Origin of the sequence: Anabaena sp. CCY 0017 (genome assembly GCF_963920885.1) — a bacterium.
GTDB lineage: Bacteria > Cyanobacteriota > Cyanobacteriia > Cyanobacteriales > Nostocaceae > Nodularia.
Genome location: NZ_CAWUDG010000017.1, coordinates 57,672 through 99,153 on the forward strand (window position 1 = coordinate 57,672; position 41,482 = coordinate 99,153).

At 41.8% G+C, this 41,482-nt stretch carries 36 protein-coding genes and 1 pseudogene; 22 read left to right on the top strand and 15 right to left on the bottom strand.

The window, feature by feature from the left end; all coding sequences use genetic code 11:
• Window positions 1–75: 75 nt before the first annotated feature.
• Window positions 76–822 carry a 3-oxoacyl-[acyl-carrier-protein] reductase gene (gene fabG / locus ACM0OW_RS18645; protein WP_414551676.1) on the bottom strand — a complete coding sequence of 249 codons (747 nt, stop codon included), beginning with the start codon at window positions 820–822 and terminating at the stop codon, window positions 76–78.
• Between the two features lie 254 nt (window positions 823–1,076).
• Here fabG and trxA point away from each other — a divergent pair, with 254 nt between their 5' ends.
• The 3 genes from trxA to ACM0OW_RS18660 all read left to right on the top strand — a co-directional run bounded on the left by trxA (window position 1,077) and on the right by ACM0OW_RS18660 (window position 2,793).
• Window positions 1,077–1,394, top strand: coding sequence for a thioredoxin (trxA, locus tag ACM0OW_RS18650; RefSeq protein ID WP_414551645.1), 318 nt, complete (start codon window positions 1,077–1,079; stop codon window positions 1,392–1,394).
• Between the two features lie 121 nt (window positions 1,395–1,515).
• Complete coding sequence (locus tag ACM0OW_RS18655; RefSeq protein ID WP_414551646.1) at window positions 1,516–1,923, top strand: hypothetical protein; 408 nt, start codon at window positions 1,516–1,518, stop codon at window positions 1,921–1,923.
• 96 nt (window positions 1,924–2,019) lie between these two features.
• Window positions 2,020–2,793 carry a hypothetical protein gene (locus tag ACM0OW_RS18660; RefSeq protein ID WP_414551647.1) on the top strand — a complete coding sequence of 258 codons (774 nt, stop codon included), beginning with the start codon at window positions 2,020–2,022 and terminating at the stop codon, window positions 2,791–2,793.
• 14 nt (window positions 2,794–2,807) lie between these two features.
• Here the strand turns inward: ACM0OW_RS18660 and ACM0OW_RS18665 are convergent, their stop codons facing one another.
• On the bottom strand, window positions 2,808–3,215 hold the full coding sequence (locus ACM0OW_RS18665) for a hypothetical protein (protein ID WP_414551648.1): 408 nt from the start codon (window positions 3,213–3,215) through the stop codon (window positions 2,808–2,810).
• A gap of 409 nt (window positions 3,216–3,624) precedes the next feature.
• Here ACM0OW_RS18665 and ACM0OW_RS18670 point away from each other — a divergent pair, with 409 nt between their 5' ends.
• Window positions 3,625–4,314: an alpha/beta hydrolase gene (locus ACM0OW_RS18670; RefSeq protein ID WP_414551649.1), complete on the top strand. Its 690-nt coding sequence runs from the start codon at window positions 3,625–3,627 to the stop codon at window positions 4,312–4,314.
• Window positions 4,315–4,477: 163 nt separating this feature from the next.
• Here the strand turns inward: ACM0OW_RS18670 and ACM0OW_RS18675 are convergent, their stop codons facing one another.
• The gene (locus ACM0OW_RS18675) at window positions 4,478–5,836 is read right to left on the bottom strand and encodes an N-acetylmuramoyl-L-alanine amidase (RefSeq protein WP_414551650.1); all 1,359 of its coding nucleotides are present in this window, start codon (window positions 5,834–5,836) and stop codon (window positions 4,478–4,480) included.
• 127 nt (window positions 5,837–5,963) lie between these two features.
• On the opposite strand from ACM0OW_RS18675, the gene dnaG reads away from it, so the two are divergent.
• From dnaG to ACM0OW_RS18690, 3 genes are all read left to right on the top strand, one after another.
• Window positions 5,964–7,877, top strand: a complete 1,914-nt coding sequence (dnaG, locus tag ACM0OW_RS18680; RefSeq protein ID WP_414551651.1) for a DNA primase — start codon at window positions 5,964–5,966, stop codon at window positions 7,875–7,877.
• Window positions 7,878–8,157: 280 nt separating this feature from the next.
• On the top strand, window positions 8,158–9,441 hold the full coding sequence (locus tag ACM0OW_RS18685; RefSeq protein WP_414551652.1) for a TIGR00341 family protein: 1,284 nt from the start codon (window positions 8,158–8,160) through the stop codon (window positions 9,439–9,441).
• A 20-nt stretch (window positions 9,442–9,461) separates the two neighbouring features.
• Window positions 9,462–10,040 (top strand): Uma2 family endonuclease, encoded by a 579-nt coding sequence (locus tag ACM0OW_RS18690; RefSeq protein WP_414551653.1) that lies wholly within the window; start codon window positions 9,462–9,464, stop codon window positions 10,038–10,040.
• Window position 10,041: 1 nt separating this feature from the next.
• Here ACM0OW_RS18690 and ACM0OW_RS18695 read toward each other — a convergent pair whose 3' ends face one another.
• The 3 genes from ACM0OW_RS18695 to ACM0OW_RS18705 all read right to left on the bottom strand — a co-directional run bounded on the left by ACM0OW_RS18695 (window position 10,042) and on the right by ACM0OW_RS18705 (window position 12,133).
• Entirely contained in the window at window positions 10,042–10,269 is a 228-nt protein-coding gene (locus ACM0OW_RS18695) for a hypothetical protein (RefSeq protein ID WP_414551654.1), read from the bottom strand.
• 103 nt (window positions 10,270–10,372) lie between these two features.
• The gene (locus tag ACM0OW_RS18700; RefSeq protein WP_414551677.1) at window positions 10,373–11,335 is read right to left on the bottom strand and encodes a protochlorophyllide reductase; all 963 of its coding nucleotides are present in this window, start codon (window positions 11,333–11,335) and stop codon (window positions 10,373–10,375) included.
• A gap of 288 nt (window positions 11,336–11,623) precedes the next feature.
• Window positions 11,624–12,133 (bottom strand): pentapeptide repeat-containing protein, encoded by a 510-nt coding sequence (locus ACM0OW_RS18705; RefSeq protein ID WP_414551678.1) that lies wholly within the window; start codon window positions 12,131–12,133, stop codon window positions 11,624–11,626.
• A gap of 15 nt (window positions 12,134–12,148) precedes the next feature.
• Between ACM0OW_RS18705 and ACM0OW_RS18710 the strand changes: the two genes are divergently transcribed.
• Window positions 12,149–12,655: a YraN family protein gene (locus ACM0OW_RS18710; protein ID WP_414551655.1), complete on the top strand. Its 507-nt coding sequence runs from the start codon at window positions 12,149–12,151 to the stop codon at window positions 12,653–12,655.
• Window positions 12,656–12,743: 88 nt separating this feature from the next.
• On the opposite strand, the gene ACM0OW_RS18715 is transcribed toward ACM0OW_RS18710, so the two are convergent.
• The 4 genes from ACM0OW_RS18715 to ACM0OW_RS18730 all read right to left on the bottom strand — a co-directional run bounded on the left by ACM0OW_RS18715 (window position 12,744) and on the right by ACM0OW_RS18730 (window position 17,238).
• Window positions 12,744–13,133, bottom strand: coding sequence for a hypothetical protein (locus tag ACM0OW_RS18715; protein WP_414551656.1), 390 nt, complete (start codon window positions 13,131–13,133; stop codon window positions 12,744–12,746).
• Window positions 13,134–13,577: 444 nt separating this feature from the next.
• Window positions 13,578–14,489 carry an SDR family oxidoreductase gene (locus tag ACM0OW_RS18720; protein ID WP_414551657.1) on the bottom strand — a complete coding sequence of 304 codons (912 nt, stop codon included), beginning with the start codon at window positions 14,487–14,489 and terminating at the stop codon, window positions 13,578–13,580.
• 334 nt (window positions 14,490–14,823) lie between these two features.
• Window positions 14,824–16,296, bottom strand: a complete 1,473-nt coding sequence (gene glcD, locus ACM0OW_RS18725; RefSeq protein ID WP_414551658.1) for a glycolate oxidase subunit GlcD — start codon at window positions 16,294–16,296, stop codon at window positions 14,824–14,826.
• Window positions 16,297–16,371: 75 nt separating this feature from the next.
• The gene (locus tag ACM0OW_RS18730; protein WP_414551659.1) at window positions 16,372–17,238 is read right to left on the bottom strand and encodes a WG repeat-containing protein; all 867 of its coding nucleotides are present in this window, start codon (window positions 17,236–17,238) and stop codon (window positions 16,372–16,374) included.
• Between the two features lie 150 nt (window positions 17,239–17,388).
• Here ACM0OW_RS18730 and ACM0OW_RS18735 point away from each other — a divergent pair, with 150 nt between their 5' ends.
• Together ACM0OW_RS18735 and ACM0OW_RS18740 are read left to right on the top strand one after the other, a co-directional pair.
• The gene (locus ACM0OW_RS18735; protein ID WP_414551660.1) at window positions 17,389–18,075 is read left to right on the top strand and encodes a Uma2 family endonuclease; all 687 of its coding nucleotides are present in this window, start codon (window positions 17,389–17,391) and stop codon (window positions 18,073–18,075) included.
• Between the two features lie 62 nt (window positions 18,076–18,137).
• Complete coding sequence (locus ACM0OW_RS18740) at window positions 18,138–18,845, top strand: Uma2 family endonuclease (RefSeq protein ID WP_414551661.1); 708 nt, start codon at window positions 18,138–18,140, stop codon at window positions 18,843–18,845.
• Window positions 18,846–18,876: 31 nt separating this feature from the next.
• Here the strand turns inward: ACM0OW_RS18740 and miaA are convergent, their stop codons facing one another.
• Entirely contained in the window at window positions 18,877–19,776 is a 900-nt protein-coding gene (gene miaA, locus ACM0OW_RS18745) for a tRNA (adenosine(37)-N6)-dimethylallyltransferase MiaA (RefSeq protein ID WP_414551662.1), read from the bottom strand.
• A 358-nt stretch (window positions 19,777–20,134) separates the two neighbouring features.
• Between miaA and gyrB the strand changes: the two genes are divergently transcribed.
• The 3 genes from gyrB to rpoD all read left to right on the top strand — a co-directional run bounded on the left by gyrB (window position 20,135) and on the right by rpoD (window position 25,790).
• Entirely contained in the window at window positions 20,135–22,072 is a 1,938-nt protein-coding gene (gyrB, locus tag ACM0OW_RS18750; protein ID WP_414551663.1) for a DNA topoisomerase (ATP-hydrolyzing) subunit B, read from the top strand.
• A 416-nt stretch (window positions 22,073–22,488) separates the two neighbouring features.
• Window positions 22,489–23,097, top strand: a complete 609-nt coding sequence (locus tag ACM0OW_RS18755) for a fasciclin domain-containing protein (RefSeq protein ID WP_414551664.1) — start codon at window positions 22,489–22,491, stop codon at window positions 23,095–23,097.
• Window positions 23,098–24,614: 1,517 nt separating this feature from the next.
• Window positions 24,615–25,790, top strand: a complete 1,176-nt coding sequence (gene rpoD, locus ACM0OW_RS18760; protein WP_239728092.1) for an RNA polymerase sigma factor RpoD — start codon at window positions 24,615–24,617, stop codon at window positions 25,788–25,790.
• Window positions 25,791–25,936: 146 nt separating this feature from the next.
• On the opposite strand, the gene ACM0OW_RS18765 is transcribed toward rpoD, so the two are convergent.
• A complete protein-coding gene (locus tag ACM0OW_RS18765; RefSeq protein WP_414551665.1) occupies window positions 25,937–26,116 on the bottom strand; it encodes a chlorophyll a/b-binding protein in 180 nt (59 codons plus the stop codon).
• Between the two features lie 379 nt (window positions 26,117–26,495).
• Window positions 26,496–29,006 carry a DNA gyrase subunit A gene (gene gyrA, locus ACM0OW_RS18770; protein WP_414551666.1) on the bottom strand — a complete coding sequence of 837 codons (2,511 nt, stop codon included), beginning with the start codon at window positions 29,004–29,006 and terminating at the stop codon, window positions 26,496–26,498.
• 225 nt (window positions 29,007–29,231) lie between these two features.
• Between gyrA and ACM0OW_RS18775 the strand changes: the two genes are divergently transcribed.
• Entirely contained in the window at window positions 29,232–29,636 is a 405-nt protein-coding gene (locus tag ACM0OW_RS18775) for a response regulator (protein WP_414551667.1), read from the top strand.
• Between the two features lie 323 nt (window positions 29,637–29,959).
• Here ACM0OW_RS18775 and ACM0OW_RS18780 read toward each other — a convergent pair whose 3' ends face one another.
• Complete coding sequence (locus ACM0OW_RS18780) at window positions 29,960–30,808, bottom strand: tetratricopeptide repeat protein (RefSeq protein ID WP_414551668.1); 849 nt, start codon at window positions 30,806–30,808, stop codon at window positions 29,960–29,962.
• A 627-nt stretch (window positions 30,809–31,435) separates the two neighbouring features.
• Here ACM0OW_RS18780 and ACM0OW_RS18785 point away from each other — a divergent pair.
• The 6 genes from ACM0OW_RS18785 to ACM0OW_RS18810 all read left to right on the top strand — a co-directional run bounded on the left by ACM0OW_RS18785 (window position 31,436) and on the right by ACM0OW_RS18810 (window position 39,514).
• The gene (locus tag ACM0OW_RS18785; protein ID WP_414551669.1) at window positions 31,436–32,983 is read left to right on the top strand and encodes an efflux RND transporter periplasmic adaptor subunit; all 1,548 of its coding nucleotides are present in this window, start codon (window positions 31,436–31,438) and stop codon (window positions 32,981–32,983) included.
• A gap of 135 nt (window positions 32,984–33,118) precedes the next feature.
• A complete protein-coding gene (locus tag ACM0OW_RS18790) occupies window positions 33,119–34,327 on the top strand; it encodes an ABC transporter permease (RefSeq protein WP_414551679.1) in 1,209 nt (402 codons plus the stop codon).
• A gap of 79 nt (window positions 34,328–34,406) precedes the next feature.
• A complete protein-coding gene (locus tag ACM0OW_RS18795; RefSeq protein WP_414551670.1) occupies window positions 34,407–35,078 on the top strand; it encodes an ABC transporter ATP-binding protein in 672 nt (223 codons plus the stop codon).
• 57 nt (window positions 35,079–35,135) lie between these two features.
• Entirely contained in the window at window positions 35,136–36,554 is a 1,419-nt protein-coding gene (locus ACM0OW_RS18800; protein WP_414551671.1) for a TolC family protein, read from the top strand.
• A gap of 209 nt (window positions 36,555–36,763) precedes the next feature.
• Window positions 36,764–38,233, top strand: coding sequence for an efflux RND transporter periplasmic adaptor subunit (locus ACM0OW_RS18805; protein WP_414551672.1), 1,470 nt, complete (start codon window positions 36,764–36,766; stop codon window positions 38,231–38,233).
• A 63-nt stretch (window positions 38,234–38,296) separates the two neighbouring features.
• A complete protein-coding gene (locus ACM0OW_RS18810) occupies window positions 38,297–39,514 on the top strand; it encodes an ABC transporter permease (protein WP_414551673.1) in 1,218 nt (405 codons plus the stop codon).
• A 178-nt stretch (window positions 39,515–39,692) separates the two neighbouring features.
• Here the strand turns inward: ACM0OW_RS18810 and ACM0OW_RS18815 are convergent, their stop codons facing one another.
• On the bottom strand, window positions 39,693–40,553 hold the full coding sequence (locus tag ACM0OW_RS18815) for an Rpn family recombination-promoting nuclease/putative transposase (protein ID WP_414551674.1): 861 nt from the start codon (window positions 40,551–40,553) through the stop codon (window positions 39,693–39,695).
• Between the two features lie 100 nt (window positions 40,554–40,653).
• Here ACM0OW_RS18815 and ACM0OW_RS18820 point away from each other — a divergent pair, with 100 nt between their 5' ends.
• Together ACM0OW_RS18820 and ACM0OW_RS18825 are read left to right on the top strand one after the other, a co-directional pair.
• Complete coding sequence (locus ACM0OW_RS18820; protein WP_414551675.1) at window positions 40,654–40,794, top strand: hypothetical protein; 141 nt, start codon at window positions 40,654–40,656, stop codon at window positions 40,792–40,794.
• 3 nt (window positions 40,795–40,797) lie between these two features.
• Window positions 40,798–41,482: pseudogene (locus ACM0OW_RS18825) on the top strand (hypothetical protein); the annotation flags it as partial.

Here is a 41,482-nt window from a genome sequence, read left to right on the forward strand (position 1 = left end):
TAATACTTCTATTTGATTTGCAACCGTGAGAGGCTCAGATCCCCGACTTCTTGAAGAAGTCGGGGATCTTTTTGTTCAAGCCATGACCATACCGCCGTCAACGTTAAAGACTTGTCCGGTGATATAGGCAGCAGCAGGATCGGCGGCGAGGAAGCGCACCATGCCGGCTATTTCTTCTGGTTGACCGTAGCGACCGAGGGGGATATATTTTAAAATATCTTCGGTGTTGCTGAGGTTGCTGGTCATGTCTGTGGCGATGAAACCAGGGGCGACGGCGTTAACTGTGATTCCACGAGAGGCTAATTCTTTGGCGACGGTTTTAGTAAAACCAATGACTCCGGCTTTGGCGGCGCTGTAGTTGGCTTGACCTGGATTTCCCATTTGTCCGGCGACGGAGGCAATATTGATAATTCTTCCAGAACGCTGTTTGAGCATGATTTTACTGGCAGCGCGTGTGCATAAGAATACACCAGTTAAATTCAGGTCTATCACGGCTTGCCAATCTTCTGGTTTCATGCGTAATAGTAGGGTGTCACGGGTAATTCCGGCGTTATTGACAATGATATCAATGCGCTTGAATTTGTCCATGACGGTGCTAATTAGTGTATCTACTTGCTCGGCTTGGGATACGTCTGCTTGGAGTGCGATCACTTGTCCCCCTTCTGCACTAATCTCTGCCACTACATTGTCAGCAGCACCGCTAGAACTGGCATAATTAACTATTATAGTCGCTCCCTGTTTGGCTAATTCTAAAGCGATCGCTCGTCCAATTCCTCGTGAAGCACCTGTAACAATAGCGACTTGCCCCTGTAAAAGTTCCATCATTTATTCCTGTTGCTTTTTAAATAACCGCGCTAATTATCTTATGGTGATTTGTGCCTATAGTTAAAGGATTTTACTATTACTTGAAGTAAATAGACCACGCGGTAGGGGCGCAAGGCCTTGCGCCCCTACTTTCCTATACCTTGGGAAATAGTGGGAAATTGAGCAACAATAAAAACAAAATTATGTTACGGCGATTCTTTGAGGGACACATTACCATTAAAAGCAATCAATAAAAATTTGGTGTGTGTCACATGGCTACAAAAAAACAATTCAACAGTTTTGAAGAGATGTTAGCTGGTTCTGATGTACCAGTATTGGTAGATTTTTATGCTGATTGGTGTGGTCCTTGTCAGATGATGGTGCCAATTTTAGAACAAGTTAACGCCCAATTACAAAATAGTTTGCGGATTGTCAAAATTGACACGGAGAAGTATGGGGCGTTAGCCAGTCAGTACGAAATTAATGCTTTACCTACATTGGTTTTATTTAAGCAGGGTCAGCCAGTGGAAAAAATTGAAGGTGTGATGCAAGCAGAACAATTGGTGCAACATCTGAAAAATTTCATTTAAGCAGATATAGGGGCGGGTTTACAGAGATTATTGATTATTAACGGGGATATTGTTAAACCTGCCCCTACTGGTAGAACTCACTTTGCTGTATAATATCGCTGGCGGAAGTATATCAAAAAACATGGTGCGGCTTTTTGTAACGGTGATTTTGCTGGCGTTATTGACTGCTTGTGGAAGTATTGGACTGCTACCAACTACCCAGTTAGTCCAAAAAGCGATCGCACTCCAGGTTGAACAAACTCAGCAGCAACTCAACCAAAAACTGGATCTGGATTTCCAAGGCTTTGAAATCAAACGCTTAAAAATTCAGCAGGAACAACCCCTGACGATTCAAAGTTTACCAGCCTTCCGGGTGCGGGGAACCTACGATTTAATTTTGAATCTCCCTAAAAGACAGTTGAAACAACTGCAACAACCTTTTGAAGTTTACCTACAAATTCAGCAAGAAGGTAAAAGTTGGCGTTTGCTACTTCCGGCAAAGGATAACCCAGACTCTCCCAAATCATGGCGTAGCTATTTAATTCTCTAAGGTGATGTGCAACTCAAAAAACTATCATAAGCTTTCCGTATAAACTTATAGGCATAGCCATGATCGAGGTGATAGTTTCACCAGGGATTAGGCAAAATGGATTTCAGATTTTTGATCAATTCTATCTTGGCAATTGTCCTAGCAGTGCTGCTGGGTTTTGGCGGACTGCAATGGTTTCAAATACCTGCGGGTAGTTTCCTTGATTGGGTAATTGGTGGTGCAAGTTTTTGGTGGTTATTAGTGATTGTGACTGTACCTTGGAGTGTACATTTTCAAGCTAAGGAAGTTTTAGCAGAAGCAGCACAATCTACGGAAAAAGACATTCCCGTAGATGAACAAAAAGTTAATTATGTCAAGGTTTTAGCCAAGCGATCGCTCTGGGTAGCCATTGGTTTACACTTAATTTCAACCGTGGGGCTTTATACTCTTGCAGCAACTGGTGTTAGCGCTGTGGGATATATCAGTTCTGGTGCGGCTTTATTATTAACCGTCCTGCGTCCAGCTATCCGCGCCTACGAATATTTATATGCACGGTTGAGGATGATTCGCCAAGAATTTCAATATCCTCGTGAGGATGTGATGGAACTCCGCAGTCGTTTCTATCAACTAGACGAGACAGTTAAACGCTTAGAAAAACAACTCAACCCACAATTAGATAACTCTTTACCCGCAAATCAAAAACGCTTTATTGAGCAAACGCGCACAGATTTGGCCAATATAACTGCAAGTTTAGCAGAATTACGCGCCACAAATCAAGTCGAACATGAACGTTTGGCCAGAGAAGCCAGAAGTGCGATCGCTCAACTTTCCACTGATGGACAATTTCTCGATCATGTCCGGGAAATTATCCGTTTTTTCAAAACAGCATGATCTTCTGTAAAATCTTAGTCGCTAGATTGTCCCAAGCGTTCAGGATTTTCTACACCCCTCAACCGATTCCAAAGCTGATATCCTACCTCAGTTTTCGGCACATACCAGTTATTCGTCCCAGCTTCCATTCCACCCGTTGCAGTAAACTCTTGGCGTTCTGGGTCATTTAAATCAATGTATGTCGCACCTTCTTCTAAACGACTTCCGGGGGGTAGCAGGGTAATTTGCTTGAGTTCATCGTCTGTATAGTCTGTCAGTTGATTATGTAGTTCTTTGACATCAGAAGCATTCAGACCAGCTTTTTCGGGATGTGTCCCCTCAAGTCCATAATTTCTACCAGCCATCGGTTGCGGATTTAGGTCTTCTTGCCATTCATCTGCTTTGCTATCTGACGGTTTTCCTTGTTTTTGAGTTTGTGCCATGATTAAACCTCTTTTATCAGGCGTAGGTTGGGTTAAGGCTTTGCGAAACCCAACAAAACCAGGGCTTCTTGCTGTTGGGTTGCACTTCGTTTAACCCAACCTACGAATACTTTATTTTTCAGAGTAATAAAATAGCGTTAATTACTCTTTCTGCTTATTAACAGTAGGCCTGACTTAAATTGAAATGCCGACTGTCAGGAGAAATAGTTGGAAAATGATTTTTTAACCACAGAGGCGCAGTGAGTCCAGTGCTGCGGGAGGGTTTCCCTCCGCAGGCAACTGGCGAACCCGGAGGGAGGACACAGAGTTAGGAGGTTTCAGAGGAATTTTTAATTACTTTGGATAGAGGCTACTCCTGAGAGATACAGGGAAACTGGACTTAATGTGAGTTCGATTGTGGAGTTTGCTTGTGCAGCCTATCTATGATGAATCATTCGAGATGAGACTCCAGGATGTTGTAGTCGAACCACAGGAAGAAACATATTATCCTGTCAAACTGGTGACACGTCGGGGTTCAACTTATGGCCGCTATTATCCGGTAGAAAATGCTGAAAAAGCGGTGATTTGGGTAGGAGGTGCTGGTGGTGGTTGGGATACACCTGCGCGTGGACTTTATCCCCGATTATGTGAGGATTTGAGAAGTGAGGCGATCGCTTCTTTAAGAATACGCTATCGTTACCCAACCCACTTCGCAGATTCTGTTCTAGATGTGCTTACAGGGCTAACTTATTTACGAGATGAGGGTATAAAATACTTAGCCCTAGTGGGACACTCATTCGGTGGTGCGGTAGTCATCCAAGCTGCTACACAATCTCCTCATGTTTACACAGTTGTAGCACTGGCTACTCAAACTGGTGGTGCAAATGCTGTAGCAGAATTAGCCACACGCTGCTCATTATTGCTATTGCATGGCATGGTTGACCAAGTATTACCCCCCAGTTGTTCACAACAAGTTTATCAGCAAGCATTACAACCCAAGCACATAATTCTGTATCCTGATGCCAATCATGGACTAGACGAAGTAGCCGACGAAGTTTACCACGTAGTCCGAGACTGGATTATTCAACATTTAAACAGATCCTCCGTCACATTAATCTAACCCATTAAAAACTACGTTAGCGAAACTCCTCCGTTAGCGAAGCTCTCCCAAAGGGAGAATTACGAACTACGAATTACGAATTACGTTAGCGAAGCTCCTCCGAAGGAGGCATTACGAACTACGAATTACGTTAGCGAAGCTCCTCCGAAGGAGGCATTACGAACTACAAAAGTCTTGCCGACTCATACAATCTCTTCATCAGTGCTAAAATTTTAGTACCATAATCTAAATCTACTGACCAGCGCCCAGAAAGCTGATAAATTGATGGCGCAATTCCACGGGTAATAAAGCGAAATCGTGGATCTACAATTTCATTCACCAAAGGTTCTAAACTAGCGTAAGCTTTTAAATGTTGAATATGCGCTCTCACACCAATTCTGGCACTAGAAAAAGATGCAACTTCTGCACCACCACCAATAGAACCTAAACCAGCAAAGTTATTTTGCTCAGGTTTAACATCGCTGCCAAAACGTAAAAATCCAGTTTCTAAACACATTTGACAGAAAGCAATATCATAGTTAACACCCTCGGTATTACCTTCTTCTCGATACAATTTAGGTATATCAGGAAAAATTACTAAAGCATTTTCATTATTGTTTCTCAGAAATAATTGCAACTCTATTTCTGAAGTATTCCCTCGTGATATAATCCGGTCAAGTTGATCAGCACAAACTAATAAATTTGAGCGCAAGCTAACTGTACGATTTGCGCCATCCCAACCGATAGCCACATTAAAATCTCTCAAATCGACTGCTTTGATATAAACAATTCTACGATAACTAATTCTGTTAATATTGGGTAATTTTGATAAATCAATTCGTAGCCGATCTACTAAATCAATAGGAATATAGGAATTACCATTAACTAATATTCCTTGCTCGGCGTATTTCTGCCCATTAATATCAATATTAATTGGTGGATAATTTGGTTCAACAGGAGTTACAGGTGCAGAAATAGGGTCAATTAATCGACTCCAAGATGCTAGACCATCGGCAATTCCCAAAGCAAAATCACGACGACGATTTTGCAACAAAGCCCGATCTTCGGGACTACTCAAAAAGCCTACTTGCATTAACAAAGAAGGAATGGTGATTTGGCGACAAAATGCCAAACTCCCCAAACCGCTATCAGTATCTGGCTTAACTCCCCGATTTGGTAACTGAGTCACACGGCGCAAAAGCCCCATTAAGACCAATTCGCCATTAGTTTTACGTTCCTGGTTGTTGGCGATGTAGTAGACACCCGCACCCCGCACAGAGGGACTGCTAGCAGTATCTGCATGAATTTCTAGAGCGACATCCACCCGACGACCACGGGAATTAATCCAAGCAATAGTTTGGGCGGCGCTGAGGTCATCGGGAACTGCTAAAACATCAAAACTTCTCGCCCGCAATTCTGTTACAATCAAATCCCGCAGCAAAATCATTTCTCTAGCTTCGCTTGTACCACCTGCTATGGAGCCTGGATCGATGCCTCTTGCTTCTCTGCCTCCATGAGCTGCCGAAATAAAAATACGTCCCATCCTCGGTGTTTCCTCGAAAAGTTAAGCTGAAGCAATTTTATACACGATTGTTGACTTAGCAACAACAATATAATATCTATCAGTTGGTTAACTCACAGCAGTTATCACTACCAAGCAATGGACTAAAATGCAAATTCCCCGCTTGCACCCAGACACAATTGAGGAAATTAAACAACGTGCTGATATTGTTGATGTCGTTTCAGACCACGTAGTTTTACGCAAGCGTGGTAAGGATTTTGTGGGTTTGTGTCCTTTCCATGATGAAAAAACTCCCAGTTTCACAGTCAGTCAAACCAAGCAAATGTACTTTTGCTTTGGCTGTCAAGCCGGGGGAAATGCCATTAAATTTTTAATGGATGTGGGAAAACACTCTTTTGCAGAGGTGGTATTAGATTTAGCCCGACGTTACCAAGTACCTGTGCAAACCCTCGCACCAGAACAACGCCAAGAATTACAGCGTCAAATTTCTCTGCGCGAACAGTTATATGAGGTTCTGGCTTCTACTGGACAGTTTTATCAACACGCCCTCAGACAAAGCCAAGGACAAAAAGCATATCAGTATTTGCAATCTGAACGCCAACTGAAGGAGGAAACTATTCAGCAGTTTGGCTTAGGTTATGCACCCGCAGGTTGGGAAACTCTGCATCGCTATTTGGTGGAGGATAAACATTACCCAGTGCAACTGGTGGAAAAAGCCGGGTTAATTAAGCCCAGGAAGGAGGGAAGTGGGTATTATGATGTTTTTCGCGATCGCCTAATGATTCCCATCCGTGATATTCAAGGGCGGGTAATTGCTTTTGGTGGGAGAACCCTATCTGAAGAACAACCAAAGTATTTAAATTCACCAGAAACCGAACTTTTTAGTAAGGGAAAAACTTTATTCGCCTTAGATCACGCCAAAGACGGGATTTCTCAACTGGATCAAGCGGTGGTGGTAGAAGGATATTTTGATGCGATCGCCCTCCATGCTGCGGGTATTACTAACGCTGTGGCTTCTCTAGGTACAGCTTTAAGCATTGAACAAGTCCGGTTAATCTTACGCTACACCGAATCGAAACAATTAGTCCTCAACTTTGATGCTGACAAAGCCGGGAATATCGCCGCAGAAAGAGCGATTGGAGAAATTGCCGCATTAGCATATAAAGGTGAAGTGCAACTGAAAATTCTCAACATCCCCGATGGCAAAGATGCTGATGAATACTTATATACTCATACACCACAAGACTATGAGCAACTGTTAGCAAACGCCCCACTTTGGCTAAACTGGCAAATTGAGCAAATTATTCAAAACCGGGACTTAAAACAAGCTACCGACTTTCAGCAAGTTAGCCAACAGCTTGTAAAATTACTACAAAATATAGATAACAGCGATACCCGAAATTATTACGTTTCTTACTGTGCTGAAATCCTCAGCTTGGGTGATACGAGATTGATACCCCTAAGAGTAGAAAATTTGTTAACTCAAATTGCACCAACTACGCCGACCAAAAAACCTCTATCTGGGAAGAAAAAATATGGTCGGGGAAAACTTAGTCAATCAGTAGTTGCAAGCGATAAAAGTCTTTTAGAATTAGCAGAAGCTTTACTATTACGAATTTATCTGCACTGTCCCGAACAACGCCAAGCTATTGTTAACACCTTAGAAGAACGCAATTTAGAATTTAGCTTTTCCCACCATCGATTATTGTGGCAGAAAATTTTAGAATCCACAGGAGAAGAGGTAGAAATTATATCCAATTTGCAAGATAGATATTTAGAAATATCAGCAGAAATCGCCTCAATTTCCCATTTATTTCACCTCAACGAGAAAAGTCAGAAAGAAATACTGCGGACACCCCAAGCCGTTCAAGCTGCTGTTGCTTGTATGGAGAGAGTATTAATAGAAAAGCGCTATCGCTACTTTTTAGAACTTTGGGAACAAACCGATCCCGAAGCCGAACCAGAAAAATGGCAATCATATTATCAGTCTTTCTACAACGAAAAAATGCGCCTGCAAGAATTAGACCGCCAGCGCCAATTTTCCATTACAGATTTAATTTAATATTTTTACCCAATCATTATGAGTACTAATATAGCGTTTCCTAGTACAGCACGGCGTAAATAAACAGACCATTCAAAATCCATGAAAAGTCCATATTATAAGCTTTTTGACTTTTGACTTTTGACTTTTGACTTCCGCCGAACTGTACTAGTTTTCTACGGGATATGGAAAAATCAGAACCGAAAAAATCCGAGGATGAGATATATTTTTCCAAAAATATTTCTTTAGGTAGTAGAGCGATCGCCTGAAAACACAAGATAGTGAGCTATAGGAGGTAAAAATGCGTCAACTCATTATCCAAGTGCCACGCGGAAACGGAAAAGCAGTGATTGATATCGCCAAATCTCATAACGGTTCAAACCTTGCACGTTTTGAAGGGAATGCAGACGAACCGATTGATGTGGTAATTATTCACGTTTCTAATCGAGAAGTTGGGAAAGTCCTAGAGGAATTGCAAGACTTGCCCAAAGTACAGATCACTGTCATACCAACTGGTGTGATGGCTTTGCAACCACCTGTATCGGAAACGCCGCAGCAGGTGATAGATGTGGAAGAACGCAGTCCAATTGAGATTTTTCTCTCTGGTTTGCAAAGTGTTGGCTCATGGCGAGGCTTTCTTGGTTATGCAGTCCTCGCAGGTTTTGTGGTCTGGATTGGCTTGTATACTAATACAACTTACTTACTAGTGGCGGCGATGCTGATTGCACCGTTTGCAGGCCCAGCAATGAATACAGCCATTGGTACTGCATGGGGCGATCGCAAACTCTTAGGAAGAAGTATTCTACGCTATTTTGCAGCTTTAGCTGTCACCATAATTACTACTTACTTACTTAGCCTCATCCTACGGCAAGAAATTCCGACGAGTTTAATGGTAGAAAACAGTCAAATTTCAGCAGTAGCAGTAATTTTACCACTAGCAGGTGGAGCAGCAGGGGCGCTTAACTTGGTTCAGTCAGAACGGAGTAGTTTAGTATCTGGGGCAGCAACAGGAATGCTAGTTGCCGCTTCTTTAGCTCCACCTGCGGGAATTATCGGTATGGCTAGTGCAGTAGGCAGATGGGATATGGTAATTTCTGGGCTGTTCTTACTGCTTTTACAACTATGTGGCATTAATTTTTCAGCAGCCCTCTTGTTTCGAGTGTTCGGGTTGTCTCCCCAAGGAACTCGCTATCAGCGTGGTAAAAAACGGGTATTCTTTTCTGCCTTGGTGATCACTGTCATGGCCTTGGGCGGTTTGCTAAGTTGGCAATTTATTAATTCTCCCAATCTCCAACGCTCTAGCCTAGCCCAACGTGCTAACGCTGAAGTCCAAAAAACTGTAGAAGAATTTGGGTTAGCGGAATTAGTCGAGTCGAATGTACGCTTTACCAGAGCTAATATTGCTGGTCAGGATACTCTACTTTGTGTTATTTATGTGCAGCGTCAACCGCAAATTACAGCATCTAGTGAAGAAATTCGCGATCGCCTCACCCAATCCATTCAAACTCAATTATTAAAACAAAATTTTAACGCTACACCTTTAGTTAATGTAAACGTGCTAGAAACTCCTTTAAGATCACAATAATCCTGTATGCCTTAGCTGTTATGAGCCTAACTACTGCTAAACGCTTCACCATCGATGAATATCACCGTCTGGCAGAACTCGGCTTCTTCGCAGAGGATGAGCGAGTTGAGCTAATTCAAGGAGAAATAATCCAGATGGTTGCTAAAGGTACACCACACTCTGTTTGTGAAACACTTTTATTTAGGGAGTTAATCAAGCTTGTAGCAGACAGCGCTTTAGTACGAGGTCAACAGCCAATTATCATCTCCGAACACAGTGAACCTGAACCAGATTTAGCCATTGTGCGTAACATTGATGATAATTATCTTTCTGCTCATCCTCAGCCATCTGATGTATTGCTGGTAATTGAGGTTGCTGATTCCTCTTTAAAATATGATCAAGAGATAAAATTACCGCTTTATGCAAAAGCGGGTATTAGTAATTATTGGATATTTAATTTAGTAGATAATGATCTAGAGTGGTATAGTGAACCTTATCAAGATTTACAAGACAAATTTGGCTATCGCCGCAAGTTAATTTTCTTGCCTAATGAGACAGTAAATCTGTCCGTTTTCCCTGATTTAGTTTTAGATTTATCTCAGGTATTTCCTAAAAGATAGGTCAGGAGTTAAGAGGCGATAAATCTTCTATTTCAGGCAGTAAATGTGAAACTCCAAATAGTTTTCCTAAAGAAGATGTTTTCATAAAAGCTTGCCTTTCTGCGTGATTCATAGCAAATTTTGAACCTGCTTTGATTTCACTGCTAATCAAATACTTTTGGTACTCCCCATTCCCTTGATTATCACTGATAGAAAAATGCTGCTGTTTTTCGTGAGAGTCGGAAACCATATAAAGTCAATCTCTAAATTTAGATATCTCCTGCAAAGTAGAGACGTTGTATACAACGTCTCTACAAGGATTGTGGAAAACGCATATTCAGTGGTGGCTTAATTTACGCCAATCCCACCAACTTAGCACTTAACTCCCACATCCGTTCAGCCTTATCATCATCACTGGCTTCATTAGAAACCTCTTGCAGAAAAGACTTACCATTTTTCTTTTGTCTATTTCCCCAACTCCAATAAGCACCAGATTGATTATACTGAGGATCGCTGACAACTTCCGCCACGCGATCGCCTGATTCTTCCTCAGTCACAAAGCCCCCGGTAATATACCTTTGGAAAAGGGGGAAAATCTTCTGAAACAAAGGATAGTGATTTCTAAATAAGGCAGTTGTCGCCACACAACCAGGATAAAGAGAGCTAAAAGTGATACCGTGTGACTCATGATAACGCCGATGTAGCTCCCTCATCGTCAACACATTACACACCTTACTATCCTTATAAGCCTTGACGGGTTCAAACTTCTTACCGTCAATCATCGTAATCGGCTCTTTAAAACCCTCTGCAAAACCCTGTAAATTTCCCAAATCTGGACGTGGTGGAATCTTCCCGCCCAACTCCTTGGGGTTGTGGGTAACAGTTCCCAAAATCACCAGCCTCGGCTCAGAAGAGGGTGAATTTTTCAAATCTTCCAAAAGCAGATTACACAGTAGGAAATGACCAAGGTGATTTGTCGCCACACTCAATTCAAAGCCTTCTGGACTTCGCAATGGTTCCTTGATTAAAGGCATATAAATAGCCGCATTGCACACCAAAGCATCCAAGGACTTACCACTAGCTCTAAAATCCTTCACAAAATGCCGAACACTTTCTAAAGAGCCTAAGTCAATGTGCATGACTGTGTAGCTGTCCGACTCCATCCCCAAAGATTTAGCTGCATTTTCCGCCTTGGATAAATTCCGACAGGCCATCACCACGTGCCACCCCTTTTGGGAAAGCGCTCTCGCGGCTTGCAAACCCACCCCAGAGGAAGCGCCCGTGATTACGACTGTTGACTTCTGATCTTGTGCCATTTTCTTAAAATTGCATGAATCGTCTTGTGACATATTTGATGCTCTAATGATCTCATACCATAGAGCCATCAAATTTTAACTTTTGAAAATCCAATGATAGGGATAGGGTGAATCTCTCCTCCACTGAAATTCCCTTGTACAGACGCGATGAATCGCGTCTCTTCCTACGGACAAAACAAAGTATCTCTTGTATCTCTACCAGTCACAGCCAGTAGGGTGGGTTAGGCGCACGAGAGCATATCTTCAAGATGAAGATTTCCAATTTTGCGCCGTAACCCACCATCTAAACTACGGACAAAATAACGTATCCCTTGTATCTCGCCCAGTCACGGGATTAGTACCCTTAGCCATTTGACACAATTTTTTTTCCTCATCCTGACGCAGCAGAATATCAGTAAAATCTGCGCCATCAATAATTGCACTATCAAATCTAGCGTTAGAAGCAAACGCACCTTCTAAAACTGCGTTAGTCAAATTAGCTTTAATCAGTCGTGCTGAATCTAAAGTAGCGAAGGAAAGATCAGCACTTTCCAAATTTGCCGATTCTAAATTTGCGGCAAAAAAACTGACACCACGCAAATTAGCATGGTTAAAGTCACTCTGGCGGAGATTGGCTTTGGTAAAGCTAGAGTCTGTTAAATCACGTCCTGAAAAATCAGCCTCGATCAAAATCTCTTTGTTATATTCCAGGGCGAAAGCTGTGGGCGTATATCCCAAAATTGCGGTGATGCCAACTACTACCCAAAGCAATACACTGAGTATACTGGCTCCAATGCGATTATTTAATCTAAAATTCATCATATTTTTTAACCAATGGCGAACCCTCCTCCCTCTCATTATCCCGATATTGGTGAATTAGGAGAAGACCTCGTAGCACAATGGTTACATTCTACAGGCTGGAGTATTTTGCATCGGCGTTTTTCCAGCCGTTGGGGAGAAATCGATATTATCGCCCAGCTTGACGAAAAACAGCCCTGCGGTGAAAAAAATCTCTTTGTTAACCAATTACCCCAACTAGCATTTGTGGAAGTGAAAACCCGTAGTCAAGGAAATTGGGATGCAGGAGGTAAAAGTGCTATCACACGACAAAAGCAGGCAAAAATTGGGCGGACAGCAACAATATTTTTAGCTGAATATCCTGAAAAAGCTGATTACTCATGTCGTTTTGATGTTGCTATTGTCTACTGTCGGCAAATCTCAAAACAGATCCATGATCTAACCTTGACTTCAGAAGCTCTAGCTAGTGTATCAGCAGATGGATACCAATTGTATCTGCAAGAATATCTACCAGGAGCTTTTGACTCTGTAATTGATGGCTGATGATTTTTCTCAAATCTTGACTAGGCTGTGTGGTTGATTAGCCACAAAATTAGCAGTCATTTAGTAGCAGCGCTCTAAGTTAACAAAATTACGCCAGTGTTTCTGGACAGTAACCCAGCCCCCGCACAAATTGTTGACGGAACGCTTCAATTTCTTCTCTCTCTGGGCTACCATGAGAAACAATTGCGACTTGGTAGCGACGCATTACGTCTACAGGGCTTTGTCCGGCTTGTAAACTCCAAAGAGCCATTTGCACCCGCATCGGTGGCTTATAGCTAATTCCTAATTCATTGAGAAAAGCGCGAAAGTCTCCATCTTCCTGGGAAAAAAGTTCTTCTTTGAATTTTACTCTCACCACCCAGCCATCAATTTGATGAATCACAGTAACGAAAGAAACCGGCATCTGAGGTCTGGCGTGCAGATGTTGTACAATTCTCAGAGTTAGACTGGCATTTGCCAGGTAATACAAATATTCCATAGTTGCTGCTTGGGATCAAAGCCCATCCTACATTTCTATCTTCGTCAATAGATCGGTGTTCCCGGTAGGGTAAAAGCCCCCGTCTTTATATGGGGAGGTTTACCCAATTTTCATGATGATTAATGCTTCCCTGTTATGCAAATTTACGTTAAAGTTGTGCATACTGACTAAATTTCAGTAACAAATAGTCCTCTTTACTCAAGGAGATATTCCATAAATTACAGAGTATTGAGAGAAAATGCCCAAATATACTAGGAGTGTAAGCGCTGATTTTTTCAATACTCAAAGAAATTTTCAGTACATTTACATGAAAGGGCGTTATATCTTTAACATCTTATAAATCCATTATAAATTGTAAATCGATGTAACGGCAACCTTTACGAAGGGGTGAGAGGTGAAACTTCTCTTTTTTAGTTAAATTCCCAATTTTTAACTGATATTCAATCACAAACCCATTGAATATAACATTACACGGTCATACAGCTTATCAGGTAAAAGATGCCTAAGTAGGACGGCAATTTTAGCATCTCGTCCCACCACATAGCGTGTTTTTGGTTGCTTTGCAGTCAGCGCTTGAACGACAATTTCAGCCACCAAATCCGGCGAAATTCCCCCAGATGCGATAGTTCCAACTCTTTTACGGACAGCACTCATAGCTTCGCCATAAAGTGTTTCTGCTGATTGTGGTAGGTCTTTTCGGGCTGTGTCCACTTGCATAAACGACTTTTCCCAAATTGGGGTAGCGATCGCACCTGGTTCTATAATTGAAACTGAAATCCCCCAGGGGCGTAACTCCATACGCATGACATCAGTTAGTGCTTCCAGGGCAAATTTTGAAGCATTGTAAGCTCCTAGAAACGGTGCTGCGCTTCTACCACTAATGGAACCCATATTCACAATTCTACCCTGACCCTGGCGTAATAAACCCAGAAATCCTTGGGTAACTGCTAATTGTCCGGTGACATTCACATTCATCTGTTGTTGAAATTCAGCAATTGGGAGTAATTCTAAGGGACTGGGAACGGCAATACCGGCGTTATTTACTAAACCTAAAATTCCCCTATCACCAACTACATTTGTTACAGTTTCAACTGCACTTTGAATCGATTCGCAGTCAGTTACATCTAAAAAGATTGGTTTCAGCTTTGGTGATGCTTTTTCTTGAAGTTTTTCAGCATCCTCATTTTTACGAACACCAGCAAACACAAAATATCCCAACTTGTCTAAAAGTAAAGCACAAGCCGCACCAATCCCTGTTGATGCTCCTGTGATGACAATTGTATTTTTATTTCCTGGAAGCATGACTTTCCTCAGCACTACTAATCTGTCAGAGTTGATATCAGACCCTGAGAACATTGGAAAATTAAAAATCCTATAATCCTGATGACTTGAACCGAGATATTCATCTCTTGCGATCGCGTAGCTTATCCGCAGGACTCAGATTTAAGAATGCTATAATATCTTAACTATAAAGTCACTAGTCCATAACAAATGTAGCAAAGGCATCTTTTGCCAGAATATCAAAATGCTTCACTTGGGAAATATAAAATATATTAGATCATAAAAATACCAAAATCCCCTAAAAGAAGTAACAAATTTGTGCTTTTTGTACTTAAAAGAGGGGATTGAGAAAGTTGACCGTGAACAGTCATCATGATTATTTAGTCAGAAACTGGATAACTGATAACTGTTAAAATTGTTCCACCCCAGCAAACTGCTTCATGCTGACAGCATTTGCTGCTTCACCACAAGTTCGGGGTGTGGGGAATATTTTATCAGGATTTGCCAAACCCTTGGGATTAAAAACTTGCCTTACCCATTGCATACTTTCCAAATCAGCAGGGCTAAACATATCTGGCATATAGCATTTTTTATCTGCACCAATGCCATGTTCACCAGAAATACTCCCGCCTACCTTTACACAAAGCTTGAGAATTTCTCCGCCGACTTCCTCTACTTTTTCTAATGCTCCTGGTACAGAATTATCAAATAGAATTAAAGGGTGGAGATTACCATCACCAGCGTGAAACACATTGGCAATTGTATAACCAAACTTTTGACTTAACGCCTCAATCTCTTGTAAAACATAAGTTAATTGCGTACGAGGAATTACACCATCCTGAACATAATAGTCAGGGCTTAAATGTCCCGCAGCAGCAAAAGCAGCCTTTCGACCTTTCCAAAGTTTTAAGCGAGTTTCTAAGTCACTAGCAGAAGTTACATTCCGCGCCCCATTCTGTTTACAAATTTCCGCCACACGTTGTTTATTTACTTCAACTTCCACATCTAAACCATCGATTTCTACTAATAAAATAGCCGTAGCATCGCGAGGATAACAATTTGTAGCTACAACATCCTCAACTGCATTGATGCTAATGTTGTCCATCATTTCCATACCACCAGGAATAATTCCGGCGCTGATAATATCAGAAACACTTGCCCCAGCCGCTTCCACACTGGTAAAATCTGCTAATAAAACACAAATTGACTCAGCACTTTTAAGAATTCGCAGAGTAATTTCTGTAGCAATGCCTAAAGTACCTTCAGAACCCACAAATACACCCGTTAAATCATAACCAGGCATTTCCGGTACTTGTCCACCTAAATCTAGAATTTCTCCGCTAGGCGTGACAATTTTTAAACCTAAAACGTGGTTAGTAGTCACACCGTACTTTAAGCAATGCACACCCCCAGAATTTTCCGCTACATTACCGCCAATTGAGCAGATAATTTGGCTAGAAGGGTCTGGTGCATAATAAAATCCCGCCCCACTGACGGTTTGCGTTACCCAGCTATTAATGACTCCTGGCTGTACCACAATGCGCTGATTATCTAAATCAACATTGAGAATTTGCCGCATTAAGGAAGTGACAATCAAAACCGAATCTTCGGAAGGTAAAGCACCACCAGATAAACCAGTACCAGAACCACGGGCGATAAAGGTTACAGAATATTTGTTGCATATCTTCACCAGTTCGGCAATTTGTTCTGTAGTTCTGGGCAAAACCACCACAGCCGGACGTTGGCGATAACTGGTTAAGCCATCGCACTCATAGGTGATGAGTTCTTCCCGACGTTGCACTACACCATTTTTACCAACTACAGCCTCAAATGCTTTAATAATAGGTTTCCAGTTGGATTGCTTTTTCTCTTGGATAAGCATAGTTTTTTATAGTTAGAGGTAGATATATCACCATTGTGACAAGAATACTGCTTTAGGGGAAGTAACAAGGGATGATCAGCCTGACGATGTGTTTTTTCTTTTGCGTCTTCTTGTATGTAACAGATGTAAATTTTGGCTGTCTTCTTTGCTGGGAGTCAGTGGTGAATGATTATATATTACTGGTGTTTTTGGTAATTCTTTAACCATGATGTTAGAGTCTACATCATTGATTTTTTTACCTTTGCAGTCAATATATTCATGCTTGTTACCAATTCTAACTTTTGCTATACCTTGTTCAAATATCTCAGCAGCATCAAACTGGGGATTGATTATTACTTTACCTGATAAATTAATATAACCCCATTTTTTGCCAACTTTAACTGCTGCTAGGTTTTCAGAAAAATTCTCTATATAATCGTACTTAACTGGGATCACAAAGCTGCCTAGTAAATCAATATAACCATACTTTTTACCAATTTTCACTCGTGCGAGACCTTGAGAAAAGCTTTCAGCTAAATCAAATTTGTAATTAATTACTACTTCTCCTATTAACTTAATATAAACCCACTTGTATCCAAGTTTGACTGATGCTAATCCTTCGGCAAACTCGTAAGCTAAATTAAATTGTGGAGGAATAATTACCTGACCTATTTTATTTTTATAACCGTATTTTTCTCGATATTTGAAACGTGATAACTCTAAATTGAGATTTGTGATGTCTGTGAGGTTAATCGCAGTATTGTCACTTATGTTACTTAATTCTACAGGCTTGACTCTTCCCTTCTGATCGATATAGTTAATTTGATTGCCAATTTTAACTTGTGCAATTCCGTTATAAAATTTACCAGCTTGATCAAATATGGCCTGAATTATTACTTCTCCTTTCTGGTTTTTGTAACCCCACTTATCTGCTTGAGTGAATGGTATTAAGCTATTACTCATCTGTTTTTTTCATGGTGGCAATCAAACAGCTAAGTAAAGTATAACAAAATTAATAAAAAATAATACTAGTAAATTTACGGTTAAGCCTGATTTATATCCAACTGCAATGAATTAAACTAGAAATAACGCTTTCAAATAGTGGACAAAATTATGGTTGAGCAAATTCTGATCAATACAGATGATTTTTATGTGCCAGATGCCAACCTACTAATTACTGAAGATGATACACCTGTGGACAATTTCGCATCTGAAAAGCAACAACGCTTATTAGTCGGTTCTCTTTATAGTTCTTTACAAAATCAGACTTTCTTAGCAGCTGCTAATGTCGGTGTTTACTACACAGACCTTCAGCCCCCCATTGTACCCGACATTTTTCTGAGCTTAGATGCCCAAGTTCCAGAAAAGTGGTGGGAAAAACACAATCGTTGTTATATGGTTTGGCGTTTTGGCAAACCTCCAGAAGTTGTGATGGAAATTGTCTCTAATAAAGAAGGTGATGAACTAGGCAAAAAGTTAGAAATTTATGAGCAAATGCGGGCGAGTTACTATATTGTCTATGACCCGAATCAGCAATTAGGCGAACAAGCATTACGAATTTATGAACTCAGGGGAAGGCGTTATTTTGAAACTTCTGAAACTTGGCTAGAACAAGTAGGTTTGGGTTTAACTCTGTGGTCAGGTGAATTTGAAGGTAGACAAGATAATTGGTTGCGCTGGTGCTACCAAGATAGAACTATTTTACTTACTGGAGATGAACGGGCTGAACAAGCTGAACAACGCGCCCAATTGTTAGCAGAAAGACTCAGGGCTATGGGCATAGATCCTGATACTGTTTAGAAACGGTATCGAATTTTAATCAATTAAGCTAGAAATAACGCTCTCAAATAGTGGATAAAATTATGGTTGAGCAAATTCTCATTGATACAGATAATTTCTATGTGCCAGATGCCAACCAACTAGTTACCGAAGATGATACACCTGTGGACAATTTCGCATCGGAAAAACAACAACGCCTTTTGGTTGGCTCTCTTTACAGTTCTTTACAAAACCAGATTTTTTTAGCAGCGGCTAATGTGGGTGTTTATTATGCATACAGAAAACCGCCTATTGTCCCTGATGTTTTATTTAGCTTAGATGTCCAAATTCCTAAAAAATGGTGGGACAAGCAAAATCGTTGTTATATGGTTTGGGAGTTTGAAAAACCTCCAGAAGTTGTCATGGAAATTGTCTCTAATAAAGAGGGTGATGAACTAGGCAAAAAGTTAGAAATTTATGAGCAAATGCGGGCGAGTTACTATATTGTCTATGACCCAAATCAGCAATTAGGTGAACAAGTCTTACGAATTCATGAACTCAGGGGAAGGCGTTATTTTGAAACTTCTGAAACTTGGCTAGAACAAGTAGGTTTAGGTTTAACGCTGTGGTCAGGCGAATTTGAAGGTAGACAAGATAATTGGTTACGCTGGTGCTACCAGGATGCAATTATTCTGCCTACTGGAGATGAACGGGCTGAACAGGAAAGGCAACGGGCTGAACAAGCCGAACAACGCGCCCAATTATTAGCAGAAAGACTCCGGGCTATAGGCATAGATCCTGATACTTTGTAGAGGCTTTGTAGAGATGTTTCATGAAATGTCTCTACACATTCTTGGTAAATTCTTCTACTCGTTGCCAAACGTTCTCTAACAAATCAGGATCATCTGCATCAAACCACTCAATTTTGGGATATGCTTTAAACCAAGTCCGCTGGCGTTTGGCAAATTGTCGCGTATGCAAAACCGTTAATTCTTTTGCTGAATCTAAAGAAATTTCACCTGCTAAATATTGCCTAATTTCTTGATATCCCAAAGTATTCAATAATGGTAAATCAGTACCGTATTTTTGACAAAGATATTCTACCTCAGCCACTAAACCATCGGAGATCATTTGTTCTGTTCGCTTGTGAATGCGTAGCCTGATTTTTTCGACTTCACAATCTAAACCTATTTGCAAAATGGGATAATCTGGGGGGTTTTCTCCTTGCTGCTGGGAAATGGGAACACCAGTAATGTAAAATACTTCTAATGCTCGTAAAGTCCGCACAGTATCATGAGGATGAATCTTTTGGGCGGCGATCGCATCTACTTGTTGTAGTATACCATATAACGTCGTTTGTCCTAAAGATTCTAGTTGCGATCGCAATTCCTGATTTGGTGCAACCCTGGGAATTTTCATCCCTTGAACAATAGAACGTATGTATAAACCTGTACCACCAACCAACAATAATGGCGCACCAGGAAGAGTCGTAATTAAGCCTTGTGCTTGTTCCTGATAGTCTGCTACCGTCATAATGTCTGTGGGATTGCAGATATCTATTAAATAATGTGGGACTAATTTTTGCTCTGCTAATGTTGGTTTAGCCGTACCAATATCAAATTCTCGGTACACTTGACGAGAATCGGCACTAAGAATTACAGAACTTAGCTGCGTAGCCAAATTCAATGCCAAGCCTGATTTACCAGTTGCCGTCGCCCCACAAATTACAATCAATTTAGTCATTGGTCAACACTTCCCATTGTGATAGAATCTTAAAGCTTTTCTCTAATTTTTGTTTATGGGTCATTACAGCCCTGGTATTAAGTTAATTTTTATGACAAGTCTTTGATGCGGAAGTGTTGTTTAATTGAACTTTACTTTTCGGTTCTCTTATACAAATCTGATATAGTACCGAACCAATCTATAAGAATTTGAAATTTTCAGGCAATCAATTCCAAAAACTTATGGGGTTACATCCCCTATGTAAACTTCTCATAAAATTGCTCTACAGTCGCCAGTAAGCCTTTTGTGTTAGAATTTTGGTGTGTTTTGACTTTTTTGTTTTTGGGCGACTTTAAACCCACGCATCAGGAGAATTTTCATGACGAGCAGTTACAGTGCCGATCAGATTCAAGTTCTGGAAGGTCTGGAAGCCGTCCGCAAACGGCCAGGGATGTACATCGGGACTACCGGGCCGCGAGGACTCCACCATTTAGTCTATGAGGTGGTAGATAACTCTATTGATGAAGCTTTGGCGGGTCACTGTACCCATATAGAAGTGGATATCAATGCTGATGGTTCGGTGACTGTCACAGATGACGGTCGGGGTATTCCTATCGATACTCACTCACGAACTGGTAAATCGGCTTTAGAAACCGTTTTAACCGTACTACACGCCGGTGGTAAGTTTGGCGGTGGTGGCTATAAGGTTTCCGGAGGATTGCATGGAGTTGGTCTTTCCGTGGTTAACGCTTTGTCAGATGTACTGGAAGTAACAGTTTGGCGAGATAACAAAGTTCATGTCCAGCGCTATGAACGAGGCGTACCAGTTACTGAACTGCAAGCCAAGCCTGAAAAAGGCGACAAAACTGGAACTTCTATCAAGTTCAAGCCAGATAGCCAAATTTTTATCAATAGCATTGAGTTTGATTACATCACTATAGCGGGTCGCCTGCGAGAGTTGGCTTATCTGAATGCAGGTGTCAAAATTATCTTTGGCGACCACCGTTTAGAACTGCTTAAAAGCGACACACCCAGGATAGAAACCTACGAATACAAGGGTGGTATTAAAGAGTATATCGCTTACATGAACCGCGAGAAGCAACCACTGCACGAAGAAATTATTTATGTGCATGGGGAACGCAATAACGTCCAAGTGGAAGTTTCTTTACAATGGTGTACTGATGCTTACACAGACAACGTGTTGGGTTTTGCTAATAATATTCGCACCGTTGACGGTGGTACTCACCTCGAAGGTTTGAAGGCGGTTCTGACTCGGACTTTAAATGCGATCGCGCGCAAACGCAATAAAATTAAAGAAAATGAATCTAACCTCAGTGGCGAACACGTCCGGGAAGGTTTAACAGCAGTCATTTCCGTTAAAGTCCCAGACCCAGAATTTGAAGGACAAACCAAAACCAAACTCGGTAATACTGAAGTTCGCGGTATTGTTGATTCCTTAGTGGGAGAAGTTCTCAGTGAGTATTTAGAATTTCATCCTGGTATCGCCGACTCGATTTTAGATAAAGCTATTCAAGCGTTTAAAGCCGCAGAAGCAGCTCGTCATGCGCGGGAGTTAGTCCGACGCAAATCTGTACTAGAATCTTCACCATTACCTGGTAAGTTAGCAGATTGCAGTTCTCGTGACCCTAGTGAGTCAGAAATCTTTATTGTGGAAGGTGACTCTGCGGGTGGAAGTGCGAAACAAGGACGCGATCGCCGCACCCAAGCTATTCTCCCCCTGCGTGGTAAAATTCTCAACATTGAGAAGACTGACGACGCTAAAATCTACAAAAATAACGAAGTCCAATCTTTAATTACAGCCCTCGGTTTAGGCGTAAAAGGAGACGAATTCGACTCCACCCAACTCCGCTATCACCGCATCGTGATTATGACTGACGCTGACGTAGATGGCGCGCATATTCGCACACTGTTGTTAACTTTCTTCTATCGATATCAGCGCGCGCTGATTGAACAGGGTTTCATATATATTGCTTGTCCTCCACTATTTAAAGTAGAACGAGGAAAGAATCATGAATACTGCTATAGCGAACGTGAATTGCAACAGTACCTGGGTACACTTCCCAGCAACGCCAACTACAATATCCAACGCTTCAAAGGTTTGGGGGAAATGATGCCTCAACAACTCTGGGATACTACAATGAACCCAGAATCCCGGAAAATGAAGCAAGTAGAAATTGAAGATGCTGCCGAAGCTGATCGTATTTTTACCATTTTAATGGGCGATCGCGTTGCACCCAGACGCGAATTCATTGAAACCTATGGTTCTAAACTCAATTTCACAGATTTAGATATCTAAACATCAAGCTGATAAGTGACTGGCAAATAAAAACAGCTCCAATTGTAGGGTGGGTTAGCGACAGCGTAACCCACCATTAATCAGATATTCTTGATTTAGTTTCACTTTTTTCAACCCAACCTACATCTAAGGTATGGAAATTTGAGCATAATAATTTATGTCTTTTGAGCGATGACTTTTGCGAAAATATTAAGTCATTGACCAATTAACTTACCCGTCCAAATCGCCTCAAACCTTGATTCAGCCAAGAGGGATTCGGAAATTAGTTTTCCCCACTTACTTAATTAAACTTCTTTACTAAAATTTACAGAGCAATTTAGGTATCTTAAAACTATGCCGTTAGGCTGAGGGACAGCATCCATAAAATTATTAACTATGGTCAGTAATTCTTCACCTAACGGAACTTTCACAAAACTATGAAATTTAGTCAAAAACTCATAGGAAAAATATTGTTGAATATGATCACTGTAGGCAGTTTAGTGGCTCTATCTGCCTGTACTGAACCTGTGACAAGAGAAACTCCACCCGTGACAGAAGCACCTCCAGCCGCGCCGCCTGTGGCAGATACTCGTATAGAAACAACTGCTGACCTCAATTTAGCTCAACTGACACAAGCCGCAGCCGGTGAAGGACAATTTCAAACCCTAACACGCGCAGTGGAAGCAGCCGGCTTACAGGATCAATTAGCAACACCAGGCCCTTACACCGTATTTGCACCTACTGATGCCGCTTTTGAAGCTTTACCCGCAGGTACTTTAGACAACCTCCTCAGACCAGAAAACAAAGACCAATTAGCCAAGCTCATTGCTTACCACGTTATTCCAGGACAAGTGACTTCTACTCAACTGACATCTGGAGAAGTCAAAACAATTGAGGGTAGTCCAGTGACAATTGATGTTGATGATGCTACTCAAGGTGTCACTGTTAATAATGCTACAGTTACCCAAGCAGATATTCCAGCTAGTAATGGCGTTGTCCATGTAATTGATCAGGTAATTTTGCCACCAGATTTTCCAGGTACTTAGAATACAATCGTAATATCACATAATTAGATAAAAAACAATATCTCCCCGGTTTTATTTATGAGTAAGCAATCACAAAAACCGGGGAAATTTTTTTTGCGCTTTTTCCTCAGCGTAAATTGTTTGATAAAATACATAAAGAGAAAATTATCATGACTATGAATTTTTGAATATGACTTAAAACACAAAAACAAAGTTTTGTCAAGGTTTTCCCCATATTGATTGAGTCTGATGGAGAGACAACAAGTGTATCCGCACTTCAGTAAGAGTTGAAATCACCGTTCTATAATTTTTGGGTTAATTTCTCGCACAAGTTAGAAAAGCATTTGTTATGCTTGAATAGCAAAGCAAAATCTTGTCTACCAAGCAGAATTGGCTAAATATCTTAAGGATTCAAAATCACAGAATCACAACATTATCCTTAAGCCAAAAGTATTATATTTAACAAATTTCTTACTGAACGCCACTCTGTAATTAGGTTCTAAAACCACAATCTGATTTTTCTATGTTCCAACATTTCACTGCTAATACCCTCCAGTATGACCGGATTGATGGCTATTATTTTGCCTGTATAATTTAGAAATTGGCCTTAAGTAGGCTAAGGTCTCTAATTTTGACTGTTAAATTTCTGCTGAATTGATTAAAATATCGGTGTATACAATAAGAACAGTTTGTCAACTTTCATAAGGTTGAAATTTCAGCAGTGCGCTAATGTGTGAATAAGAGCAATCAGTAAATTCTCAATTGTTTGCCTTATCGCTGATTCCGCCACAGCCTCAACTCCTTAGTTCAGGTCTTTGGCATCAGTAAGTTAAGTATCTTGAGACAAGCATTACCATTCTTACTCTAATTACGCGGTAGGAATCTCCATGCAAATCTTAAGGTGGAGCCATTTATGAAGGAAATGTCACAATGGGTGCATTAATATTTCTCGCTTAAGTTAACATTAACAAAACTGCTTCTAAGTAATTAATGTTGCATTACTTACTTAAAAGTATGTAATAGCGGGTGTATTTTCCTTGAATGTCAAGATAATGTCACTAGAATGCCAAAAAATTTGAAAAAATTTTCCCGGCATGACTAGCATAAACAATATCTTTTTGTTATTAGTGGCTATACCTTGCACAATGGCATCATGATTAATACACAAAAAGAGTGCAATTTTTGTGAAACAGGCTACAATCGGAAAAGTCTTTATCAGAAAATATGCCAACAGTCATATTTTGTTTATATGGAGTGGTAAATTTTTGAGATCAAGACAAGCCTTTGTACAAGACTAATTAGTTAAAAGTTGTATGTCATAGCAACACATATAATTTCTAACTAAAATGAGCAAGTCAGCAGTTACTGCGACTTTCCACATACAGTCAAAAATCCTCTAGACAGAGGAGCAAAACTTCCGAAAAACTTTCCGGGAAATCAGCCTAAAACCCGATTTTCGGTAGTCAACTAGCTCATTTTAAAAGAGCAGTCAACACATCTTGAGTAATTGATTCTGCAAGGAGCATGAGGAACGCGGCATGAACCAGGCTAACAACGTACTCGAAAGCATTTATCAGCCTGACCTAGAAATAATAAATCAGCCTGAGCTCGAGTTAGAACTCTTAGTCGAAGAAGAAGAAGAAGAAGAGGACTTGCTGATTAACGATGATGGCGAAGATGAGTTTTTAGAGCCTCAGTCTGATGAGGACGACACAAAGTCTGGAAAAGCCGCTAAATCACGTCGTCGGACACAAAGCAAGAAGAAGCACTACACCGAAGACTCGATTCGCCTTTATCTACAAGAAATTGGTCGGATTCGCCTATTGCGGGCAGACGAAGAAATCGAATTGGCGCGGAAAATCGCTGATTTGTTGGAGTTAGAAAGGGTGCGGGATAGACTGCAAGAACAGTTAGAACGCGAACCTGAATATCGGGAATGGGCAGAAGCCGTACAAATTCCGTTACCAGCATTTCGTTATCGCCTGCACGTCGGTCGCAGGGCAAAAGATAAAATGGTGCAATCGAACCTGCGTCTTGTGGTGTCAATTGCCAAGAAATACATGAATCGTGGTTTGTCCTTCCAAGACTTAATTCAGGAAGGTAGTCTCGGTTTGATTCGCGCCGCAGAAAAATTTGACCACGAAAAAGGTTATAAGTTTTCTACTTATGCTACATGGTGGATTCGTCAAGCAATTACCCGTGCCATAGCTGATCAATCCCGGACTATCCGCCTCCCGGTTCATCTTTACGAAACCATTTCACGCATCAAGAAAACTACCAAATTGCTATCCCAAGAAATGGGACGCAAACCCACTGAAGAAGAAATCGCGACTCGCATGGAAATGACCATCGAGAAGTTACGGTTTATCGCTAAATCAGCCCAGCTACCCATTTCACTAGAAACGCCCATTGGTAAAGAAGAAGATTCTCGCTTGGGCGATTTTATTGAGTCTGATGGCGAAACTCCAGAAGATCAGGTTTCCAAAAATCTACTGCGCGAAGACCTGGAAAAAGTGCTGGATAGCCTCAGTCCTCGTGAACGTGATGTCCTCCGACTCCGCTATGGTTTGGATGATGGTCGCATGAAGACTTTGGAGGAAATTGGCCAAATCTTCAACGTCACCCGTGAACGAATTCGTCAAATCGAGGCGAAAGCACTTCGTAAGTTACGTCACCCGAATCGCAACAGTGTTCTTAAGGAATATATTCGGTAATTATTAGTCATTAGTCATTGGTTATTAGCTTGACACCAATCTCTGATGACTAACCCAAACTGACAAAAAATTAAAAGCCTGGTAGTAAATTATTACTACCAGGCTTTTTTTTAATTTTTTATTTAGCTAATTCATGTAAATAAAACTTACAGAATGCCCCAAAAATGGAGGAAGCCTTGACCAGAAAGCAACTCGATGAGCGCAGCTGCTAAAAAGCCAATCATTGCCAAGCGACCGTTCCAGATTTCGGCTTGGGGTGTAAAGCCCCAGCGCCAAGCGTTGCGATCTTCAGTTACAGGAGTATTAACATTTGTTGCGTTTGTCATGGTTGGCACTCCAAACTAGATTTACGAATTATTATTGCCTTATGTAAACTAATATAACAAATATTTTCAAAAAAGCAACCTTTATTTATAGTTTTGTTGCTATATATTGACTTGATAATTTTTTCTTGCTATAGAGAAAAACTCTACCCTAAGATAGATGTTTTTCACAGTTAAATAATTTTTCTAGCAGTATAAATATACTTATTGATATATATTATCAACTATTCTAGCATGAGATTAGATATTTTTGGTTCAGATGTGGTTCAAATACATGAAAACTGATGTAACCTCCTTGGCGGTTGCTATATTAAACCAAAAACCTCACACGGAGAAGTCGCATGAGGTCTAAATCAGTTTCAATGGGGACTTCCGCAATCCGTTAAATTCGTACTTCCATGACTGAGATAATTCTTTCATCGCGATTCAGGTCAAGAACGCTTTCACCCTGACCATCTCTACCTAATATCGGCACTGTCTCTACAGGTATCCGCACAACACGCTCTTTATTGGTTAATAGTGCTACCTCAGCCGAGGCGATCGCCTTCACCATACCAGCTAAATGATCCGTTTTGCTGGCAAATTTCAGCGATTGTGTGCCTAAATTACCCCGGTCAGCCCGTTTTAAATTACTTACAGGGAGGCGTTTGGCATATCCTTCTTCCGTCACCAGCAATAAGTTATCGTCCCCAGCCGCAGTAATACAGCCCACCATTTTTTGATGTTTCAGTAGGCGTAATGCTTGTAACCCCATCGCTGTGCGACCCATAATCGGTAATTGTTGATCATCTGGGGCGAACTTCAACAAACGCCCGCCCGAACTGGCTAAAATCAGATTATCCTTGGGAGTGCTTAACTGGGTAAATAACAATTGATCATCATCTTTGAGCTTCAAAATCGTAATTCCCCGACGAGTCAGATTCGTAAATTCCTCCAAAGACAGGCGCTTAATTCTCCCCTCCTTAGTCAGGAGAACCAACTGTTTCGTTTCTAAACTTTCTGGTAGAATCAGGCGACTAACCACGGCTTCTTGAGCGCTTTGAGCCGTAGGACTGAGCATAGTAATTAGTGGTGTTCCCCGTGGAGAACGTCCAGTGGTAGGACGAATATCTCCCACATTCACAGGGTAGACTTTGCCACTACTGGTAATTACCAGCAAGTCTTGATCTGTGGCGGTCAAATCGGTTTGGATGATGAAGTCATGATCTGGTAGACCATTTTCCACTTTCGATTTTTTTCCTGATGGCTGGAGGCGACGCACATATCCTCGTTGGCTAAATTCTAAAACGACATCTTCGGCTGGTTCAGCAGATGGGGAATTTAGCGGATCTATATCGGCGGCTGTGCTTTGAAGTTTTTCTACTCCTTTGACTTTGGCAAACTCTTCACTATTCCTAGCTAATAGCTTAGTCCGGCGGGGATTGTTATATTTGCGCTTGAGCGATCGCAAATCTTTTTTCAGTGTTTTCAGTAATTTTCGGCGATCGCTGAGTAATCTTTGCAATGAATCAATTTGTTGACTGAGTTCCTCAAATTCTTGCTGCAAATTGCGCTGTTCTAAACTAGTGAGGCGGCGTAATGGCATTGCTAGAATCGCATCTCCTTGTGACTCACTCAAATCCAAACGGCTACAAAGGCTCATTTTGGCGGTAGTCCCATCAGCAGCTTCGCGTAAAATTTCAATTAATTGATCCAGTTGCGATAATGCTTTGAGTAACCCAGACACGATATGCAGCCGACTTTCGGCCTTACCCAACTCATAACTGTAGCGACGGTTGAGGGTTTCTTCGCGGAATTTCAAAAACTCCTCCAACATCTGCCGCAAACTTAACTGGCGGGGTTGTCCATCTACCAAGGCTAAAAGAATTGCCCCAAAGTTGCTTTGTAAAGCGGTTTGGTGATACAAGTTTTGCAGAAGTTCTTGGGGGTTGGTATCACGTTTGAGTTCAATTACTACCCGCATTCCTTCGCGATCGCTTTCGTCCCGCAGGTCAGAAATTCCATGCAAACGACCGTGATTGACTAAATCGGCTACCTTCTCAATCCAGCCAGCCTTATTCACTTGATAAGGCAATTCAGTGATAATAATTGCCGTGCGTCGCTTACTTCCTCTGGTAGGGGCAATTTCCTCTGTATTGGCGACTCCGCGCAGCACAATGCTACCCTTACCACTGGTGTATGCTTCCCGAATCCCTGTATCACCAACTATTTCTCCTCCGGTGGGAAAGTCGGGGCCAGGAATGATTTCCCATAATTTTTGGTCTGACAAATCCGGTTGGTCAATTAAAGCAATCAAGCCATCTACTAATTCACCCAAATTGTGCGGGGGAATATTTGTGGCCATACCCACAGCAATACCAGAACAGCCATTGAGTAATAGAAAAGGCAATTGAGCCGGGAGGACAGTGGGTTCTTGTTGGGAATTATCAAAGTTACCGATGAATTCCACAGTTTCATCGCCAATTTCTGCCAACATTCCCTCATAACTGATGGGTGCGAGACGCGTTTCTGTATAACGCATCGCGGCTGGTGGGTCATTATCAACGCTACCAAAGTTGCCATGTCCTGCCAATAGAGGATAGCGGCAGGAAAATTCTTGTACTAACCTGACTAAAGCATCATAAACTGATTGATCACCGTGAGGATGGTATTTACCTAAGACATCTCCGACTACACGGGCGCACTTACGATAGGGTCTATCTGGCGTTAAACCTAGTTCATGCATGGCATATAGAATCCGCCGATGCACTGGTTTTAAGCCATCACGCACGTCAGGTAAGGCTCGCCCCACAATCACACTCATGGCATATTCTAGATAAGACCGTTGCATCTCCGTGTGCAGGGCTGTTGTGATTACCTGTCCCGTGGGGAGAAGGTTTAACTGTTTTGCCATGAGTTTTTTCCCTGAAATTTAATTACACAAAGGTCGCTTGATTTGAACACCGCAGCAAACACAGCATAACGGATGAAATGGATTCCTAAAACAATTTTGATCGTCAAAGGATAAACAACAGTAGTATTATCCTTGATGATAAGGTAGTAATTTGATCATTAAAAAGGAGCTAGACAACTGTTTTTGTCAGCCTGTCATCTCCCTCAGTTCTATAAATAAAATCTCATGAAAACTGTTTTAATTGTTGAAGACGATTTAATTAATGCCCGCGTTTTTTCCAAAATTTTGACCAAACGGGGTGGCTTGAATGTCAAACATACCGAAAATGTGGATGAAGTCATGGAAATCGCCCATTCAGGAGAAGCTGACCTGATTTTAATGGATGTTTCTCTGTCAAGAAGTGTTTATCAAGGCCAGTCTGTTGATGGAATCAAAATTACACAAATGTTGAAATCAAACCCAGAAACGGCACATTTACCTGTTATTCTGGTAACGGCACACGCAATGGAAGGCGATCGCGAGAACTTTCTCAAGCAAAGCGGCGCTGATGACTACATCTCAAAGCCGGTTGTCGATCATCAGCATTTTGTTGAACAAATCATTGCACTTCTCCCCAAAGACATCCACTAAGAATTGATATCATCTTTCAGGAATACTTGCCCACTCATAGTTTGGGCGAATAGTTCCTGCTCTATACAGTATATATGTACTATAAGATGGTGTGTTCTGCAAGTGGTGCTGAGTGCTGAGTAAGAAGAACCCAGTGCATTCAAGGACTTCAAGCAATCAAAACTGACCTAACCGCCTTGACAGTTGCTATAAAAAAGGCAAAAGGTAAAGATTTTTTAATTTTTGCCTCTGTAACATCTGTAATTACGAATTACGTTAGCGTAGCTCTCCCAAAGGGAGCATTACGAACTAAGAATTACGAATTACAAAGCGGCTGATTAGTTTTACTGTAAATCTAGAGCCGCTTGAATGCGTGGCAATTCTAAGAATCTTTTGGCATCAGAAAGTAATCGTTCACCCCAGAGATTTTCCTTGAGAAAATCTAAACTGGCATAGCGCTGATCAATGCGGACTGCGGCTTCTCCCATTGACAGGGCTTGTTGGCGGTCGCCTTTATTATACATTGCCACTGCTAACGCTAATAAAGGTTCTGCCGCTTGTTTGTCGATGTTCACAGAAGTTCGCCATTGCTTAATTGCAGTGTCAATATCACCCTGTTCGTACTTGATTAAGCCCACATTATTAATCGCCGGCCAGAATTTGGGATCGAGAGCGAAAGATTTATTGTACTGAGCGATCGCTTCTGGCAATCGACCTAACATATAGTAGGCATTTCCCAGATCAAACAATCCTTCTGGGTTGTCAGGTTTTAACTGCAAACCCTTTTGGTAATGCGCCGCAGCGGCTTGGTAATTTTGCTGTTGAAAATTAGCCGAACCCAAAGCAAACAGAACATCAGGATTTTGGGGATTGAGGGATTGTGCTTTTTGCAAAGCGGCGATCGCCGCATCAAAATCTTTGGCTTGCAAATGTAACCCACCTAACAGAAACCAGACCCTATCATTATTAGGAGCCAGTTGACTAGCCAATCTAGCCCGTGGCAAAGCCAACTCAAACTGCTGAAATTGTCCGAGTTGAGCAGCTTCTTGTGCTAGACCCAACCCTTGTTGTTCCAACTTTTCTGCATCTAGTTGCAGAGTAGGAGGTATCAGCGCCTGTGCGTGAACTGCCTTTGGCATACTCCACAAACCACAGACAACCAGAAGAGAAATCAAACTAATATGTTTAGGCACACTACCGCCTCTTAGCCACAAATCAAGGAATCTTCCAGTTAGCTTAAACGATCTCTGCTTGAGAAGAAAGACATTCGTTGAGATAAAAAAGTGAGTACAGGATTTTTTAGGTAAATAAAGTACACAGTAATTTCTACTAGATTGAAAAATATTAATGACTTTAGTCATACTCCCAGGTAGAAGTACTAGTGACTTTTGTCATACATAGTCAAGACACTTTTAGGTAGATAATATTTACCATCAATTACAATTTTGTTAATCTTACTGAAAAGTAATTGAAGTTTTATACCAGTAATGGAGTCGATTTCATGTTGAAACGAATTAGCCCAATCATGGTCTTGACTGTGGCTCTATCAGTTTCACAACTTTTTGCAGAATAATCATTTTAGACTTCCCAATGGAATCATCTTGATCATTTAAGACTCTTAGGTTTTAAAAATTGTGTCATAATTTTGTTTAAAATATACCCTTCCAATTCTTGATCTGGATTTAATCGCTACCCTACAGTCAGCCCTTTTCCTAGCGATAACTAGAAACTGACAAAATTGTAAGTATAGGGCTACCAGGCGACAGTTCTAGCGATTCAGAACTAGCTCGGTAGCCATTTTTTTTCAACTGGAACTTTATATGAAAATTGATACATCAAAACCAGTAGATTCTTCATCTGTGATCACAAAGGTAAATAAAAAGAGCCGAAAGCATTGGCTGTTTTGGTTACTCATCCTCGGACTTGTGGGTGGTGTTAGCTATGCGGTTTATTACCAATTAGCGGTTCGTCCTAGTCAACAAGCAAGAGAGCAGGTACTGACACAGCCTGTAGAAAGACAGAGTTTAACAATCACAGTTTCCGCAAATGGCACTGTGAAGCCTGAAAGGTCAATCAACCTCAGCCCTAAAAATTCAGGAATATTAAAAAGACTGTTGGTAAAGGAAGGAGATAACCTCAAAGAAGGGCAAATTGTCGCTTATATGGATGATTCCAACCTGCAAGGGCAACTCATCTCGGCTCGTGGACAACTGGCGCAAGCCCAAGCAAATCTCCAAAAATTAGAAGCAGGTAATCGCCCTCAAGATATTGCCCAAGCTCAGGCACAATTAGAAGAAGTACAAGCAAATCTGCGAAGGGCGCAAGCAGGTAATCGTCCTCAAGACATCGCCCAAGCCCAAGCCCGCTTAAATAGCGCTCAAACTAATTTAAATAGAGCAGAAGATGATTTCCGTCGCAACGAGCAACTATATAATGCTGGTGGCATTTCACTTCAGATTCTCAACCAAATTCGTGCAGATCGTGATAATGCCCAGTCTCAGGTAAATGAATCCCAACAAGCATTGGCGTTGCAACAAGCAGGATCACGTTCAGAAGATATTGATCAACTTAGAGCTACAGTCAAGCAGAGAGAGGAAGCTGTAGGACTTTTGAGAGCCGGAACGCGACAAGAAGACATTGATGCCGCGCGCGCTCAAGTGATGTCGGCTCGTGGTTCGCTACAAAACATTCAAGCCCAAATCAATGACACCATAATTCGCGCCCCTTTTGATGGTTTGGTAACGAGGAAATTTGCTGATCCTGGGGCTTTCGTAACTCCGACAACTGCTGGTAGTGATGTATCTTCTGCTTCTTCTTCTTCAATTTTGTCTCTAGCTTCTATCAATGAAGTAGTCACAAGTTTAGCTGAAACCAATATTTCTCAAATCAGCCTTGGTCAACCAGTCACAATTCGGGCTGATGCTTACCCAGGAGAAACCTTTGCCGGAAAAGTTAGTCAAATCGCGGCTCAAGCTGTAGTCGTGCAGAACGTTACCAGTTTTGAAGTGAGAGTATCACTGGTAGACCCCCAAAACCGACTGCGGTCGGGAATGAATGTGGAAGCCGAGTTTCAAGTAGATCAAGTGGAAGATGCTTTAGTTGTGCCTACTGCTGCGGTTGTGCGTCGAGAAAGTGGTACAGGTGTATTTGTCGCAGGATCTGATGGAGAACCTGTTTTTACTCGCATTGAGACTGGACTGACTGAGAATAACTTTACCCAAGTGAAGTCGGGATTGTCAGGAGATGAGGAAGTTTTGCTGAGTTTCCCGCCGGGATCACGTCCGCGATCTACACCACGAGGCGGTGGTATTCTTCCTGGTATGGGCGGCGGTGGCGGTGGTGGTCGCAATCGCGGTGGTGGCCGTTAATTTTAGTTTTAAATATATGTATCTTTTAGGTGAATTGTGAAGATTAGTTTTTTAACGAACCGCCAAGTCCAAGTACGCCAAGGGAACCAAGAGAGTTTACAAACTCGTTCTGTGCCATTACTAGAAATTTTGTCAATGGCAGTGGAAACACTTTGGAGTAATAAGTTACGCACAGGTTTAACTATGCTGGGTGTGATTATTGGTATTGCTTCTGTGATTGCTATTACTTCTGTGGGTCAAGGGGTACAAAGAGGGGTTGAGCAACAAATTCAAGCTTTGGGTACTGATGTCATTCAAGTTTTGGCTGGTACGGCTAGAGGGGGTAATGTTCGTCAAGGTTTGGGTTCTAGTAGTACTTTAACTTGGGAAGATGCTAAGGCGATCGCCACACAAGCCCCATCGGCTGAAGTTGTTTCTGCATACCTTCAACGCAATACACAAGTGGTTTATGGACAGCAAAATACTTCTACAACCGTTTTTGGTACAGATTTAAATTACCCAGAAGCGAGAAATACTTTTCCCCAGCAAGGGAGATTTTTTACTCAAGAAGAATTAGATAATGCGACACAGGTGGCTATTATTGGCCCTACAGTCCAGAGGACACTGTTTGGACAGGACGACAATATTCTCGGTGAGAGAATCCGCATTCAGGGTGAGCCTTATGAAGTGATTGGGGTGATGGAACCTAAAGGTTCTCAAGGACCGAATGACCGAGATGACCAAGTTTTTATTCCTCTCACCAGTATGTCGAGAAGAATAGTCGGCAACAATGCCCTCACAGGTATCTCTGTGAATGGGATGTTAATTAAATCTGGTAGTCCGGAAAAGTTAGAAGCGGCTCAGTTTCAAGTCACCAATCTGTTACGTCTACGCCACAACATTTATCCACCACAACCTGATGATTTTCGACTGACTAACCAAGCTGATATTGTCAGTACGTTTACAAATATTGTCGGTTTATTTACGGTCATGGTAGTGGCGATCGCCGGAATTTCCTTAGTCGTTGGCGGTATCGGTATTGCTAATATTATGCTGGTTTCTGTTGTGGAACGGACGCGAGAAATTGGCATTCGTAAAGCAGTTGGAGCCACCAATTCAGCCATTCTCAATCAATTTTTAGCCGAAGCGATCGTCATTTCCACATTGGGAGGAGCCATTGGCATGGGCGGTGGTATTTTAATTGCCTTTGGTGCTGCAACTGTGTTTAAATTTCCCTTTGTGATCTCAGTTCTATCAATCATCGCCGGGTTCGGATTATCTTTAGGCGTAGGCCTACTCGCTGGTGTAATTCCTGCCCGTAATGCCTCCAAATTAGATCCAATTACCGCTTTAAGAAGCGATTAGATAATTCGTAATGGGCTGCGCCCCGCTTCTCTGCGAGACGCTGCGCGAACGCTAACGTAATTCGTAGTTTGTAATTTATATGACCACAATGATTTGGATGGAGTCTATAACTAAAACTTACCATCTAGGAGAAATGACTGTTCCTATACTCAAGGGGATTCAACTCTCCATAGAAGAAGGGGAATATGTTTCTATTATGGGTGCTTCAGGTTCGGGTAAATCTACCTTGATGAATATTGTCGGGTGTCTGGATCGCCCCACGGCGGGAAACTATATTTTTGAAGGCAGAAATCTGACTACTTTCGATGACGATGAATTAGCGTATATCCGTAACCAAAGAATTGGCTTTGTTTTCCAGCAATTTAATTTATTAGCCAGGGCGACAGCGCTAGAAAACGTGATGCTACCAATGATTTATGCTAATTTACCTAAGCCAAAACGCCGAGAAAGGGCATTATCAGCATTAAATATGGTAGGACTAGGCGATCGCATCTCTAACCGTCCTAATCAACTTTCTGGGGGACAACAGCAACGAGTTGCGATCGCTCGTGCTTTGGTGAATCGTCCAGCTTTGGTTTTAGCGGACGAACCAACTGGTGCTTTAGATACCGAGACTTCCCACGATGTGATGAATTTACTCACAGAACTGAATGAGCAAGGAATCACCATTGTAATTGTGACTCACGAGCCAGATATTGCTGCTCAAACTCAAAGGATTATTCGTGTTCAGGATGGTTTGATAGTAGGCTAATTTTGTACGACAATTCTTATAATTACTGAAAAAACTGATTAATTACGACATCTCACTATGAATTTATCCTTATTTTGTATGCATTCTACCAGGTTGGCTGCGGCGATTATCGCTCTCCTGATTCCCAGTTTACCTAGCAGTGTAGCGGCTCAAACTCCCCCAGAGACCCAGCCTGATGCTGTGCAAGTTCCGGATTTTCTCAATCCTCATCCCAATCCTCTCCTTGTTCCCACTCGACCAGAAGAAGTGAAAATTCAGCGCACTCAGCCGATAACTTTAGCTGAGGCTTTGGAACTAGCTAAACGCAACAATCGAGAATTACAGGTAAGCATATTAGAGCTAGAACGTAGTCGTTCAGCATTAAGAGAGTCTCAAGCTGTTCTGTTTCCTAATGTTGATGTCCTCACTGGCTTGACTAACAGGGGTGATGGTTTTACTGGTGACGCATCTCAATCCAGCACTTCTTTTAATGGTGAAGCACGAATTAATTATGATCTTTATACCTCTGGTAATCGCCGAGCTAGTATCCGCGCGGCTGAGGAACAGCTAAGGATAGATGAATTAGATGTAGAGAATCGGTCTTTAGAAATCCGCCTAAATGTCACTACTCAATATTACAATTTGCAAGAAGCAGATGAACAAGTCAGAATTAATCGGTCGGCGGTAGAAAATTCCCAGGCTAGTTTGCGGGATGCTCAAGCTAGAGAACGGGCTGGAGTCGGTACGCGGTTTGATGTGCTGCAATCTCAAGTAAATTTGGCAAATGCTCAACAAAGCCTGACTAGTTCTCTTTCAAACCAGCGAATTGCCCGTCGTCAGTTTGCGGCTTTGTTAAATTTAGCACAGTCAGCCGAGATTAGTGCCGCAGATGCTGTCCAAGTGGCGGGACTTTGGCAACAAACCTTAGAAGAATCTATTATCCAAGCCTTCCAAAATCGTCCAGAATTACCACAGGCTTTAGCACAAGCTAATATTTCAGAACAACAGCGAAGACAGGCTCTTTCACAGCTAGGGCCGCAAATTAGTTTAAATGGCATTTACAACGTCTTCGATGGCTTTGACGATGGTGTAAGCCTGACTGATGGTTATTCTGTGGGACTCAGAGCCAGTTTAACTTTATTCGATGGGGGCGCAGCTAGAGCTAGAGCAGCACAGTCTAAAGTTAATATTGCGATCGCACAGAGCCAATTTGCAAGTCAGCGTGAACAAATTCGCTTTGATGTGGAACAATTCTATGCTCAATTACAGTCAAACTTAGATAACATCCAAACTTCTGGGGTAGCTTTAAATCAAGCCAGGGAAGCTCTGCGTTTAGCAAGATTGCGCTTTGACGCTGGCGTTGGGACTCAAACCGATGTAATTTTTGCCGAAAACGATTTGACAAGAGCTGAAGGTAATCGAGTCTCAGCAATTTTAGATTACAACCGGGCTTTGGCTAATTTACAAAGGACTGTAACATTCAGGAGTGTTAGATAATCAGAATGGCAAAATTAGCCAATCGGGTGAAGGCATAAATAAAGACTAAAAGCTAATATAAAGAAAGATTAAGCAACTGTAAAGCTGAATTTCAGTCTAGTTGTTTAGTTGATCAAGAAATATTGGTACTTAGTCCACACGTGTTTTAAATCCCGGCACTGGCTTTATCAATCTATTAAAGCCAAGTGATATTCGTAGGCTACTGATTTATGGTTACGCAAATAGAATTGCCTTTAATTGGCAAAGTTAAATATCCACTACGCTGGGGGATAGGGTTAATAGTTGCAGGTTCTTTAGCTGTAGGTACAACTATTACCTATAACCTGGCAAATCAGCGCAATCGTGAACAAAATATTACTGAATTAACTGTTCCTGTAGAAACACAAAATGTAACTTTAAGAATTACAGCCAGTGGTAAAGTTGTGCCGATTCAAAGTGTGAATATTAGTCCCAAAAACCCTGGGGTGCTGGCACAGTTATATGTCGAACAAGGCGATCGCGTCGAACAAGGCCAAGTTCTCGCGCGAATGGATGTAGGCGATATTCGGGCGCAAATCCTCCAGCAACGCGCCAATTTAGCTCAGGCACAGGCACAATTAGACCAAGCGCGTGCGGGGAGTCGTCCTCAAGAAATAGAGCAAGCTAAGGCGCGTTTAGCCCAAGCAGAGGCACAGTTAAGTCAAGCCCGTGCAGGAAATCGTGATCAGGAAATTGCCCAAGCACAGGCACAGGTAAATTCAGCCCAGGCACAGGTAAATCTCACCCAATCACGGGTCAGGCGTTATCAAGAATTAACCCAGCAAGGCGCAACTTCTCAAGACCAATTAGAACAGTTTATTAGTGAAGACCAAAGAGCAAAAGCGAGTTTAGAAGAAGCACAAAAACGACTTTCATTGTTAGAAGTTGGTAGCCGGAATGAAGAAATAACAGCTAGAGAAGCGGCTGTAACCGAAGCCCGCGCCGCATTGGTATTGTTACAAAATGGCAGTCGTCCAGAGGAAATTGCTCAACGTTTAGCAGCAGTCAAAGCGGCGGAAGCTCAAATTCAAGCGGCTGAAGTGAGATTACAAGATACTGTGATTCGTGCGCCTTTATCCGGTATTGTCACCCAGAAATATGCTAACGTTGGCGCTTTTGTGACTCCCACAACTTCCGCTTCTACCAGTGCATCGGCAACTTCTAGTTCCATTGTGGCAGTTGCACGGGGTTTAGAAGTGCTGGCTCAAGTCCCAGAGGTGGATATTGGTAGAATTAAACAGGGACAGCAGGTGGAAATTGTGGCTGATGCCTATCCTAATCAAGTATTTAAAGGTAATGTACGTTTGATTGCTCCCGAAGCTGTGGTAGAACAAGGTGTAACATCCTTTCAGGTGCGGGTAGCTCTGGATACGGGTATAGAGCAACTGCGTTCTGGCTTAAATGTGGATTTGACCTTTTTAGGCGATCGCCTCAGTGATGCGTTAGTTTTACCCACAGTAGCAATTGTCACCGAACAAGGACAAACTGGTGTCTTAGTCACAGATGAAAAAAATCAACCCCTATTTCGTGAAGTCACCATTGGGGCGCAAATCGCAGACCAAACTCAAATTTTACAGGGAGTGAAACAAGGCGATCGCGTATTTATCAACCCACCAAAAGACTACATAACCAAAAAGGCCAAAGAGCAGAATAACCAATAAAATCTTCCACGCATCTCTTAAAGTTACGAATTACGAATTACGAATTACGAATTACAAATTAATATGAATCTTTTAGAAAGTATGCAAATGGCAGGAAAAACCCTGCTGTCAAATAAATTGCGTAGCGCTTTGACAATGCTGGGAATTGTCATTGGTAATGCTTCAGTAATTGCCATGATTGGGATTGGCGAAGGTGGACAAAGGTTTGTTGCTCAACAATTGGAATCTTTAGGGCCAAATGTGTTATTTGTCATTCCAGGTAATCGAGCCAGTCAGCGCATTTCTAGAGAATTGCCAAAAACTTTAGTATTTGAAGATGCTGAGGCGATCGCGAATCAAGTCCCAACGGTAGCAGCAGTCACAGGAGAATTAAATAGTCGGGAGGTACTCACTTATCGCAATCAAAATACTAATGTAAATATCATTGGCACAACTCCCAGCTTTCTGACAGTGCGTAACTTTGAAATTGCCACAGGGCGATTTTTCACCGATGTAGATATGAGGCGCAATAACCAAGTTGTGGTCTTGGGCGCAGACTTAGCAGAAAGACTATTTGGTAATAGTAACTCCATCGGTCAGCAGTTGCGGATTAAAAATGCTAGTTTTCAAGTAATTGGGGTCTTAGAAAGCAAAGGCTCAAGCTTAGGTGTGAATTACGATGAAGCCGCTTTCATTCCAGTGATGACAATGGCTAACAGAATTGTGGGGCGAACTTCTCCCTTTGGATTAGAGTTAACTTATATAATCGTTTCAGCTAATAATACCGAGAGTGTGGATGCAGCAAAGTTTCAAATTACTAATTTGCTGCGTTTGCGGCACAAAATTACTGGAGAAGATGATTTCATGATCAATACTCAAAAGGATGCTTTGCAAACCGTTGGTCAAATCTCAGGTGCATTAACAATTATGCTAGCTGCGATCGCCGGGATATCATTATTTGTTGGTGGCATTGGTATCATGAATATTATGCTAGTTTCCGTCACCGAACGCACCCAAGAAATTGGACTGCGGAAGGCAATTGGCGCAACTGAACAAGATATTTTACTGCAATTCATTATTGAAGCGGTGATAGTTTCCGTCATCGGCGGTTTACTTGGGACTACAGTTGGTGTGAGTGGTATTGTATTGGTAGCAGTAGTCACACCCTTAGAAGCAGCAATTTCTCCCATAGCGATCGCAACAGCCGTTGGTGTCTCCGGCGGTATTGGTTTATTTTTTGGTGTCGTTCCCGCCCGGCGTGCTGCTCAACTTGACCCGATTGTAGCCCTCAGAAGTGCTTAGAGGATATTTGTCAAGTCTAATTTAATGTGAGTTCGACGGAACCTAACCCCAACCCCTTCCCTACAAGGCTACCGTGTACACACAAGTAGTGTCTGCAAGGGTTTCAAGCCTTATAGACCTTTAAATTGTCATTACGAGTGCAGCGATAGCGGAACGAAGTAATCGCATTTAGACTCGGTTAACCTCCTAAATTAGGTTGAGATGTATTCGCCAAATAATTGATTAAATCGCTTTGGCTAGAGAAATCTAACAACGCTTCAGCTAAATCCTCTAGTCGAGTAATAGATAGAGCGCGAATTTGCTCTTCTATTTCTGGTTCAATTGCACCAAGGCGACGTGTTAGCTGACGTAAAATCAGTTGTAGCGCCTCTTGTTTTTTCCCTCTTTCTTCTCCCTGTTGCAAACCTTTTTGCAAAATATCTTGGTAAATCACAGATTCTTGCATAATTTCCTCTCTAAATAGCTGTTGAATCAAACCTTTATCAAATCGCAAACCAGCTAGAACCTGAACACAAGCTGAAATATTCTGTCGCTCGTCTGTTACCTCAATCATATCGACACTAGCGGCGACTTGCGCTAATAAGTCCTGGGGTGAATTGGTTCTAGCCAATGTCGCCAGTGGTAAAAGTGCAGGATTCGCTAATAGGGGTGTGGGATCTTCTTCCCATAAGCGAATCACGCGATACTCATGTCTAGTTTTCTTGTCTACATACTGTGTATTAAACACAATTTCTGAGGAAGTGGGTTGTAAGAAAATCAACACCTGTTCAATATCACACCAATATTGGCGTTTTAATCTGGTGTAATAATCCAGCATCCGAAAATCGAGTGGATATGTGGAGTTTGGTGTGGTTTGAAACTCCAAATGTAAAATTTGGTTGGCGATTTGCAGAAATGTTACCGAATCAGCGCGAATGGGTTCCAGGTTCAATTCTGTTTTTAGGACTTGGATATCTGGGGTTTCAGATGCAAGTAACCATTGAGCAAATTCAGTGGGATACTTTTCGGCAAGGTATTTGCAGGTGTTATCGTAACTCAAGATTGCTGACTACGTGACTGTATTTATATATTAATGGTGAGAGTAGTGTATTTTACTCTGTCATAATAATAAAAGTGTGACATGATACCTGCACCTGCTAATGGACGAACAGCGCCAACAGGCTTATTCTCAGCTAATTGAAAGTTTGCTCAAATGCCCGGATGGAGAAGAACCAGAAATATTAGCGGCTCATACAGAATTACTGGATGCTGGCTTTTTGCAAATGTGGGAGAGAGTATAACTAATGTGGCGAATATTAAATTGGCTGAAAAATTTGGCAGGTTTACTAAATTCACCCAGGAAAACATCTCAAGCAGATGGTGAGACTTCCACTTTCACCTCAGATGATATAAACGTTTATGGGCAATTTTTACAAGAGGTATTTTTAGCAACAGCAGAAAGCAACGGTGATCCTCAAGTAATTTACCCCTTGCTGGCAGCCAATACTGATAAACTCAATCCTATTTTTGCAGAATTATTGCGTCTTTGGGCAACAAAAACCCTAGTAGAAGTTGAAACAGACACAGCAACATCCATCGCCGCAGTAATTGTTGAATTGAGTAATCTGATTCAGCAGTTTCCCTTGGGTAGCAAAGCCAACAACATGGAAATTGCTATTGCTGGCTACGAAATCGCCCTTACTGTTTACACCCGCACTGCCTTTCCTGAAAAATGGGCTGCAACGCAAAATAATCTGGGGAATGCATACTTATACAGAATATTAGGAGAACGAGCGGAGAATCTGGAACTGGCGATCGCCGCTTATCAACAAGCTCTGTCAGTCAGAACCCGCACTGCCTTTCCTGAAAAATGGGCTGCAACGCAAAATAATCTGGGGAATGCATACTTATACAGAATATTAGGAGAACGAGCGGAGAATCTGGAACTGGCGATCGCCGCTTATCAACAAGCTCTGTCAGTCAGAACCC

Bases quoted from the DNA above. Each gene is read 5' to 3' on its own strand.
- ACM0OW_RS18685 (WP_414551652.1), top strand. From the start codon at position 8,158: ATGCGTCAACTCATTATCCAAGTGCCACGCGGAAACGGAAAAGCAGTG.
- ACM0OW_RS18655 (WP_414551646.1), top strand. From the start codon at position 1,516: ATGGTGCGGCTTTTTGTAACGGTGATTTTGCTGGCGTTATTGACTGCT.
- miaA (WP_414551662.1), bottom strand. From the start codon at position 19,776: ATGACTAAATTGATTGTAATTTGTGGGGCGACGGCAACTGGTAAATCA.
- ACM0OW_RS18695 (WP_414551654.1), bottom strand. From the start codon at position 10,269: ATGGTTTCCGACTCTCACGAAAAACAGCAGCATTTTTCTATCAGTGAT.
- glcD (WP_414551658.1), bottom strand. From the start codon at position 16,296: ATGCTTATCCAAGAGAAAAAGCAATCCAACTGGAAACCTATTATTAAA.
- ACM0OW_RS18705 (WP_414551678.1), bottom strand. From the start codon at position 12,133: ATGAATTTTAGATTAAATAATCGCATTGGAGCCAGTATACTCAGTGTA.
- ACM0OW_RS18660 (WP_414551647.1), top strand. From the start codon at position 2,020: ATGGATTTCAGATTTTTGATCAATTCTATCTTGGCAATTGTCCTAGCA.
- ACM0OW_RS18785 (WP_414551669.1), top strand. From the start codon at position 31,436: ATGAAAATTGATACATCAAAACCAGTAGATTCTTCATCTGTGATCACA.
- gyrB (WP_414551663.1), top strand. From the start codon at position 20,135: ATGACGAGCAGTTACAGTGCCGATCAGATTCAAGTTCTGGAAGGTCTG.
- ACM0OW_RS18675 (WP_414551650.1), bottom strand. From the start codon at position 5,836: ATGGGACGTATTTTTATTTCGGCAGCTCATGGAGGCAGAGAAGCAAGA.
- rpoD (WP_239728092.1), top strand. From the start codon at position 24,615: ATGAACCAGGCTAACAACGTACTCGAAAGCATTTATCAGCCTGACCTA.
- ACM0OW_RS18765 (WP_414551665.1), bottom strand. From the start codon at position 26,116: ATGACAAACGCAACAAATGTTAATACTCCTGTAACTGAAGATCGCAAC.
- ACM0OW_RS18690 (WP_414551653.1), top strand. From the start codon at position 9,462: ATGAGCCTAACTACTGCTAAACGCTTCACCATCGATGAATATCACCGT.
- ACM0OW_RS18795 (WP_414551670.1), top strand. From the start codon at position 34,407: ATGACCACAATGATTTGGATGGAGTCTATAACTAAAACTTACCATCTA.
- ACM0OW_RS18720 (WP_414551657.1), bottom strand. From the start codon at position 14,489: ATGTTCTCAGGGTCTGATATCAACTCTGACAGATTAGTAGTGCTGAGG.
- ACM0OW_RS18715 (WP_414551656.1), bottom strand. From the start codon at position 13,133: ATGGAATATTTGTATTACCTGGCAAATGCCAGTCTAACTCTGAGAATT.
- fabG (WP_414551676.1), bottom strand. From the start codon at position 822: ATGGAACTTTTACAGGGGCAAGTCGCTATTGTTACAGGTGCTTCACGA.
- gyrA (WP_414551666.1), bottom strand. From the start codon at position 29,006: ATGGCAAAACAGTTAAACCTTCTCCCCACGGGACAGGTAATCACAACA.
- ACM0OW_RS18820 (WP_414551675.1), top strand. From the start codon at position 40,654: ATGGACGAACAGCGCCAACAGGCTTATTCTCAGCTAATTGAAAGTTTG.
- ACM0OW_RS18700 (WP_414551677.1), bottom strand. From the start codon at position 11,335: ATGGCACAAGATCAGAAGTCAACAGTCGTAATCACGGGCGCTTCCTCT.
- ACM0OW_RS18735 (WP_414551660.1), top strand. From the start codon at position 17,389: ATGGTTGAGCAAATTCTGATCAATACAGATGATTTTTATGTGCCAGAT.
- ACM0OW_RS18730 (WP_414551659.1), bottom strand. From the start codon at position 17,238: ATGAGTAATAGCTTAATACCATTCACTCAAGCAGATAAGTGGGGTTAC.
- ACM0OW_RS18800 (WP_414551671.1), top strand. From the start codon at position 35,136: ATGAATTTATCCTTATTTTGTATGCATTCTACCAGGTTGGCTGCGGCG.
- ACM0OW_RS18790 (WP_414551679.1), top strand. From the start codon at position 33,119: ATGGCAGTGGAAACACTTTGGAGTAATAAGTTACGCACAGGTTTAACT.
- ACM0OW_RS18755 (WP_414551664.1), top strand. From the start codon at position 22,489: ATGAAATTTAGTCAAAAACTCATAGGAAAAATATTGTTGAATATGATC.
- ACM0OW_RS18740 (WP_414551661.1), top strand. From the start codon at position 18,138: ATGGTTGAGCAAATTCTCATTGATACAGATAATTTCTATGTGCCAGAT.
- ACM0OW_RS18810 (WP_414551673.1), top strand. From the start codon at position 38,297: ATGAATCTTTTAGAAAGTATGCAAATGGCAGGAAAAACCCTGCTGTCA.
- trxA (WP_414551645.1), top strand. From the start codon at position 1,077: ATGGCTACAAAAAAACAATTCAACAGTTTTGAAGAGATGTTAGCTGGT.
- ACM0OW_RS18775 (WP_414551667.1), top strand. From the start codon at position 29,232: ATGAAAACTGTTTTAATTGTTGAAGACGATTTAATTAATGCCCGCGTT.
- ACM0OW_RS18805 (WP_414551672.1), top strand. From the start codon at position 36,764: ATGGTTACGCAAATAGAATTGCCTTTAATTGGCAAAGTTAAATATCCA.
- ACM0OW_RS18710 (WP_414551655.1), top strand. From the start codon at position 12,149: ATGGCGAACCCTCCTCCCTCTCATTATCCCGATATTGGTGAATTAGGA.
- ACM0OW_RS18665 (WP_414551648.1), bottom strand. From the start codon at position 3,215: ATGGCACAAACTCAAAAACAAGGAAAACCGTCAGATAGCAAAGCAGAT.
- dnaG (WP_414551651.1), top strand. From the start codon at position 5,964: ATGCAAATTCCCCGCTTGCACCCAGACACAATTGAGGAAATTAAACAA.